52 protein-coding genes, 2 tRNA genes and 1 riboswitch are annotated in these 49,958 nt (G+C 66.7%); of the genes, 23 read left to right on the top strand and 31 right to left on the bottom strand.

Features of this window, described 5'->3' with window-relative positions:
- The 6 genes from pseG to V8324_RS13285 form a co-directional block, all read right to left on the bottom strand.
- Positions 1 to 841: UDP-2,4-diacetamido-2,4,6-trideoxy-beta-L-altropyranose hydrolase (pseG, locus tag V8324_RS13310; RefSeq protein ID WP_336420418.1), on the bottom strand; the 841-nt coding region annotated here is incomplete at its 3' end.
- Positions 838 to 1,530: a pseudaminic acid cytidylyltransferase gene (gene pseF, locus V8324_RS13305; protein ID WP_336420417.1), complete on the bottom strand. Its 693-nt coding sequence runs from the start codon at positions 1,528 to 1,530 to the stop codon at positions 838 to 840. The genes pseG and pseF, both read right to left, overlap by 4 nt.
- Positions 1,527 to 2,678, bottom strand: a complete 1,152-nt coding sequence (pseC, locus tag V8324_RS13300) for a UDP-4-amino-4,6-dideoxy-N-acetyl-beta-L-altrosamine transaminase (protein WP_336420416.1) — start codon at positions 2,676 to 2,678, stop codon at positions 1,527 to 1,529. Before pseC ends, pseF begins: the two co-directional genes overlap by 4 nt.
- Entirely contained in the window at positions 2,678 to 3,676 is a 999-nt protein-coding gene (gene pseB, locus V8324_RS13295) for a UDP-N-acetylglucosamine 4,6-dehydratase (inverting) (protein ID WP_336420415.1), read from the bottom strand. The genes pseC and pseB overlap by 1 nt, the downstream gene beginning before the upstream one ends.
- A 1-nt stretch (position 3,677) precedes the next feature.
- Positions 3,678 to 3,950, bottom strand: coding sequence for a polysaccharide biosynthesis protein (locus tag V8324_RS13290; RefSeq protein WP_442970535.1), 273 nt, complete (start codon positions 3,948 to 3,950; stop codon positions 3,678 to 3,680).
- A 196-nt stretch (positions 3,951 to 4,146) separates the two neighbouring features.
- Entirely contained in the window at positions 4,147 to 4,902 is a 756-nt protein-coding gene (locus V8324_RS13285; RefSeq protein ID WP_336420413.1) for a lysophospholipid acyltransferase family protein, read from the bottom strand.
- Positions 4,903 to 5,107: 205 nt separating this feature from the next.
- On the opposite strand from V8324_RS13285, the gene V8324_RS13280 reads away from it, so the two are divergent.
- Positions 5,108 to 5,743 carry a zinc-ribbon domain-containing protein gene (locus tag V8324_RS13280; RefSeq protein WP_336420412.1) on the top strand — a complete coding sequence of 212 codons (636 nt, stop codon included), beginning with the start codon at positions 5,108 to 5,110 and terminating at the stop codon, positions 5,741 to 5,743.
- A gap of 17 nt (positions 5,744 to 5,760) precedes the next feature.
- On the opposite strand, the gene V8324_RS13275 is transcribed toward V8324_RS13280, so the two are convergent.
- From V8324_RS13275 to V8324_RS13265, 3 genes are all read right to left on the bottom strand, one after another.
- Positions 5,761 to 6,678 carry an ornithine cyclodeaminase family protein gene (locus V8324_RS13275; RefSeq protein ID WP_336420411.1) on the bottom strand — a complete coding sequence of 306 codons (918 nt, stop codon included), beginning with the start codon at positions 6,676 to 6,678 and terminating at the stop codon, positions 5,761 to 5,763.
- 17 nt (positions 6,679 to 6,695) lie between these two features.
- Positions 6,696 to 7,664 carry a DMT family transporter gene (locus V8324_RS13270; RefSeq protein WP_336420410.1) on the bottom strand — a complete coding sequence of 323 codons (969 nt, stop codon included), beginning with the start codon at positions 7,662 to 7,664 and terminating at the stop codon, positions 6,696 to 6,698.
- A gap of 121 nt (positions 7,665 to 7,785) precedes the next feature.
- Positions 7,786 to 8,091, bottom strand: coding sequence for an H-NS histone family protein (locus V8324_RS13265; RefSeq protein WP_336420409.1), 306 nt, complete (start codon positions 8,089 to 8,091; stop codon positions 7,786 to 7,788).
- A 545-nt stretch (positions 8,092 to 8,636) separates the two neighbouring features.
- Here V8324_RS13265 and V8324_RS13260 point away from each other — a divergent pair.
- Positions 8,637 to 8,801 carry a hypothetical protein gene (locus V8324_RS13260; protein ID WP_336420408.1) on the top strand — a complete coding sequence of 55 codons (165 nt, stop codon included), beginning with the start codon at positions 8,637 to 8,639 and terminating at the stop codon, positions 8,799 to 8,801.
- 125 nt (positions 8,802 to 8,926) lie between these two features.
- Here V8324_RS13260 and V8324_RS13255 read toward each other — a convergent pair whose 3' ends face one another.
- From V8324_RS13255 to V8324_RS13240, 4 genes are all read right to left on the bottom strand, one after another.
- On the bottom strand, positions 8,927 to 9,382 hold the full coding sequence (locus V8324_RS13255) for a YaiI/YqxD family protein (protein WP_336420407.1): 456 nt from the start codon (positions 9,380 to 9,382) through the stop codon (positions 8,927 to 8,929).
- 4 nt (positions 9,383 to 9,386) lie between these two features.
- On the bottom strand, positions 9,387 to 10,220 hold the full coding sequence (gene fghA / locus V8324_RS13250) for an S-formylglutathione hydrolase (RefSeq protein WP_336420406.1): 834 nt from the start codon (positions 10,218 to 10,220) through the stop codon (positions 9,387 to 9,389).
- Positions 10,221 to 10,250: 30 nt separating this feature from the next.
- The gene (locus V8324_RS13245; RefSeq protein WP_336420405.1) at positions 10,251 to 11,183 is read right to left on the bottom strand and encodes an AEC family transporter; all 933 of its coding nucleotides are present in this window, start codon (positions 11,181 to 11,183) and stop codon (positions 10,251 to 10,253) included.
- A 286-nt stretch (positions 11,184 to 11,469) separates the two neighbouring features.
- Positions 11,470 to 11,553, bottom strand: a tRNA-Tyr gene (locus V8324_RS13240).
- Positions 11,554 to 11,688: 135 nt separating this feature from the next.
- Here V8324_RS13240 and rlmB point away from each other — a divergent pair.
- The 7 genes from rlmB to V8324_RS13205 all read left to right on the top strand — a co-directional run bounded on the left by rlmB (position 11,689) and on the right by V8324_RS13205 (position 17,147).
- On the top strand, positions 11,689 to 12,465 hold the full coding sequence (rlmB, locus tag V8324_RS13235) for a 23S rRNA (guanosine(2251)-2'-O)-methyltransferase RlmB (protein ID WP_336420404.1): 777 nt from the start codon (positions 11,689 to 11,691) through the stop codon (positions 12,463 to 12,465).
- 49 nt (positions 12,466 to 12,514) lie between these two features.
- Positions 12,515 to 12,853, top strand: coding sequence for a hypothetical protein (locus tag V8324_RS13230; protein WP_336420403.1), 339 nt, complete (start codon positions 12,515 to 12,517; stop codon positions 12,851 to 12,853).
- 190 nt (positions 12,854 to 13,043) lie between these two features.
- Entirely contained in the window at positions 13,044 to 13,517 is a 474-nt protein-coding gene (locus tag V8324_RS13225) for a CoA-binding protein (RefSeq protein WP_336420402.1), read from the top strand.
- Between the two features lie 86 nt (positions 13,518 to 13,603).
- Positions 13,604 to 15,016, top strand: coding sequence for an FAD-binding oxidoreductase (locus tag V8324_RS13220; RefSeq protein WP_336420401.1), 1,413 nt, complete (start codon positions 13,604 to 13,606; stop codon positions 15,014 to 15,016).
- 77 nt (positions 15,017 to 15,093) lie between these two features.
- Positions 15,094 to 15,879 carry an inositol monophosphatase family protein gene (locus V8324_RS13215; RefSeq protein ID WP_336420400.1) on the top strand — a complete coding sequence of 262 codons (786 nt, stop codon included), beginning with the start codon at positions 15,094 to 15,096 and terminating at the stop codon, positions 15,877 to 15,879.
- Positions 15,880 to 15,949: 70 nt separating this feature from the next.
- Entirely contained in the window at positions 15,950 to 16,558 is a 609-nt protein-coding gene (locus V8324_RS13210) for an ImuA family protein (protein WP_336420399.1), read from the top strand.
- 31 nt (positions 16,559 to 16,589) lie between these two features.
- Entirely contained in the window at positions 16,590 to 17,147 is a 558-nt protein-coding gene (locus V8324_RS13205) for a YceI family protein (protein ID WP_336420398.1), read from the top strand.
- 13 nt (positions 17,148 to 17,160) lie between these two features.
- Here V8324_RS13205 and murJ read toward each other — a convergent pair whose 3' ends face one another.
- From murJ to pdxH, 7 genes are all read right to left on the bottom strand, one after another.
- Complete coding sequence (murJ, locus tag V8324_RS13200; protein ID WP_336420397.1) at positions 17,161 to 18,702, bottom strand: murein biosynthesis integral membrane protein MurJ; 1,542 nt, start codon at positions 18,700 to 18,702, stop codon at positions 17,161 to 17,163.
- A gap of 70 nt (positions 18,703 to 18,772) precedes the next feature.
- Entirely contained in the window at positions 18,773 to 19,213 is a 441-nt protein-coding gene (locus tag V8324_RS13195) for a PaaI family thioesterase (RefSeq protein WP_336420396.1), read from the bottom strand.
- Between the two features lie 271 nt (positions 19,214 to 19,484).
- Complete coding sequence (locus V8324_RS13190) at positions 19,485 to 23,210, bottom strand: vitamin B12-dependent ribonucleotide reductase (RefSeq protein WP_336420395.1); 3,726 nt, start codon at positions 23,208 to 23,210, stop codon at positions 19,485 to 19,487.
- A gap of 362 nt (positions 23,211 to 23,572) precedes the next feature.
- A tRNA-Pro gene (locus V8324_RS13185) sits at positions 23,573 to 23,649 on the bottom strand.
- A 64-nt stretch (positions 23,650 to 23,713) separates the two neighbouring features.
- Entirely contained in the window at positions 23,714 to 24,208 is a 495-nt protein-coding gene (locus V8324_RS13180; RefSeq protein ID WP_336420394.1) for a DUF192 domain-containing protein, read from the bottom strand.
- Positions 24,178 to 24,711 (bottom strand): cold-shock protein, encoded by a 534-nt coding sequence (locus V8324_RS13175; RefSeq protein ID WP_336420393.1) that lies wholly within the window; start codon positions 24,709 to 24,711, stop codon positions 24,178 to 24,180. Before V8324_RS13175 ends, V8324_RS13180 begins: the two co-directional genes overlap by 31 nt.
- Before the next feature lie 114 nt (positions 24,712 to 24,825).
- Positions 24,826 to 25,428: a pyridoxamine 5'-phosphate oxidase gene (gene pdxH / locus V8324_RS13170; protein WP_442970534.1), complete on the bottom strand. Its 603-nt coding sequence runs from the start codon at positions 25,426 to 25,428 to the stop codon at positions 24,826 to 24,828.
- A gap of 155 nt (positions 25,429 to 25,583) precedes the next feature.
- Here pdxH and fabI point away from each other — a divergent pair, with 155 nt between their 5' ends.
- From fabI to V8324_RS13140, 6 genes are all read left to right on the top strand, one after another.
- Complete coding sequence (gene fabI, locus V8324_RS13165) at positions 25,584 to 26,390, top strand: enoyl-ACP reductase FabI (RefSeq protein ID WP_336420392.1); 807 nt, start codon at positions 25,584 to 25,586, stop codon at positions 26,388 to 26,390.
- A 10-nt stretch (positions 26,391 to 26,400) separates the two neighbouring features.
- Entirely contained in the window at positions 26,401 to 26,901 is a 501-nt protein-coding gene (gpt, locus tag V8324_RS13160) for a xanthine phosphoribosyltransferase (protein ID WP_336420391.1), read from the top strand.
- Between the two features lie 94 nt (positions 26,902 to 26,995).
- Positions 26,996 to 28,831, top strand: coding sequence for a peptidylprolyl isomerase (locus tag V8324_RS13155; RefSeq protein WP_336420390.1), 1,836 nt, complete (start codon positions 26,996 to 26,998; stop codon positions 28,829 to 28,831).
- Between the two features lie 13 nt (positions 28,832 to 28,844).
- On the top strand, positions 28,845 to 30,356 hold the full coding sequence (trpE, locus tag V8324_RS13150) for an anthranilate synthase component I (protein ID WP_336420389.1): 1,512 nt from the start codon (positions 28,845 to 28,847) through the stop codon (positions 30,354 to 30,356).
- A gap of 97 nt (positions 30,357 to 30,453) precedes the next feature.
- Positions 30,454 to 31,056: a rhodanese-like domain-containing protein gene (locus tag V8324_RS13145; RefSeq protein WP_336420388.1), complete on the top strand. Its 603-nt coding sequence runs from the start codon at positions 30,454 to 30,456 to the stop codon at positions 31,054 to 31,056.
- Positions 31,057 to 31,093: 37 nt separating this feature from the next.
- Positions 31,094 to 31,645: a pseudouridine synthase gene (locus V8324_RS13140; protein WP_336420387.1), complete on the top strand. Its 552-nt coding sequence runs from the start codon at positions 31,094 to 31,096 to the stop codon at positions 31,643 to 31,645.
- A 12-nt stretch (positions 31,646 to 31,657) separates the two neighbouring features.
- Here V8324_RS13140 and V8324_RS13135 read toward each other — a convergent pair whose 3' ends face one another.
- The 3 genes from V8324_RS13135 to V8324_RS13125 all read right to left on the bottom strand — a co-directional run bounded on the left by V8324_RS13135 (position 31,658) and on the right by V8324_RS13125 (position 34,032).
- A complete protein-coding gene (locus V8324_RS13135) occupies positions 31,658 to 32,338 on the bottom strand; it encodes a transglycosylase SLT domain-containing protein (protein ID WP_336420386.1) in 681 nt (226 codons plus the stop codon).
- Positions 32,339 to 32,413: 75 nt separating this feature from the next.
- Complete coding sequence (locus tag V8324_RS13130) at positions 32,414 to 33,433, bottom strand: diguanylate cyclase domain-containing protein (protein WP_336420385.1); 1,020 nt, start codon at positions 33,431 to 33,433, stop codon at positions 32,414 to 32,416.
- Positions 33,430 to 34,032, bottom strand: a complete 603-nt coding sequence (locus V8324_RS13125; protein WP_336420384.1) for a heme NO-binding domain-containing protein — start codon at positions 34,030 to 34,032, stop codon at positions 33,430 to 33,432. Before V8324_RS13125 ends, V8324_RS13130 begins: the two co-directional genes overlap by 4 nt.
- Before the next feature lie 112 nt (positions 34,033 to 34,144).
- Positions 34,145 to 34,248, top strand: a riboswitch (TPP riboswitch).
- Between the two features lie 51 nt (positions 34,249 to 34,299).
- Between V8324_RS13125 and V8324_RS13120 the strand changes: the two genes are divergently transcribed.
- The 4 genes from V8324_RS13120 (at position 34,300) to V8324_RS13105 (ending at position 37,296) form a co-directional block, all read left to right on the top strand.
- Complete coding sequence (locus V8324_RS13120) at positions 34,300 to 35,037, top strand: ABC transporter ATP-binding protein (RefSeq protein WP_336420383.1); 738 nt, start codon at positions 34,300 to 34,302, stop codon at positions 35,035 to 35,037.
- Positions 35,038 to 35,040: 3 nt separating this feature from the next.
- Positions 35,041 to 35,694, top strand: coding sequence for a TenA family protein (locus tag V8324_RS13115; protein WP_336420382.1), 654 nt, complete (start codon positions 35,041 to 35,043; stop codon positions 35,692 to 35,694).
- On the top strand, positions 35,694 to 36,461 hold the full coding sequence (locus V8324_RS13110; RefSeq protein ID WP_336420381.1) for an ABC transporter permease: 768 nt from the start codon (positions 35,694 to 35,696) through the stop codon (positions 36,459 to 36,461). Before V8324_RS13115 ends, V8324_RS13110 begins: the two co-directional genes overlap by 1 nt.
- 112 nt (positions 36,462 to 36,573) lie before the next feature.
- A complete protein-coding gene (locus tag V8324_RS13105; protein WP_336420380.1) occupies positions 36,574 to 37,296 on the top strand; it encodes an NYN domain-containing protein in 723 nt (240 codons plus the stop codon).
- A 104-nt stretch (positions 37,297 to 37,400) separates the two neighbouring features.
- On the opposite strand, the gene V8324_RS13100 is transcribed toward V8324_RS13105, so the two are convergent.
- From V8324_RS13100 to V8324_RS13075, 6 genes are all read right to left on the bottom strand, one after another.
- The gene (locus V8324_RS13100; RefSeq protein WP_336420379.1) at positions 37,401 to 37,823 is read right to left on the bottom strand and encodes a hypothetical protein; all 423 of its coding nucleotides are present in this window, start codon (positions 37,821 to 37,823) and stop codon (positions 37,401 to 37,403) included.
- 144 nt (positions 37,824 to 37,967) lie between these two features.
- Positions 37,968 to 39,542: a trimethylamine methyltransferase family protein gene (locus V8324_RS13095; RefSeq protein WP_336420378.1), complete on the bottom strand. Its 1,575-nt coding sequence runs from the start codon at positions 39,540 to 39,542 to the stop codon at positions 37,968 to 37,970.
- Positions 39,543 to 40,596: 1,054 nt separating this feature from the next.
- A complete protein-coding gene (locus tag V8324_RS13090; protein ID WP_336420377.1) occupies positions 40,597 to 40,986 on the bottom strand; it encodes an STAS/SEC14 domain-containing protein in 390 nt (129 codons plus the stop codon).
- Between the two features lie 174 nt (positions 40,987 to 41,160).
- Positions 41,161 to 42,045, bottom strand: a complete 885-nt coding sequence (locus tag V8324_RS13085; protein ID WP_336420376.1) for a DMT family transporter — start codon at positions 42,043 to 42,045, stop codon at positions 41,161 to 41,163.
- The gene (locus V8324_RS13080; RefSeq protein ID WP_336420375.1) at positions 42,042 to 42,734 is read right to left on the bottom strand and encodes an HAD family hydrolase; all 693 of its coding nucleotides are present in this window, start codon (positions 42,732 to 42,734) and stop codon (positions 42,042 to 42,044) included. The genes V8324_RS13085 and V8324_RS13080 overlap by 4 nt, the downstream gene beginning before the upstream one ends.
- Complete coding sequence (locus V8324_RS13075; protein WP_336420374.1) at positions 42,731 to 43,009, bottom strand: DUF3572 domain-containing protein; 279 nt, start codon at positions 43,007 to 43,009, stop codon at positions 42,731 to 42,733. Before V8324_RS13075 ends, V8324_RS13080 begins: the two co-directional genes overlap by 4 nt.
- A gap of 93 nt (positions 43,010 to 43,102) precedes the next feature.
- Here V8324_RS13075 and V8324_RS13070 point away from each other — a divergent pair, with 93 nt between their 5' ends.
- From V8324_RS13070 to V8324_RS13060, 3 genes are all read left to right on the top strand, one after another.
- Positions 43,103 to 44,488 (top strand): diguanylate cyclase, encoded by a 1,386-nt coding sequence (locus tag V8324_RS13070; protein WP_336420373.1) that lies wholly within the window; start codon positions 43,103 to 43,105, stop codon positions 44,486 to 44,488.
- 99 nt (positions 44,489 to 44,587) lie between these two features.
- Entirely contained in the window at positions 44,588 to 45,463 is an 876-nt protein-coding gene (locus V8324_RS13065; protein ID WP_336420372.1) for an S-methyl-5'-thioadenosine phosphorylase, read from the top strand.
- A 57-nt stretch (positions 45,464 to 45,520) separates the two neighbouring features.
- Positions 45,521 to 46,060: an adenine phosphoribosyltransferase gene (locus V8324_RS13060; RefSeq protein WP_336420371.1), complete on the top strand. Its 540-nt coding sequence runs from the start codon at positions 45,521 to 45,523 to the stop codon at positions 46,058 to 46,060.
- Between the two features lie 12 nt (positions 46,061 to 46,072).
- On the opposite strand, the gene V8324_RS13055 is transcribed toward V8324_RS13060, so the two are convergent.
- Positions 46,073 to 47,494 (bottom strand): metal-dependent hydrolase family protein, encoded by a 1,422-nt coding sequence (locus V8324_RS13055; RefSeq protein ID WP_336420370.1) that lies wholly within the window; start codon positions 47,492 to 47,494, stop codon positions 46,073 to 46,075.
- A gap of 131 nt (positions 47,495 to 47,625) precedes the next feature.
- Here V8324_RS13055 and V8324_RS13050 point away from each other — a divergent pair, with 131 nt between their 5' ends.
- A complete protein-coding gene (locus V8324_RS13050; RefSeq protein ID WP_336420369.1) occupies positions 47,626 to 48,393 on the top strand; it encodes a hypothetical protein in 768 nt (255 codons plus the stop codon).
- A gap of 257 nt (positions 48,394 to 48,650) precedes the next feature.
- Here V8324_RS13050 and V8324_RS13045 read toward each other — a convergent pair whose 3' ends face one another.
- Positions 48,651 to 49,820 carry a hypothetical protein gene (locus V8324_RS13045; RefSeq protein WP_336420368.1) on the bottom strand — a complete coding sequence of 390 codons (1,170 nt, stop codon included), beginning with the start codon at positions 49,818 to 49,820 and terminating at the stop codon, positions 48,651 to 48,653.
- Positions 49,821 to 49,958: the final 138 nt, after the last annotated feature.

The following is a 49,958-nucleotide window of genomic DNA, read 5'->3' as shown; positions in this document are numbered from 1 at the left end:
CCCACGTGGTGCCGCCGCCGGCGCCGATGGCGAAATCGGCCGCGGCCATGGCGGCGGCCATGTCCGAAACGTCCACCGCGACCTGCGTGGGCCACGGCATGTCCTCGGCCTGCGCGCGCACCCGGTCCAGCGCGGGCGCGCTGGAGCCCATGATCACGTTGATCCGCAGATCCTCGTGCAAGGGGGCCTCCCGCAACGCGCCCAGCACTGCAGAGGTGGCATCGGCCCGGTCCACCCCGCCCATCGTGACAAGCAGGTGGCGCAGGCCCCGCCCCGCGCGCGCGGACAGCGCGCCGGCGCGGGCCGCGGCGAATTCGGGCCGCAGCAGCGCGTATCGTGGCCCGATGAGGCGTTTGCAGCCCTCTGGTACCAGCCCGTCATGATCCGCAGCCGCATGTCCGAGGTTCTGGTCGAGCAGCAGGTCGCACACGTGCGACCGGTCGCCCAGATCGTCGATCACTATCAGCCGCGTGCCCGCGGGCCGCGCCGCCGCCTGCCAGCGCGCGTCGAACGCGTAATGATCCATCACCAGCCAGTCGGGCGGGTCCGTGTCGAGCGCCGCGCGCGTCTCGGCCGCGTCCTGCGTCCAGGCCACACCGGCCCAGTGTGCGTGCGCGGGCGGGCCGTCGGTGACGGTGGGCGCGGGGCCCGTGGGTGCGGGCAGCAGCGCCACGTCGAACCCCGCCGCCACGATCCGGTTCGCCATGTGTCCGGGCAGCGCACGGGTGACAAAGCGGCACGCAGCACCCGCCGCCCGCAGTGCGCGCGCCAGCGTCAGGCAGCGCATCACGTGCCCGGTGCCGATCTCGACTGAGGCGTCGGCGCGCAAGGCGATCCTCATGGCGGACCCTCCATCTGCATGGCGCGCATCGTCCATTCGGCCCGCTGCCAGTCTTCTTCGGTGTCGATGTCCTGCACCCGGTGTCGCGGCACGGCGAGGCCCTGCGCGCCCGCCTCGAAGACCCCGAGGCCACGTGTCCAGCTTTCCGCACGGCCCCAGTAGAACTGCCCGGCATCGTGCCACGCCTCTTCCAGGTCCTGCGAGCGGGTCTGCATCCTCGCGGGATCGAGCATCTCGATCCCGCCCGACGCGTCGCGGCGAAGCGCGCGCTGGATCGGAAAGGCGTAGGTGGTCACGCTCAGCACGAAGGGCGCGCCGGTGTCCTGAAGCCGGCGCAGGCCGGCCTGCAGATCGGCCGGTGCCACGAAGGGGGCCGTGGCGTAAAGGCAGCAGACCGGCGTCCTGGCCGCGATGTTCAGACGGGTGACGGCATCGGCGATCACCGGCACGGTCGGCGTGTGGTCATCGGCCAGCTCCGCGCCGCGTCGAAAGGGGGCTTCGGCACCGCTGCCCTCCGCCACCTCGGCGATCTCGTCATCATCGGTCGATACGACGATACGGTCGAAACACCCGGCCGCGATCGCGGCGCGGATCGGCCAGGCGATCATCGGGCTGCCGCAGAATTGCCGGATATTCTTGCGCGGGAGGCGCTTCGACCCGCCACGCGCCGGGATGACGCACAGGGTCATGCCGCCAGCGCTCCCGACAGGGCAGCGACGACGGTCGCCTGATCGTCATCGGTCAGCCCGGCATGCAGCGGGATCGAGATGGCGCGCGCGTAGTAATCTTCAGCGGCCGGGAAATCGCCAGGGCCGAAGCCCAAGCGGCGGTAATAGGGCTGCAGGTGCACGGGGATGTAATGCAGGTTCACGCCGATGCCGCCCGCGCGCAGCGCCTCGAAGGTCGCGCGGTGACGCGTCGGATCGTCCAGCCGGATCACATAGAGGTGCCAAGAGGACTGCGCCCCCGGCATCCGCCAGGGCACGCGCAGCGGCAAGTCGGCCAGCATCGCGTCATAGCGCCGCGCAAGGTCGCGGCGGCGGGCGATGAAGGCGTCCAGCCGCTCCATCTGGCTGAGGCCGAGGGCCGCCTGCATCTCGGTCATGCGGTAGTTCCAGCCCAGTTCCAGCTGCTGGTAGTACCAAGGGCCGTCGGGGGCATGGGTCATCAGGTCCTTATCGCGGGTGATGCCGTGACTGCGCAACCGCGCCATGCGCGCGCCCAGTTCCGCGTCGTTGGTCAGGGCCATGCCGCCTTCGGCGCTGGTGATGATCTTGACGGGGTGAAAGCTGAACACCGTGATGTCGGAATGGGCGCAATTGCCGACCGGCGCACCGCGGTAATCGGCCCCGATGGAATGGCTGGCATCCTCGATCAGCCGCACGCCATGCGTGCGGGCGAGCCTTGCGATGCGCGCCATGTCGGGCGATTGCCCACACATGTGCACGGCGACGATCACCTTGGGCAAACGACCCGCACGGGCCGCGGCCTCCAGCCTGGCCTGCAGCGCGTCGGGACAGATGTTGAAGGTCTGGGGGTCGATATCGACGAAATCCACGTCCGCGCCGCAATAGCGCCCGCAATTGGCCGAGGCCACGAAGGTGACGGGCGAGGTCCACAGAAGATCGCCCGGACCCAGATCAAGCGCGAGACACGCGACGTGCAGCGCCGAAGTCGCCGAATTGACCGCGACCGCCTGAGCCGCCCCGACCAGCGCCGCCACCGCCGCCTCGAAGCGCGGCACGACCGGACCTTGGGTCAGGTAATCCGACCGCAGAACGGCCTCGACCGCCTCGATGTCGTCATCGCTGATCAGCTGGCGGCCGTAAGGGATCATCAGATCTCCCCGATCTTTTCGCGATGCGCCGCGATCCAGTCGGCGAGCGCGGCTTCGCTCATCCAATCCGGGTTGAGGTCGCTGGTATAGCTGAAATCCTCGGCCACCTTGCGCCCGTCCTTGATGCGTGCGGGGTCGTCCGACCACTTGTTGATCGCCGGCAGGATCTTGAAATGCGCGTCGTATTCGTAGGTATAGGCCGCGTCCTCGAGGCCGATCATCTGCTCGTGCAGCTTCTCGCCGGGGCGGATGCCGACGATCTCGTGGCGCGCCTCGGGGGCGATCACGCGGGCGATGTCGGCCACCTTCATCGAGGGGATCTTCTTGACGTAGATCTCGCCGCCGATCATGTCCTCGAACGCGTGCCAGACCAGCTCGACCCCCTGCTCGAGGCTGATCATGAAGCGGGTCATGCGGCTGTCGGTGATCGGCAGCACGCCGCTCTCGGCGATCGACATGAAGAACGGGATGACCGAGCCGCGAGAGCCCATGACGTTGCCGTATCGCACCACCGAGAACCGCGTGCCGTGCTCGCCCGCATAGGCGTTGCCGGCGACGAACAGCTTGTCGGAGGCCAGTTTCGACGCCCCGTAGAGGTTGATCGGCGACGACGCCTTGTCGGTCGACAGCGCCACGACCCCCTTCACGCCCTTGTCGATGGACGCGTCGATGATGTTCATCGCGCCGTTGACGTTAGTTTTGATGCACTCGAACGGGTTGTACTCGGCCGTCGGCACGATCTTGGTGGCGGCGGCGTGCACGACGTAGTCGACACCGTCGAACGCCCGGTAAAGCCGGTCGCGATCGCGCACGTCGCCGATGAAGAACCGCACGCGGCTGTCGTCGCCGAAGATCTTGGCCATCTCCCATTGCTTCATCTCGTCGCGCGACAGGATGATCACCTTCTTCGGGGTGTAGGACCTGAGCAACATCGGCATGAAGGTGTGCCCGAACGAGCCCGTGCCGCCAGTGATCAGAACCGTGCAATTGTTGAACATCTCAAGGGGTATCCTGCGGTCGGTATAGGGTGTGCTTTAGGGCGGCGCTACCGGCTTGAGCGTCTTCCTCATCCTTTCNATCGCGCACGTCGCCGATGAAGAACCGCACGCGGCTGTCGTCGCCGAAGATCTTGGCCATCTCCCATTGCTTCATCTCGTCGCGCGACAGGATGATGACCTTCTTCGGGTCGTACCGCGTCAGCACCATGGGCACGAACGCATGCCCGAAAGAGCCCGTACCGCCGGTGATCAGGATCGTGGAATTGGAGAGCATCTGCTGTCTCTGGCCTCTGCCGGGGTCACCGTGGTCGCGGATCGGGCGCCGCATCTTCACCATGCCGCAATGCGGCAGCACCGACCAGATGCGCCGCCCGAGTTTCCGGGCCGTGTCTGCGCGCCTGTGACATCACCGCATCTGCACATGCTCTGGTTGCACTGCCACGCGGGCCACGGAAAATCAACGGCCACGATCAGACCTTGGACGGCGTCCCGGATGTTTGCGGCGAAAAACCCGCCTCTTGCATCAGCGCGTCGGACGCCGTCTCGACCTCGTGTTCGAGCCGGGCCATGAAGGTATCGCGGTCGAGCCCCGCCCTGATCCGCGGCAGGAATTCGACGACCGCCAACCCGGGCTTGCGCAAGATGCCCTTGCGCGGCCAGAACAGGCCGACATTGGTGGCCACGGGGACGCAATCCCGCGCCAGATCGCGGTAGAGCACCCCGCTGCCGACCTTGTAGGGCGCCTTCACGCCCGGCGAGATGCGGGTGCCCTGCGGGTAGATGATCAGCTGCCCCGGCGCCTGCCGCCCTTTCGCGACATCCGTGACCATCTGCCGGATCGCCTGGCTGCGCTTGCCCCGGTCGACCGGCACGCAGCCGATGCGCAGCGCGTATTGCCCGATCACCGGCGCGTACATCAATTCGCGCTTCATGATGAACTTGCCGGCCGGGACGCTGCCGAAGATCAGGATGATGTCGAGAAAGCTTTGATGCTTGGCGACCACGAGCACCTCGTCGGTGGGCGGCGTGCCGCGCACCTCGGTGCGCAGGCCGACCATCCAGCCCGCGGTCCAGCGCACCCACCGGCACCATGTGTGGCAGGCGGTCAGCGCGCCCTTGCGGCTGGCCAGTGCCCAGGGCAGGAAGGCCAGCCCAATGAGCACCATCATCGCATAGATATTGACCACGAAGATCAGCGACCGAAGCCATTGCAGCGCAGGCGTCATGATATGTCCCTTTTCGCGTTCGGCGCGGCGCCCCGGCTGGTGCCATCTGCCCCGATCCCCATACATGCAACAGGGGGGCCACGGGCGCAATCGCCCAAGCGGCGGCCGGCTTTGCTCTTTTCCATGCCCACAGAAGCGCTTATGCTGCGCGTGGCCCACGCAAGATGAGACGTGATCCCTCAGACCACAGACAACAGGGTGCACCATGCGGTTGACGTGTCCGAATTGCGGGGCGCAGTACGAGATCCCCGAAACGGCGATCCCGGATGACGGGCGCGAGGTGCAATGCTCGGCCTGCGGCGAGACATGGATGCAGCAGCACGCCGATGCGGCCATGCTCGCAGCACAGCCCCCCGCGGACAAGCCCGCGCCGCCCCACCCCGAGCCTGCACGGCGCCGACTCGATCCCGAGATCGCCGATATCTTGCGCAGCGAGGCGGCGCGCGAGCGTGCGAAGCGCGCCGCAGAGGCGACGGGCGACGTTCCACTCGAGCGCGAGCCATCGCAGATCGAAACGGCGGCGACACAAGGCCGGTTTCCCGATCCGGAACGGATCAACTCTTCGTTGACCCCGTCGCGGGGCCACACGGCAGGCGCTACGCCGCAAGATCCCGCGTCCACGCCGATCCCCGCCGCGCGCAGCGGCTTCGGCGTCGGGTTCTGGGTCGTGGTGATCGCCTTCGGGCTGGCTGCCGGTGTCTACCTGACGGCGCCCGAAGTGATCGCGCTGGTTCCCGAGGCAGAGCCTGCAATCGAGCGCTACGTGGCCTCTGTCGATGGTGCGCGCCTGCGGCTCGACACGTTCGTCGATCAGGTGATCGCGCAGATCAGCGGCGGCTGACACCCAGCGCCGCGCGGTCAGCCCGCGCCACGCCACGCATCGAGGATGTAGCGGCTGGTCATCAGGTCGAGATGCGCGCCGCCGCCGTTCTTGAACAACGTGATCTCGTCGTCACTTTGTCGGCGAAAGGCCTCGGGCGCGTAATAATCCGCGATCAGATCGTCCCGCGTGATGGCGCCGATCTCCAGCGGGATGCGCATCTCGCCGATATGGCCGATGGTCGTGTCGAAGCTGTCGACGAAGATCCGCGCGCGGCGCAAGCATTCGTCGTCGGCCTCGCGCATGTCGGGACGGTAGGCGCCGATCAAATCCACATGCTGGCCGGGCTGCAACCACCCCCCCTTGATCAGCGGATCCGTGGACATGGTGGCGCAGGTAACGATATCGGCGTCGCGTACGGCGCGTTCCAGATCGTCGGCGACGCGCAGGCCCGGGCAGTCGGCCGCCATTTCTTCGGCATTGGCGCGGGTACGGTTCCAGACCCTGAAGCGGGCAGCGGGAAAGGCCGAGCGATAGGCCTGCCACAGCGACCGACCGACGGTGCCGGCACCGACGATCAGGATGTTCTCGCTGTCGGGCCGCGCAAGGCGCGTGGCGGCGTAAAGGCTGTCGCCGGCGGTCTTCCACTTGGTTACGAGATGGAAATCCACCAGCGCGGCGAGCGTTCCATTGGCGTCGTCATAAAGGTTCACCGCCCCGTTGATGCGCGCCTCGCCCCGGTCGGGATTGCCGGGAAAGATGGTGGCGCATTTGACAGCGATCCCCATCCCGTCGATCCACGCCGACCGGTTGAGCAGCGTATCGGCCCCGCGGTAAAGGAAGGTATCGGCGATCTCGGCGCGGGGCAGGTCGTGACCGGCCTTGAAGGCCGCGCAAAGCCCGAGCCAGTCGAGATTGGCCTCGCCCGCCTCGAAAGGAATGATCGTCAGGCTCATGGGGCACCTCCTCTCCATCAGCGCCGGTAGCGCGCGGTCTTCGCGGTCATGGTCTCATCGTTCACCGACTCGCGCCAGAGCAGATAGAGGCCGGACCCCACGATCAGTGCGATGCCGATCCAGGCGGTGGCATCGGGGAAGGTGCCAAAGACCACCACCCCCCACATGATCGCCAGCGGCATGGCGACATATTCGAACGGGGCGGCGAAGGCGGCCTCGGACAGCCGGTAGGCCTGGCTGATGAAGAGCCCGCCAAGCATCCCCGAAACACCCAGCAGCAGCAGGATGGGGTAATCGACGAAGGCCGGCCATGTCCAGGCGCGAAACAGAAAGTCCATCGACGGGTGCGCGGAGCCCGAGAAGCGCCCGTCTCCGACGCCCAGCCCGATCACCGTGCTGGCGATGATGAAAGTCAGCTGGATGTAGAAGGCCATGGTCGGTGCGCTTTCGGTGCCACCGATCTTGCGCGTCAGCATGTGCAGCGTGGCGTAAAGGAACGCGGCGCCGATCGGCAGCAGCGAGGCGAGCTGGAACGCCGCCGTGCCTGGCTTGACGATCACCAGCACACCGGCAAAGCCCACGGCGATGGCCGACCACCGTCGGATGCCCACGGTCTCTTTCAAAAAGATCACCGAAAACATCGTGATGACCAGCGGCGAGACGAAGAAGATCGCCGTCGCGTCGGCGATCGGCAACGCCGCCAGCCCCAGGAAAAGGCACATGTTGGCGCTGACAACGCAGAGCCCGCGGATAAAATGCACCAGCGGACGCCGCGTGCGCAGGACGCCAAGGCCGCCAGCCAACGGGACGACGCAACAGAAGAACGCGGTCAGCGCCACACATGCGCGGATGAACACGATCTGGTGCAGCGCATAAGTGTCCGACAGGAACTTGATCCCGACATCGTTGATCGAGAAGCACAGCACCGCCGCCACCGCATACGCGGCGCCGATCAGGTTGGTGCGCTGAACGGTCGCGGTGGTCATGAGGGGTCCAAGGTTTGCCGTCTGTCACCGCCAGAAGATCGGAGGCCCTTGGTATTGTAAACCCCCCGGCGCGCCGCCGGGGGGCCTGCACGCGTGAATGGTCATGGAGATATCAGAGGGATCAGATCCTTAGATCTTCCTCGCTCATACCCGACTCGATAGCCTTGATGTACCAGTTCGGTTTACGCCCCATTCCGGTCCAGGTCAGGGTCGGGTTTTCCGGATGGCGATAGCGCGGCAGGCGCTTGGTGCTTCCGGTCTTGGACGCACCAACGATCGCCTCGAGGGAATAACCCATTTCCTTGGCCTGCGCCTCAAGCTTTTCCCGGGCTTCGGCCAATTGCCGCGCCTCGTAGGTTTCGATCGCCTTGTCCACGTCTTTCCTAAGCTTCTTCAACTCTTCGAGCGACATTTCTTCCAGTTGCATGTGATGTTTTCCAGTCCGTATGTTGGAACAATAGTTTATCAGCGAGTTCCATAAAAAGGAAAGGCTTTTGTTGCGCAAGGCCTTTGTCGTTAATAATGCTTTACAAGCTCAATGTACGCATCATCAGTCAAGGTTCGCTTTCATGCAAAGATGAACGATCGCGGCACCGTCATTTGGGTGCAAAGTCATGGGTACGTGATGTTGCACTACGACATAAGCAGGCGATGTAGATCGCGACGCACCTTTGGAAGGTAAAAGTTGTTTTGTCGAACACGAGCGAAAATCGGTTATCGAACCATCTGACGCTTGTCGCCTCGGTGAGCGTTCCTCTGCTGACAGTTTCATTAACAGGCTGGGTTTCTTACCTTACCACAAGGGCGAACGCCAAAGCCCAAGACCGACATCGTGATCTTGCCTACCAACTAAAGCTCGCGGAATTCCGTCACCCTTGGATTTTCGACATACGTGACGATTTTGCAATCTACACAGGGCGTACATGAGACAAAGACCTCAATGAGGGCAAGGAAGCCAGAAAAGAACAAGTCATGGCACAGGCCCGCATCCTGATGAGGATGAACCCGAGTGCTCCGGAATATGAGACGTTGCTGCATTCACTTCGCAATCCGGGTGCGAAACCGGAAGACGGCAGGAAAGCACTGTTCGAACTTGGGCAGCGCATCCTGAAACGAGAATGGGACCGCGTGAAGTGAGATCCCAAAAAAGTACATGGAAACCAAGCCAAGATGCCTGAGGCTGTCGAAAAATCTGCGTCCGTTGATTGAGCGAAGTCACGTGAGTCCCTCGCGATTACCGGCTGACAAAGTCCACTAAGACCTCACCCGCCCGCTTGCCTGGCCCGCCGCACAGCCCGCTCCAGCGCGTCCAGAAAGCGCGAGCGGTCGGCGCGTGAGAAGCCCTTGCCGCCGCCCTGCCGAAAGGGATCGGCGGCGCGCAGGTCGGTCATCAGGTCGCGGGTGGCCAGCAGGTTGCCGATATTGGCGGCGGTGAACGCCTCGCCGTCATGTTTGAGGACCTCGGCCCCCGCCTCGACGCATTTCGCGGCCAGCGGGATGTCGCCGGTGACGACCACGTCGCCCGGCCCCGCACGCTCGGCGATCCAGATGTCGGCCACATCCGGGCCGTCGGACACGATCACCGTCTCGACCAGCGGGTTCTGCGACGGGCGAAGGCCACCGTTCGAGACGACGCAGATCCGCAGCCCGTGCCGAGTGCCCACCCGCTCGGCCTCGGTCTTGACCGGGCAGGCATCGGCATCGACGAAAATGGTCATGCCATCATCCGGCGTGAAGCGCCTCGGCGTGGAAGGCCACGTGATCCTCCATGAAGGTGGACATGAAGAAATAGCTGTGATCGTAGCCTTTCTGCATCCGGAACATCCCCTCTTGTCGCCGCGCGGCCATCGCGCCCGCCAGCGTTTCGGGGCGCAGCAGCTCCATGAACTGATCGGAGGTGCCGGTATCGACCAGCACTGGCCCGTCAAAGCCGCGCTCGGCCATCAGCAGGCTGGAATCGTACGGCGCCCACGTGCTCTCGTCCTCGCCGAGATACGCTGCGAATTGCTTGCGGCCCCAGTCGCCCCCCGTCGGGTTGCAGATCGGCGCGAAGGCCGAGACCGAACGGAAGCGCCCGGGCAGCGACATCGCCAGCGTCAGCGCGCCATGCCCGCCCATGGAATGCCCGGTGATCGCCTGACGGTCCATGTCGAGCGGGAAGTTCTCGGCCAGCACGGCGGGCAGCTCGTCGGCGACGTAATCCCACATCCGGAAATGCGGCACCCACGGATTTTGCGTCGCGTTCACGTAGAACCCGGCCCCTTGCCCCAGATCGAAGGCGTCGTCATTGGCCACGTCGTCGCCGCGCGGCGAGGTGTCTGGAAAGACCAGCGCGATGCCCTGCTCGGCGGCCCAGCCCTGCGCGCCCGCCTTGACCATGGCGTTCTCATGCGTGCAGGTCAGCCCCGAGAGGTACCACAGCACCGGCACCGGGCCGTCCTGCGCCTCGGCGGGCAGGAAAAGCCCGAAGGTCATGTCGCAGTCGCAGGTTGTCGATGCATGGGTATGGACACCCTGGATGCCCCCAAAGCAGGTGTTCTGTGAAGCGGTTTCCATGTGATGGTCCTTTCCGGTCGAGTTGCGGGATCAGTAAAGCTGGTTCACCCAGCCGATGACAAGGGACACGGTGACGATCGCGGCGACCGTCGAGATCAGGATCGAGGACGAGACGCGCTTGGGCGCTACCTCGTAATGCTGGGCCAGCATGAAGACATTTCCGGCGACCGGCAAGCTTGCGGCGGCGATCATGACCGCAGCCGCATAGGGCGGCACATCAAACAGCATCAGCGCCGACACCGCGACCGCCGCCGGGTGGAGCACGAGCTTGCAGAATGACAGCCAGCCGGTGATCGACAGCCGCTCGGCCGATTTCGAGGCCAGCGACGCGCCGATGGCAAAGAGCGCGCCGGGCGTCGCGGCATCGCCGAGGATGCGCACGAAGGCGTTCATCGGGTCGGGAATCGGCAGGCGCAGCCCCGACCAAGCGAGCCCCAGAATGATCGACACGATCATCGGGTTCTTGATCAGGCCCAGCCCGACGCTGCGCAGGATCCGCAGGCTGATCCGCCCGTCGCGCGAGCCGGTGATCAGGATCACCACGAGCGAGCCGAAGACGATCAGGTCGACCGCCAGCACGACCATCACCCACGCGATCGCCGCCTCGCCCATCAGCATGGCCAGCATCGGCACGCCGAGAAAGCCGACATTGCCGATCACCGCGCATTGCGCCTCGATGGCCGTCTCCTGCAGGCTGACCCCGCGCAGGGCCGCAACAAGCGTCGCCACGAGATAGACCACCGAGGTCGCCGCGAGATAGGCCAGCACGAAATCCCAGTTCAGCACATCGGCCAGCGTCAGGTTGGCCGAGAACCGGAAAAGCATCGCCGACAGCGCGAAGTAGAAGACGAATTTCGTGAGCGAGGCGGTGGCTTCCTCGGAAAAGAACCCGCTGCGTCCGGCCCCGTATCCAAGGCCGATGATCAGGAAAAACGGCAGGGTCTGCAGGAAGATGCTCAGCATGCCGCGTCTCGTAGCAGGTTCACGCCCGGCGTCAATCTTGGGTCGTATACGTGGCAAGGCAGACCGCTTGCCTAGCTGCTTCTGTGGTTGCCGTCCGTTGTGCAAGACGTTTCCATCGAGCGAGACTGGGTCAGAACCTTTCGAGATTGAGGCATTGGGGGGCGTTTCCCCTGAAGCGACCAGCGCCTCATCCAGCGTCAGGCGGCGCGGGAACCGGGGTCATGTGGAGGCTCATCGAGCGCCAGTCAGCCGCCCAACCCTGCAAAACACTGAGAATTAAGTCAAATGGTGGGCGACCCAGGAATCGAACCTGGCGTGCGTCTCCGCGAGGGAGTTACAGTCCCCTGCCACACCTTGCGGCCTGTCGCCCACGTATCCGGCGTCAAGACGCCCGACAGCAGAGGCTGCGTACAAGCGGGCTGAAAAGGCGTCAACCGGAAAATGGCTTGCGCGCGAGAGCGTTGCGGTGCAGGGTCGCGCGCCGGAACGGGAGGGTGCGACTGGCATGAAAAAGCCCCGATGGGTCATCGAGAAGGAGCAGGGCCGCCGCGCCTCCGCGGCCGAGACGATGTGGCTCTTCGGGCTGCACGCGGTGCGCGACGCGCTGGAAAACCCGCGCCGTGACAAGCTGCGCCTGATCGTCACGCGCAACGCCGCCGACAAGCTGGCCCCGGCGATCGCGGCCGCCGGGATGACGCCGGAGATCGCCGATCCGCGCCGGTTCACCGCGCCGCTCGATCCCGGCTCTGTGCACCAAGGGGCGGCGCTCGAGGTCAGGCCGCTCGACTGGGGCGCGCTGGCGCAGGTCTGCCTGGGCGATGGCGTGCGGGCCCCGCGCGTGGTGCTGCTCGACCGGGTGAGCGATCCGCATAACGTCGGCGCGATCCTGCGCTCGGCCGAGGTGTTCGGCGCGCGCGCGGTGATCGCCCCGCGCCACCATTCCGCCCCCGAGACTGGCGCACTGGCGAAGACCGCCAGCGGCGCGCTCGAGCGTCAGCCCTACCTGCGGGTGCGCAACCTCGCCGACGCGATCACCGAGTTGCAGGGGATGGGCTACACCGTGCTGGGCCTCGCGGGCGAGGCCGAGACGGGCATCGAGGCGGCGCTCGAGGGGCGGCGCGACCGGCCCGTGGCACTGGTGCTGGGGGCCGAGGGGCCGGGACTGCGCCCGCGCACACGCGAGACCGTGGACCGGCTGGTGCGCATCGATCACGCCGGAGCGTTCGGCTCTCTGAACGTGTCGAACGCGGCCGCGATCGCGCTCTACGCCGCGCGCGTCTGACGGCCAATCGGGGGTTGGACATGACAAGATTCGGACCGATATACACGCCATGGCCCACAAGATCGCCACCTGCAATTACTGCGGCACGCGCGCGGCGCTGGTGCTGGATCGCGCGCGCCACGAGCTGACCTGCGCAACCTGCGGCGCACCGCTGCATGACATGAAGGCGCTGCCCAAGGCCAAACTCGCGCAGGGCCGCGCCTCGGCCTCGCCCGGGGCCGATGCGGGGCAGCCGCGCGGCAAGGCGCGCCCGATGACGCTGCCCCGGCAAAGCTACGAGGGCGAGCGCCACGCGCACGGGCCGGCCCGTCCGCGCGAACGGCGCAAGGGCTTCGGCCGGCGCGTGATGGAAGAGATCTGGGACGTGGTCGAGGATATTTTCGATTGACGCTGCGTCCTCACCAAGCGGTCACAGCTCTATTACAGGTCTTTTTATCCGGGAATCAGATACTATCTACGCGTTAGAGGCGGCGGTTCGGAACACCGCCGACTCCTATCACTGTCCCTCGTTCCGCAACTGGCGCCCAAGGTTCACTTGGGCGCTTTTTTCTTCGCGGTACACGTGCTTTACTGATGGAATGAGCGAAGATTACAGCGATTCCCACCTGCGCGACATCCTGACCCGCACCCGGCGCGTCGCCGTCGTGGGGGTGTCGATGAACCCGGTCCGCCCGAGCTATTACGTCGCACGCTATCTCGGCCTCAAGAAATTCGAGGTGGTGCCGGTCAATCCCGTCCACGCCGGCGAGACGCTGTTCGGGCAGACGGTGATCGGCACGCTGTCGCAGGTCGAGGGCGGCGTCGACATGGTCGATATTTTCCGCCGCCCCGAGCATGTCCCGGCAATCGTCGACGAGGCGCTGGAGGCATTTCCCGACCTGCAGACGATCTGGATGCAGATCGGCGTGGAACACGCGCAGGCCGCCGCCAAGGCCCGCGCGCGCGGCGTCGACGTGGTGATGAACCGCTGCCCCAAGATCGAGTACCAGCGGCTATTCGGCGAATTGCGGATGGGCGGGTTCAATACCGGCGTGATCTCGTCGAAACTCTGACCGGGGGATTCGAGTATTTTTGCAAAGATGAAGCGTGGGACGCGGAGCGGGCTGGCCTCGGGCGCCGGCCGTGATATCTGACAATTATGACGTCGCGTTCCGCCAGTTCAGACTTCATCGACACCCTGCGGGCGCATCTGCCTAAGGCCGCATTTCGCGAGACGGCGCCGCATTATGTCGAGGAACCGCGCGGGCGCTGGCAGGGGCACGGCGTGGTCGTCGCCCCCGACAACACCGAGGGCGTGGCCGCCGTGGTGCGCGCCTGTGCCGAGGCGCGGGTGCCGGTGCTGCCTTACGGAGGGGGCACGGGCCTTGTCGGCGGGCAGATCAGCCCCGACGGCCCGGTTCCGGTGATCCTCAGCCTCGAGCGGATTCGCGCGGTGCGCGGGATCTGGCCGGACGAGAACGTGATGGTCGTCGAGGCCGGCGCGATCCTGCAGGACATCCATGGCGCCGCCGAGGCAGAGGACCGGCTTTTTCCGCTGTCGATCGCCGCCAAGGGGTCGGCGCGGCTGGGGGGGCTGCTGGGCACCAATGCGGGCGGGATCAACGTGCTGCGCTACGGCAATGCACGCGATCTGTGCCTGGGCCTCGAGGCGGTGCTGCCCGACGGGCGGATCTGGCACGGGCTGAAGCGCCTGCGCAAGGACAATACCGGCTACGACCTGCGCAACCTGCTGATCGGGTCGGAAGGCACGCTGGGCGTGATCACCGCCGCGTCGCTGAAGCTGTTTCCGCGCCCCGCCTCAGAGGGAACGGCGCTGATGGTCGTCGATGGCCCGCGCGCCGCGCTCGACCTGCTGGCGATGGCGCGGCGTCACGTGGCCGAGGGCGTCAGCGCGTTCGAGATCATGCACCGCCAGGGGCTGGAATTCCTGGCCGAGACCCTGCCCGACATCCGCCAGCCCTTCGAGACGATCCCCAACTGGCTGGTGCTGATCGATGTCGGACTGGCGCGCGGCCTCGACCCCGCGCGGGCGCTGGAGGATCTGTTTGCCGAAGCCTTCGAGGCCGGGTTGGTGACTGACGGCGCCATAGCGCAATCCGAGGCGCAGCGCCGCGACTTCTGGGAGATCCGCGAGCAGATCCCCGAGGCCAACCGGCGCATCGGCGCGATTAGCTCGCACGACATCTCGGTGCCGATGTCGTGCATCCCAGAGTTCATCGAACGGGGCCGTGAGGTGATCGCCGATCTCGGGGAGTTTCGGATCAACTGTTTCGGGCATCTCGGCGACGGCAACCTGCATTACAACGTCTTTCCCGCGCCGGGCCGCAGCCGCGACGACCACGCCGGCGACCGCGAGCGGGTCCAGCGCGCGGTGCACGACCTCGTGCACAAGATGGACGGCTCTGTCAGCGCCGAGCACGGGATCGGGCGGCTGAAGGTCGGCGATCTCGAACGTTACGGCGATCCCGTCAAGCTGGATGCGATGCGCGCCATCAAGGCCGCGCTTGACCCCGCCGGCATCATGAATCCCGGCGCCGTCCTGCGCGGCTGATGCGCCGCCGGGTCGCCCCTTGTCTGGCGTGGGTGCCGGGCGTATAGGCCCGGTCTGACCCAGAAGGAGCGAGCGCCATGCAAGGCAGTGCCAATCTCAACGTCATGCTGAAGGCCGCGCGCAAGGCCGGGCGGACGCTTGTCAAGGATTTCAAGGAGGTCGAGAACCTCCAGGTCTCGACCAAGGGGGCGGGCGATTTCGTCAGCCGCGCCGATATCGCCGCCGAGAAGATCCTCAAGACCGAGTTGATGAACGCGCGCCCCAGCTATGGCTGGCTGGCCGAGGAGGGCGGCGAGGAACCGGGCAAGGATCCCACGCGCCGCTGGATCGTGGACCCGCTGGACGGCACCACGAATTTCCTGCACGGGCTGCCGCACTGGGCGGTGTCGATCGCGCTGGAACACAAGGGCGAGATCGTGGCGGGCGTCGTCTACGATCCCGCCAAGGACGAGGCGTTCGTCGCCGAGAAGGGCGCGGGCGCGTGGATGAATGACAGCCGATTGCGGGTGTCGGGCCGCCACAAGATGAGCGAGGCGATCTTCGCAACCGGCCTGCCCTACGGTGGCCGCGCCGATCTGCCCGAGACGTTGCAGGACCTCGCGCGCCTGTTGCCCGCCTGCGCGGGCGTGCGGCGGTGGGGGGCGGCGGCGCTCGACATGGCCTACGTGGCGGCGGGGCGCTATGACGGGTTCTGGGAACGCCGGCTCAGCCCGTGGGACCTGGCCGCGGGCGTCATCATCGTGCGCGAGGCGGGCGGCCTTGTGGACCCGTTGACCCGTGGCGAGAACATCGTGGAGTCGGGCGACGTGATCTGCGCCAACGAGCCGCTGTTCGACAAGTTCGTCGGGGTCATCCGCGGCTGATCGTCGGGTCGGGATGCCCCACGGCCGCGCCGAGTTGAGAACATTTCACGAACATGCTACATGGCATGGCATGAACGCGCCGATTCTGACATCCCGAGAGACCCGAGTGACCGCGCCGCTGCGCCTGCTGGGCGCGCTCGATCTGCCGCTTGCGCGCCTGCACGAGGCCTGCGGTCCCGCGCGGCACAGCTTTGCCACGCTGGTGGCAGGCGACACGTCGGGCCCGGTGTTGTGGATCGCGCCGGGATGGGCGACCGACCGACCCAACCCCGACGGCATGCGCGCCATCACCGGGCCCGGAACCGGCCCCGAACACTTCGTTTTCGTCACCCCGCAGCGGCGCGAGGACCTGCTGTGGTGCATGGAGGAATCGCTGCGCAGCGGGGCCGCCCCACTGGTGGTGGCCGATCTGCCGGGACCGCCCGGACTGACGCCTGTGCGCCGGCTGCATCTCGCCGCCGAAGAAGGGGCGGGGCGCGGGCATGGCAAGCCCCTGGGGCTGATCCTGACGCCCGGCGACGGCGGTGCGCCAGGAGTCGAGACCCGCTGGCACATGGCCCCCGCTCACGCGTTGCAGGTCGATCGCTGGCGGCTGGAACGCCGCCGCGCGCGCACCGGCCCGCCCGCCGCATGGGCGCTCTCGGGGCGGCCGGGCGCATGGCATCTCGCGCAGGCGTGACATCCGCCCCCACAAGCAGGTACAAGACGGCATGATCCGCGTGCTTGTCCTCGCCCTCTGCGTCGTCGCCGGCCCCGCCACCGCCGAGCCGCAGGCCTTCCGCCTCGACACGGAACGGTCCCGCGTCACCTTCACCTTTCAGTTCATGCAAGGACAGCGACGCGGCACCATGCCGGTGCGGTCCGCGGACATGGCGCTCGACCTGCGCGATATCGGCGCCAGCCGGGTGAATGTCACGCTCGACCCGACCCGCGCGCGGGCGGGGTTCATCTTCGCCACCCAGGCGATGAAGAGTGCGCGCGTCCTCGACACCGCGCGCCACCCCGCGATCACCTTTCGCTCCACCTCGGTCAACGGCACGCTGCAAGAGGCGCGGGTCACCGGAGATCTGACGGTGCGCGGGGTGACGCGGCCGGTGACATTGCAGGCCGGGCTCTACCGGCAACGCGGCAGCGATCCGTCGGATCTTGACACACTAACGGTGCTGCTTACCGGCGCGATCGACCGTCGCGCGTTCGGCGCCGACGGCTATCCCGGCTATGTCGGACCGAGGATCGGGTTGCGCATCGTCGCGCATATCGAACGCTAAGGCACAGGGCCCCTCACCCGCGCCGCAGACCCTGCCGGACCTCCTGCAGCCGGAACGCGCCAAGCGCCTGCCCGAACAGCCCGTAGGCCAGCGTGCCGAAGGCCACCAGCGCCAGCAGCGCCAGCCACCGCCAGCCGGCCATCGACAGCAGCGGCCCGAGCACGACGGCAGATCCCCAGATCACCGCCCCCATCAGCGCCGAGGCCAGCACGATGCGCCACAGGCGGCGGCGGAACTGCGCGTCGAACCGCGCCACCTCGCCGAAGGCCCGCGCGCCGCGCGCCAGTTGCCAGACCATCACCCAGGCCGCCACGGTGGTCGCCAGTGCCGCCGCGATCCAGCCCACGGCATAGGACAGCCCGACCGCCAGCACGGCGTTCACCACCATCGCCACGAGCGCGTAGCGGAACGGGCTACGCGTATCCTCGCGCGCGAAGAAGATCGGCTGCAGGATCTTCTGCAGCACGAAGGCCGGCAGGCCGAGGCCGTAGATCGCCACCGCACCCGCCGTCGCGGCGCTGTCATCTGCGCCGAACGCGCCCCGCTCGAACAGCACCGCGACCAGCGGTAGCGGGATCACCACCAGCGCCACGGCGCAGGGCACGGTCAGCGCCAGCGCCACCTCGCCGGCCCGCGACAGCGCGATCCGCGCCCCGGCATCGTCGCCCGCCTTCAACCGGCGCGACAGGTCCGGAAGCAGCACGATCCCCACCGCGATCCCGACCACGCCCAGCGGCAATTGGTAGAGCCGGTCCGCGGAATAAAGCCAGCTGACCGCCTTGTCGTAATGCGACGCCACCAACTGCCCGACCACTAGGTTGACCTGCACCACGCCCCCCGCAAGGGCGGCGGGCACCGCGATGCGCACCAGCTGCGCCATCTCGGGCGTCCAGCGCGGGCGCACGGGGCGGATGCGCAGCCCGGCGCGGTTGGCGGCATGCCAGACCAGCGCCAGCTGCGCGACACCCGCCACCGGGATCGTCCAGACCAGCGCCTGCGCCACGACCCCGCCCCAATACGCGGCAGCACCCATCGCCGCGATCAGCATCACGTTCAACAGCACGGGGGCGGCGGCGGCGGCGGCAAAGCGCCCGGCGGCGTTCAGCATCCCCGAAAACAGGGCGGCCAGCGAGATGAAGAATATATAGGGAAAGACGATGCGCCCGAACTCGACCGTGACGTCGAAGCGCGGATCGCCCACGAACCCCTCGGCGGTGGCCCAGACCAGCGCCGGCATGAACACCATCGCCAGCCCCGTCAGCGCCAGCAGCACCAGCCCCAGCCCCGACAGCGCGAGCCCCGCGAAGGCCATGGGGCTCTCGTCCGCCTCAAGCCGCTTGGAAAACATCGGCACGAAGGCGGCGTTGAACGCGCCCTCGGCAAAGAAGCGGCGGAACATGTTGGGCAGGCGAAAGGCGGCGACGAAGGCGTCCATCAGCACGCCGGGGCCGAGGAAACTGGCGATCATCACGTCGCGCGCGAAGCCCAGGATGCGGCTCATCATCGTCCAGCCGCCCACGGTGAGGATGCCGGAGAGAAGGCGAACGGGTCTCATGGGCGGGCTCCGGCAGGTGCGATCGGCGGCACGCTTAGCCGATCGCGGGCCGGGGGGAAAGGGGCGCAGGCTATGCCGGCAGCAGCGGGATCATGGTCCCGGTCAGCAGCGCAACATGCGTCTCGCGGCCGTTTTCCTCGGCATGGACATCGGCCTGCACGATCACCAGCCGGCGCCCGGGCTTGATGACCCGGCCCCGCGCGATCAGGCGGGCGCCCTTCGCCGGCGCCAGAAGGTGGATCTTCATCTCGGTGGTCAGCACCTCGGACCCTTCGGGCATGATCCCCAGCGCGGCGTAGCCCGCGGCGCTGTCGCCGATGGCGAAGGTCAGCGCGGCATGGGCATAGCCGTGCTGTTGCAGGCTGCCCGGCAGGATCGGCGCCTCGATCCGGGCGCGGCCAAGCGCGATCTCCGTTAGCGTCGCGCCCAGCGTGGCCATCATCGCCTGCGCGGCAAAGCTCTGGCGGATGCGGGCGGCAATGCCTGGCGACAGGTCTTCTGGCATGGGCATGGCGGGGCGTCCCTGCTGGGCGGTGGGTCGGCGTGCCCCCGTCTTACCGCGCAAGCAGGCCCCGCGCCAGAGCGGTCTGCGCGGGGCCGGCGCGCCGGTACGATCTTCATGCGATAGATCAGCATCGCCCTCAAACACACGACACTCAAACGAAAAAGAGGGGGCCGTGGCCCCCTCAGGTCTCGCGGATCGAGGTATTTATGAACCGCTCGATCAGGTCTTCGCCTGCCTTCGATCCGCGCAGGGGCGAGCGCACCCGCCCCGAAACGCCTTAGCTACACCCGCTCGTGGACCCACAAGTGTTGCACTTCATGCAGGTGCCGTTGCGCACCAGGGTGAAGTTGCCGCATTCGCCGCAGGCCTCGCCTTCGTAGCCCTGCATCCGGGCCTTGCTGCGTGCATCCATGCGGTTGGCTATGCCGCCAAAAGATTGCGATACAGATTCAAGTCTTTCAACGACGCCACTTTCTTGCATTCGTTTTCCCAGACCTTCTGTTACTGCCTTTGCGCTTTCAGCCGCTTGCGCCAGACTGCTACTCTCTAAGCTTCGGGCAATCCCTTGGCTCAGTTCGCCAATGCGATCCTCCATGCCGCCCTGCAGCACCACCAGTTCCTGCGGCAGCCGCTTGCGCAGATACCCCGTGGAGCTGATCTGCTTGAGCACCTCCAGCGAGCGCGAGGCGACCTCGCCCGACATCTCCTGGATATTGCTGCCTTCCTGCTCGCCCTGGCCGACATCGTCGAACGACGCGCCCTCGGGCTTCACATGCGCCAGATCCGTGCGGTCGAGATAGCTGACCGCCAGCTCGCGGAAGATGTAGTCGAGGATCGAGGTCGCGTTCTTGATGCTGTCATTGCCCTGCACCATGCCCGCGGGCTCGAACTTGGTGAAGGTGAAGGCATCCACGAACTCCTCCAGCGGCACACCGTATTGCAGCCCGACGCTGACAGCGATGGCGAAGTTGTTCATCATCGCCCGGAAACCCGCGCCTTCCTTGTGCATGTCGATGAAGATCTCGCCCAGCTGGCCGCCCTCGTATTCGCCGGTGCGCAGGTAGACCTTGTGCCCTCCGACCATCGCCTTCTGGGTATAGCCCTTGCGCCGCTGCGGCAGCTTTTCGCGCTGCGTCTTGCGGATCTCCTTGATGATCACCTTCTCGACGATCTTCTCGGCCAGCACCTTGGCCTTTTCCTGCTGGCTGCCGGATTCCAGCACGTCGGCCGCCTCGTCGTCATCCTCGACCAGCGCCGATGCCAGCGGCTGGCTCAACTTGGACCCGTCGCGATACAGCGCGTTGGCCTTCACCCCGAGGCTCCAAGAAAGCTCGTAGGCCTTCTGGCAATCCTCAATGCTGGCGTCGTTGGGCATGTTGATCGTCTTGGAGATCGCGCCCGAGATGAAGCTTTGCGCCGCCGCCATCATGGTGATGTGGCTTTGCACGCCTAGGTACCGCTTGCCGGTCTTTCCGCATGGATTGGCGCAATCGAAGATGTGGTAATGCACAGGATCGAGATGCGGCGCGCCTTCCAGCGTCATGGTGCCGCAGACATGGTTGTTGGCGGCCTCGATGTCGCGCTTGGAATAGCCCAGATGCGCCAGCAGATCGAAGGTCGGATCGTTCAGCTTGTCGCCCGGGATACCCAGCACCTGCGTACAGAATTCCGGCCCCAGCGTCCACTGGTTGAAGACGAAGCGGATGTCGAACGCGCTGCCAAGCGCCGCCTCGATCTTTGCCAGCTCGGTCTCACCGAACCCGTGACCGATCAGCGAGGTGGGGTTGATCGCCGGCGCGTTGCCGATCGTGCCGTGACCCACGGCATGGCCCACGATCTCTTCGATCTGGGCGGGGCCGTAGCCCAGCTTCTCCAGCGCCGCCGGCACCGACTGGTTGATGATCTTGAAGTAACCGCCGCCGGCGAGCTTCTTGAACTTCACCAGCGCAAAGTCGGGCTCGATCCCGGTGGTGTCGCAATCCATGACCAGACCGATCGTGCCGGTGGGCGCGATCACCGTGGCCTGCGCATTGCGGTAGCCATGCGTCTCGCCCAGCTTGAGCGCCTCGTCCCAGCACCCTTTCGCCAGATCGGTCAGCCGCGCATCGGGGCAGTTGGCGTGATCCAGCGGCACCGGGGGCACGGCCAGCCCCTCGTAGCCCCCGGTCGCGCCATGGGCGGCGCGGCGGTGGTTGCGCATCACCCGCAGCATGTGGTCGGCGTTTTTCTTGTAGCCCGCGAAGGCACCCAGCTCGCCCGCCATCTCGGCGCTGGTGGCATAGCTGACACCGGTCATGATCGCGGTCAGCGCACCGCACAGCGACCGGCCCTCGTCGCTGTCATAGCCCAGCCCCATGTTCATCAACAGGCCGCCGATATTGGCATAGCCGAGGCCCAGCGTGCGGAACTCGAAGCTGCGCTGCGCGATCTCGCGGCTGGGGAACTGCGCCATCATCACCGAGATTTCCAGCGTCACCGTCCAGAGCCGCGTGGCATGCATGTAGGCGTCGGCGTCGAACTCTTCGCCGTCATAGAACTTCAGCAGGTTCATCGAGGCGAGGTTGCAGGCGGTATCGTCGAGAAACATGTATTCTGAGCAGGGGTTCGATCCGCGGATCTCGCCATCCTCGGGGCAGGTGTGCCACGCGTTGACGGTGTCGTGATACTGGATGCCCGGATCGGCGCAGGCCCATGCGGCGTGGCCCACATCCTCCCACAGATCGCGCGCCTTGATGGTCTTGGCGACCGCACCGTCGGTGCGGTTGATCAGCGCCCAGTCGGCATCGTCCTTGACCGCCTGCAGGAAGGCGTCGGTGACGCGAATCGAGTTGTTGGAGTTCTGGCCCGACACGCTTGCATAGGCCTCGGAATCCCAGTCGGTGTCGTAGGTCGGAAACTCGATGCTCTCGTAGCCCTGCTTGGCATAATCCAGCACGCGCTTGACGTAGGTCTCGGGGATCTGCACGCGCTTGGCGCCGCGAATGGCGTCTTTCAGTTGCGGGTTGGTCTTGGGATCGACGGCATCCTCGGTGCTGCCGTCCCAGCCGCGGATCGCCGCGAAGATCTCGTTGAGCTTCTGCTCGTGCATCTTGGAGCCGGCGACGATGCTGGCAACCTTCTGTTCCTCGCGGACCTTCCAGTTGATGAATTCCTCGATGTCGGGGTGGTCGGCGTCGCAGATCACCATCTTTGCGGCGCGGCGCGTGGTACCGCCCGACTTGATCGCGCCCGCCGCGCGGTCTCCGATCTTCAGGAACCCCATGAGACCGCTGGACTTGCCACCGCCCGACAGCTTCTCGCCCTCGGCCCGCAGGCTGCTGAAATTGGTGCCGGTGCCCGAGCCGTACTTGAACAGCCGCGCCTCGCGCACCCACAGATCCATGATGCCGCCATCTCCGACGAGGTCATCCTTGACCGACTGGATGAAACAGGCATGCGGCTGTGGATGCTCGTAGGCCGAGGTCGATTGCGTCAACTCGTGGGTCTCGGGATCGACATAGAAATGTCCCTGGCTGGGCCCGTCGATGCCGTAGGCCCAGTGCAAACCGGTATTGAACCATTGCGGGCTGTTGGGCGCCGCCATCTGGCGCGCCAGCATGACGCGCATCTCGTCGTAATAGGCGCGCGCATCGGCCTCTGTCGAGAAATAGCCGCCCTTCCAGCCCCAATAGGCCCAAGCACCCGCCAGCCGGTCGAAGACCTGCCGCGCGCGCGTCTCACCGCCGAACCCGTCATTGTCGTCCGCCGGGCGCCCGCGCCACAGGAATTCCGGCACGCCGTCCTCGGGCCGCTTTTCCAACTTGTTGGGCACGCCCGCCTTGCGGAAATACTTCTGCGCGATCACGTCGCTGGCCACCTGGCTCCAGCCCGAGGGCACCTCGATCTCGTCGAGCCGGAACACCGTGGTGCCGTCGGGATTGCGGATCTCGGAAGCGGTGGTGACGAAATCCAGCGCGGCATACGCGTCCTGCCCGGCGGTGGTGAATTTGCGTTCGATCTTCATGTTCTGCGCCTCGTTACGGTCTGGTTTTCCTTGGCCCCTGCGGGCCTGCAATGAATGGCATGCATCCAGCGATGAGCCTCGGCAAGAACGCGGGCTGCGCGGATCATAGCCGTCGGCAATCGGGTGGTCTCTGAACCGGCTCGGCGGCATATCCAGTAATAATCACAATATCTGGTAGCCTTTTGAACCGCACCTACAACCTGACGTATTTTGGTCGGTCCGGTCAACGAAAAATTCACGAGTTTTGTGATAAAAAGAATTTGACTAACAAGATGTAGTGCGGCCGCCACGATAGAATCGCGCGACCCCGATGCGGGCCCACCGCGCCAGCGGTGCGCTGCCACTACATGCTGTATGTGGAATGGTCGGGGCGGCAGGATTCGAACCTACGACCCCCTGTACCCAAAACAGGTGCGCTACCAGACTGCGCCACGCCCCGGACCATGTCGCGGGAATACCCCTGATCGGGGGGCATGAAAAGCGAAAAACGTGCCCCGCGCGGCCTACTCGGCGGCGCTACAGGGCCACGCGGCGCGGTCCTGGTCGATCGCCGGATGTCGCAGTTCCCAGCCCGCCTCGATGCCGATGCGGCGCGCAAGACCGCCATTGATCTCGAGCACGCTCTGGATATTGTCGCCTCCGAAGATCGGCGTCTCGTCATGCGGGACGGCCTCATGATGCACCTTTTGCACCGTGCCGCCCGCATCGAGGAATATCATGTCGAGCGGGATGCGCGTGTTCTTCATCCAGAACGCCACGCGTTGCGGCTCGGGGTAGACGAACAGCATCCCCGCCCCGCTGGCCAGGCTGTCGCGGTTCATCAGGCCCTGTCGCTGCTCGGCCTCTTCATCGGCCAGTTCCACCCGGAACCGCGCCTGGTCGCCGTCGCCGCGCAGCTTGACCACGTCCTCGCGGCAGGGCCCCGCCGCGGCCATGCCGGCCAGCGCGACCATCCCCGCGGCCAGCGCTACTCGGACGATTTGACCGCCGCTTCCCATCCGCACACCTCTGTTGCCATGCGTCCCCGCTTGCCCTCGATCACCCGGATCGCCAGCGCCTCGCCCGGCTGCACATCAGCCAGCCCGGACCGGCGCAGCACGTCGACATGCACGAACACGTCCTCGTCGCTGCCGAAGGTGTTGGCAAAGCCGAACCCCTTGGCCTTGTCGAACCATTTCACGCGCGCCGGCTGAAGTTCGGCCCTGCGCATCACCTCGGGATCGATGTCCTTCAGATCGCTGAGCACGCCGATCTCGACGTCATCGGGCGGCTCGATCACGTGCACTGCCGTGGCCTGACGGCCGCGCTCGGTCTCCTGCACGTCGATCTCGACCGTTGCGCGGTCGGCGACGGAGCTTTGCCCGTAATTGCGAAGCACGTTGGCGTGAAGCAGAATATCCGCGCCGCCTTCATCAGGCACAACGAACCCGAACCCCTTGACCGGGTCGAACCACTTGACGAGACCTCTCAGCCTGCGCGGGGTGTCCTCACTTGCCGTCACACCATGTCACCCGTTACACCCGGTTAAAGGGCCGGATGTGCGGATACGGCACGTCTCAAAGCCCGTTCAAGTTTAACAAGATTGCAGATATTCGCGCAACGTACAACATGCATATCAAGGGTTTAGGCGAACCACTGTCCACGAATCGGCATCATTCCGCCTGCTCCATACAAATCGATCATGCAGTCGAAACGATCCATCGGCCCAGAACTCGATCTCGACCGGGTTGATGCGGAATCCGCCCCAGAACTCCGGGCGCGGCGGGTTGGGGCCCTTGCGCGCGGTAACCTTCGCCACCTCGGCCATCAGCGCGGCCCGCGACTCGAGCGGTTGCGACTGCTGCGACGCCCAGGCGCCCAGCCGGCTCTGCAGGTTGCGCGAGCGGTAGTATTCATCCGCCCGCTGCCCGTCCTCGCGCGTGACATGGCCGCGCACCCGGATCTGGCGGCGCAGGGATTTCCAGTGCATGACCAGCGCGGCCTTCGGCGTCGCGTCAAGCTCGCGCCCCTTGGCAGATCGGTAATTGGTGTAGAAGACGAACCCGTCCTCGGCGATCTCCTTGAGCAGCACCATGCGCACGTTGGGCATCCCCTCGGGATCGACCGTGGCCAGCGCGATCGCGTTGGGGTCGTTGACCTCGGCCTCCCCGGCCTCGGCCATCCATGCACGGGCGATCTCGAACGGGTCGTCGCCTGCGAATATTCCGTCGCGTTCCATCAGGGGCACCTCTCGCAAACCACGGCGTTTCGGGGATACCGGGATGATAGGGCCGGGGGCGGGCGTTGACAAACCGCTTCTCCGGCCGACCGGCCCTTGATGCACTTCGTGCAATCGCCTAAAGGTCGTTGAAATCGCTGTGGCGGGGGTCGGGAATGTCGAACAATCTGATGACGGGAAAGCGCGGGCTGATCATGGGCCTGGCCAATGACAAGTCGATCGCGTGGGGCATCGCGCGGGCTTGCGCCGAGGCCGGTGCCGAACTGGCCTTCAGCTACCAGGGCGATGCGCTGAAGAAACGCGTGGCCCCGCTCGCCGCCGAACTCGGATCGGGGATCGTGCTGCCCTGCGACGTGGCCGACATGGCCTCGATCGACCAGCTTTTCACCGATCTCGGCAGCCATTGGGACAACCTCGATTTCGTGGTCCACGCGATCGGATACTCGGACAAGAACGAGCTGCGCGGCCGCTACGTCGATACCAGCCGCGAGAATTTCCTGCGCACCATGGACATCTCGGTCTATTCCTTCACCGCCGTGATGCAGCGCGCCGAGAAGATGATGAACGCGGGCGGCTCGGCGCTGACGCTGACCTATTACGGGGCCGAGCAGGTGATGCCGCATTACAACGTCATGGGCATCGCCAAGGCCGCGCTCGAGGCGTCGGTGAAATACATGGCCGAGGATCTCGGGCGCGACAACATCCGCGTCAACGCGATCAGCGCCGGCCCGATCCGCACGCTGGCGGCCAGCGGCATCGGCGATTTCCGCTACATCCTGAAATGGAACGAGCTGAACTCGCCGCTGCGCCGCAACGTGACCATCGACGATGTCGGGCGCTCGGCGCTCTACCTGCTGTCGGATCTGGGCAGCGGCGTCACCGGCGAGAACCTGCATGTCGATGCGGGGTATCACATCGTCGGGATGAAGGCTGTCGATGCCCCCGATATCGACGCCACCTGAAGATACCGCGATGACCCCCGACCGCCTGCCGCACGAAAAGGGCTTTCACGTCAGCTGGGACCAGCTGCACCGCGACGCCCGCGCGCTGGCCTGGCGGCTTCAGGGCGAGGCGCCCGACACCGGTTGGCGGGCGCTGGTGGCAATCACCCGCGGCGGCATGGCCCCGGCGATGATTGTCGCGCGAGAGCTCGACATCCGCATGGTCGACACGATCAGCGTCAAGTCCTACGACCACCAGACCCAAGGGGTTGCCCGGATCATCAAGTCGCCCGATGCGGGCGTCGTTGGTGACGGCGCGGGCGTGCTGATCGTCGACGACCTCGTGGATACCGGGCGCACGCTCGACGTGGTGCGCGCGGCCCTGCCGCGCGCGCATATCGCCACCGTCTACGCCAAACCGTTGGGCCGCGACCGGGTCGACACCTTCGTCACGGAAGTCAGCCAGGACACGTGGATCTTCTTTCCATGGGACATGGCCCTGCAATATGTAGAACCCTATCGCGGCGCCTGATCCGCGCGCGCCGCGGCCCTATTGCCCCGCCCCGGGCAACCGCGTAGACCCGATCTGACGGACGTTCCCAACCGACGCACAGGAGGCTGCAACCGTGGGCACAGGCATATCGAAAGGCGCGATGTGGGTTCTGATGGTCCTGCTCATCATCGGTCTGGCCGGCTTCGGGGCGACCAATCTCGGCGGTCGGGTGACCAGCATCGGGTCGGTGGGCGACGCGCAGATCGAGGCCAACACCTATGCCCGCGCGCTGCGCAACGAGATCCAGGCGCTCGAGGCGCAACGCGGCGAAAGCGTGACCTTCTCCGAGGCTCGCGCCGAGGGCCTCGACCGGCAGGTGCTGTCGCGGCTGGTATCGCGCGCGGCGCTGGAGCACGAGACCGCCCGCCTGGGCATTTCCGTGGGCGACGAGACGCTGCGAGACGAGATCCTGTCGATGGACGCCTTCAGCGGCCTCGACGGCAGCTTCGACCGCGAGGCCTATGCCTTCGCGCTGGAACGCGCCGGGCTGAACGAGGCCGAGTTCGAGGCGGACATGCGCGCCGAGACCGCCTCGACGCTGCTGCAGGCGGCGACGTGGTCGGGCATCCGCGTGCCGCCGGTCTATGTCGACACGATCATGCGCTATCTCGGCGAACGCCGCGACGTCACCTACACCACGCTCGACCGCAGCGACCTTGAGACCGGGCTGCCGGTCCCGTCCGAGGGCGATCTGCGCGCCTTTCACGAAGAAAACAGCGCCCAGTTCACCACGCCCGAAACCAAGTCGATCACCTATGCCTGGGTCACGCCCGAAATGCTGCTCGACACCATCGAGGTGGACGAGGACATGCTGCGCCGCGCCTACGAGGAACGCACGCAGGAATTCAACCAGCCCGAACGCCGCCTCGTCGAACGCCTCGTCTTTTCCGACGAGGAGGCGGCAGAGGAGGCCAAGGCCCGCGTCGACGACGGCATCGCGTTCGAGACGCTGGTCGAGGATCGCGGGCTGGATCTCGCCGATGTCGATCTCGGCGATGTCTCGGCGCAGGATCTTGGCGCGGCCTCGGACGCGGTCTTTTCCGCCGAGCCGGGCAGCGTGGTCGGCCCCGTCGACACCGATCTCGGCCCGGCGCTCTTTCGCGTCAACGCGGTGCTCGACGCGCAGGTCACCCCGTTCGAGGATGCAAGGCCGCAACTGCGCGACACCCTCGCGCTCGACCGCGCGCGCCGCCGGATCGAGACCATGAGCGAAGAGGTCGACAACCTGCTCGCCGGTGGCGCCACGCTCGAGGACGTCGCGCGCGAGACCGATCTCGACCTCGGAGAGATCGACTGGCATCCCGGCATGACCGAGGGCATCGCCGGTTATACCGATTTCCGCGAGGCAGCACGGGCCGTCACCGCCGACGACTACCCCCAGGTCGAACGCATGCAGGAGGGCGGCATCTTCGCGCTGCGCCTCGACGGCACGCACGACCCGCGCCTGCAACCGCTTGACGCGGTCCGCGACGCGGTGATCGCGGGCTGGCGCGAAGAGGCCACCGTCGACGCCCTGCGCGACCAGCTCGCCCCGCAGCTCGACGATCTGCGCGGTGGCGACAGCTTCGCCGATCTCGGGCTCGAAGCCACCGAGGTGATCGACCTGACCCGCCGCGGTTACCGCGACGACGTGCCCGAGGGCTTCGTCGACACGGTCTTCGACATGGACGAGGGCGCGGTAGAGACGCTGACCGGCGCGGGCCGCGTCACCGTCATGCGCCTCGACGCGATCAAGCCGCCGGCCAGCGACAATCCCGACCTCGCCCGCCTGCGCAGCACCCTGCGCGATCAGGCCGCCAACAGCTTGGGTCAGGACATGTTCCAGATTCTTGCCAACGATATCCGCGACCGCGCCGGGGTCACCATCGATCAGGCCGCGATCAACGCCGTGCACGCCAATTTCAACTGAGGGACCGCCGCCCGTGGAACTGACCCCGTCCTATGACGCCTTCGCGCGGGCCTTTGACGCCGGCGAGAACCAGGTCGTGCATGCAAGGCTCGCCGCCGATCTCGACACGCCGGTCTCCTTGATGCTGAAACTGACAGGCGGCGCGCGCGACGGCTTCCTGCTGGAATCGGTCACGGGCGGCGAGGTGCGCGGGCGCTACTCGATCATCGGGCTGAAACCCGACCTGATCTGGCACTGCAATGGCACCACCAGCCGTCTCAACCGGCAGGCCCGGTTCGACACCGACGCCTTCGCGGACCAGCCCGGCGATCCGCTGACCAATCTGCGCAGCCTCATCGCCGAAAGCCGCATCGCCCTGCCCGAGGATCTGCCGGCGGCCAGCGCCGGGCTTTTCGGCTATCTCGGCTATGACATGATCCGGCTGGTGGAACACCTGCCCGACATGCCGCACGACACGCTCGGCCTGCCCGACGCGGTGCTTCTGCGGCCCTCGGTCGTCGCGGTGCTCGACGGGGTGAAGGGCGAGGTGACGGTGGTCGCGCCCGCCTGGGCCGGCAGCGGCCAGTCGGCCCGCGCCGCCTATGCGCAGGCCGCCGAGCGGGTGATGGACGCGGTCCGCGACCTCGACCGCGCGCTGCCGCAATCAAGCCGCTCCTTGGGCGAGGCGTCCGAGGACGCGGCCCCGGTGTCGAACTTTACCAAGGCCGGCTACATGACGGCGGTCGAGACCGCCAAGGACTACATCAACGCTGGCGACATCTTCCAGGTGGTCCCGTCGCAGCGCTGGAAACAGCCGTTCCGGCAGCCGGCTCTCGCGCTCTACCGATCCTTGCGGCGCACCAACCCGTCGCCCTTCATGTTCTACTTCAACTTCGGCGATTTTCAGGTCGTCGGCGCCTCGCCGGAGATCCTCGTGCGGGTCTTCGGGCGCGAGGTTACCGTGCGCCCGATCGCCGGCACCCGGCCGCGCGGCGCCACCCCCGAAGAGGACCGCGCGCTAGAGGCCGATCTGTTGGGCGACGCCAAGGAACGCGCCGAACACCTGATGCTGCTTGACCTCGGGCGCAACGATGCGGGGCGCGTATCCAAGATCGGCAGCGTGCACCCGACCGAGAAATTCGTGATCGAACGCTACAGCCACGTGATGCATATCGTCTCGAACGTGGTGGGCGAACTGGCCGAGGATCAGGACGCGCTCTCGGCGCTGCTGGCGGGCCTGCCCGCGGGCACCGTGTCTGGCGCGCCCAAGGTCCGCGCCATGCAGATCATCGACGAGCTGGAGCCCGAAAAGCGCGGCGTCTATGGCGGCGGCGTGGGCTATTTCAGCGCCGGCGGCGACATGGATGTCTGCATCGCGCTGCGCACCGCGGTGGTCAAGGACGACACCCTCTACATCCAGGCGGGCGGCGGCGTGGTCCATGACAGCGACCCCGAGGCCGAGTACATGGAAACCGTCCACAAATCCAACGCGATCCGCCGCGCGGCGGCGGACGCGGCCCGGTTCGGCGGCGACGGCAGCCTCTGAGGCCAGCTTGACGCAGATCAATGCGCGCAAGCGGGTTGCGATCTATCTCCCGATCATCATATTCCAATCGTGGAATATATAATGGAAGGGAGTTCCCATGACCCGTATCGCCCCGACGCTTCTAGCTTTTATGCTCGCACTCGCGCCGCTGGCCGGTCAGGCCGCGGCGCTTGATCTCGCACAGCCCGTGGCGGCCGACAGCCTGCCCGACAGCAAGCTGACGGATCCCGGTCTCTACATCACCGCCGCCGAATCGGGGCGTGTCCTGTCAGAAAACGACAATGTCGCCCTGCTCGATGTCCGTTCGCCCTCCGAGACGATGCTGATCGGCTACCCGACACCGACCGCGGCCAATATCCCGTTCAAGATCGTCGATCCCGATCTCGCCTTCAACGCGGAAGAGGGCGTCTACAAGATGCTGGAATACCCGGATTTTTCGGGCGAGGTGACCGCATGGCTGGCCAGTGACGCCGCAAAGGGCATAGATACGCTCGTGGTCATTTGCCGCTCGGGCTCGCGCAGTGCCTCGGCGGTCGACGCTCTGACCAAAGCCGGAGTCGACGCGACGCTCTACAGCATGGTCGACGGCTTCGAGGGCGACAAGAACGACGCGGGCACGCGCGACGTCAATGGCTGGCGCAATGCCGGTCTGCCCTGGACCTACAAGATCCGCGAAGGCCTCTGGCCCGGGCACCACTGAGACTTGCGGCGCGGCTGGGCCTGCGCCATCAAGGGGCATGGCCCGCCTCATCCTCTTCAACAAGCCCTTCGGCGTGCTGTCGCAATTCACCGATCCCGGCAATGCCGACAGCCCCCGCGCGACGCTCTCGGATTACATCGACATGCCCGGCGTCTACCCCGCCGGGCGGCTCGATCGCGACAGCGAGGGGCTGTTGCTGCTGACCGATGACGGGCGCCTGCAGGCGCAGCTGGCGCAGCCGCGCTTCAAGACCGAAAAGACCTATCTGGTGCAGGTCGAACGCGTGCCGGACGCCGCCGCGCTCGACGCGTTGCGCGCCGGCGTCCGGCTGAAGGACGGCCCGACCCGGCCCGCCCGCGTGCGGCGCATCGACGCGCCGGACCTCTGGCCGCGCGATCCGCCCGTGCGAGAGCGCAAATCGGTGGCCGATTGCTGGCTGGAAATCGTGATTTCCGAAGGGCGCAACCGGCAGGTGCGGCGGATGACCTCGCATGTCGGCCATCCCACGCTGCGGCTGGTGCGCTGGCGGGCGGGGGACTGGTCGCTCGACGGGCTGGCCCCCGGCACGTGGCGCGACGCCAAGCTTTAGCCGCCCTGTACTTTAGCCGCCCTGCACCTGCCGCTCGCCTGCGGGACGCGCGCGCGGGCGCGTCGCCGGCAATTGCCTGCAATATCTCTGCTCGCGCAGCCAGTCCTGCATGTCGCGCCGCTTCGATTTGCTGTGCAGCGGCCCCCAATCCGCGGCCACGCCGCGCATCCCCGCCGACACCACGCCGTCGCGCGTCACGGTATGCGCCATGATGCGGATCGCGCAGGACAGGTTGTCGGGCCCGTAGCGCAGCGCCTCGCCGCTCGTGGCGCGGCATTCATAGCCGCGCGCGGTGGCCGGCGCGATCTGCAAAAGGCCGAAATACCGCCCGCCGCCGCCAACGGCCTGCGCGCGGTACGTGCTTTCATGCTTGGCCAGCGCCGACAGGAACCCGACCCAGAAGGCGCGCCGGCCCCGCTGTCCCGCCTGCGTATAGCCCGGGCACCACGCCGCGATGTCGCGTGGCACATCCGTAACCAGCGCCGCACCATGCCCCCGCAGCGCGTCGAGCGCGCTGCGCGTCCAGAGCGCGGCGCGCTCGCGATGCGCCCAGCGCACCGGCGGCAGCCCACCGTCGCGCGGCACCGATTGCACCGGCTCGACACCGTTTCGCGCCGCTTGCGCTTGCCCGTCACGCGCGAGGCCGTGACCGGGCATGCACGCCAGCACGACAAGAACCACCATCCATTTCATCGGGTCAGCTTGCCCAAAGCCCGCGGCTTTGGCAATGCCGTTCGCGCCGGCACGTCCCGGCCCTCTCGGCACGGCTCATCCGGCGCCGCGCAGGACATGGCCGGCGCTGCGGTCGGGATCATGAAGGACGTGACACCCGCGCCCGGCGGCCTTGGCGGTGTAAAGCGCGCGGTCGGCATCCGCCATCATATGCGCGATATCGGGCACCTTGTAGTAACAACTCAGCGTCGCGCCGATACTGGCCGAGATATGGCAGACCTGCCCGTCGCAGGTTATCGGCGCCTCGAGACCCGCGATCAGCCGCGCGGCGGCATTGGCGACCCCAGGGGCCATTTCCGCGCCCGGCAGCACGAAAACGAACTCGTCCCCGCCGACCCGCGCGATCACGTCCCCGGCGCGCACCTGCGCCAGCATGCGCCGCGCCGCTTCCTGCAACACGTGATCGCCCATCGCGTGGCCATGCGCATCGTTGACCTCCTTGAAATGATCCAGATCGAGATGCAGCAGCGCGAATGGCTGTCCGGCCTGCTGCTGCCGTTCCAACAGGTGATCGAGCGCGCGGCGATTCTTCAGCCCCGTCAGCGTGTCGGTCAGGGCCTGCTCATGCGCCGCGATGCGCGCATCTTCCAGCCGCAGGTTCAATTGATGCGATTCGGCCATCGCCGCCGACTTCGCCTCGACGAGGTACAGCATCTCGGTGGTCAGGTCGGTCGGCGCGAAATCGAGTCCGGTCAGCCCGAAATCGCGCACCGCATCGACCACCGAGATCCCGAAGGACAGGTTGACCAGCGCCCCGGGCCCGCCCTGCACCGACAGGGGCACCAGCAAGCCCTTCAGCGCGTGGCGCGATCCGGCGCGCAGCCGCAGGCGCAACCGCCGGCCCGCGAGCGCGCGCAGATCGGCCATGCCGGCAACCATGTTCGGGCGCGCCATCTCGAAGATCTCGAGGAACCGCGCACCGACCGGATCGCGGTCCCGCATCACCTTGCGCAGCGTCGGACCGGCCTGCACGACATGCCCCGTGGGCCCGAGCACGGCGTGCATCGGGGCCAGCGTGTCCAGCACCTCGCGCATCCTGTCGGCGTCCTCCATCATCCCGCCGACCGCCCAGCGCCCAGATCGAACTCCCGCCCGCTGGCGAAACGCGCGTCCAGAAGCTGCACCTCGATCATCTCGTGCGTGGCGGTCGCGCCGCGATGGTCCAGCACCACCAGCGCACCGTAATCGTCCGCCATCGCCCGCAGGATCCCCATCATCACGTGGCCGAATCGCAGCTCGCCGGGCGCGCCTCGTCCCACCTCCAGCCGATAGAGGCCCGCACCATGGCCATGCAGGGTCAGCGACGGCAGGTCGAGTTCGTCCACCGCCAGCCGCGCCCGGTCCGGCAGATCCTCGAGCGCGTGCAGGAAATCGACGAAATCGACACCGCTGAACCGCAACAGGCGGCGGATCGGCTCGACCGCGCGATGCGACACGAGATAGGTCCCGATATCCTCCAGAAGATCATCGCGCGACCGGTCGAGCCGCGTACCCAGCGCCGCCAGCAGCTGTTGCGTGACCTCCGCATCGTAGCGCATCATCGGCTCGAACGTGTCATAGCCGAGACCGAGCCGCCCGATCACGTCCCGCCACAGCGCGTCGCCGTAGCTGTCGCGAGCGAATCGCTCGATCGCGCGGTTGATCAACCCGTGCATGCCCTTCTCTCCCGTTCGACTCGTCCGCAGCATCGCAGCCAAGCCTTAAGAATCGCTGAACCCGATCCCGCCCGGCGCCGCTTGCCTTCGATCCACGGCACCGCTACGATGATGGCATCCGTTGGGGTGCCCCGTGCCGGGGCTGAGAGGCGTTGACGCCAACCCACCGAACCTGATCCGGCTCGCACCGGCGTAGGGAACGGAGACCGCGCACCGCGCGCCTTTCCCCCTTTGCGCCGGCCGGGCCGCCCGATGAAAGGCCGCACCATGCGCCCAGATTCGCCCGCGCTGATGCTTGATGGCACTGCTCGGATCGGCGGGCTGCACATCTTCGGACCATTGCGCCTGACGGTGGCCGCCGGCCGCATAACCTGCCTTCTGGGGCCCTCGGGGGTGGGCAAGACCACCCTGCTCCGGCTTTTGGCCGGTGTCGACGACGTCACCGATTTCACCGGCACGATCTCGGCCTCGGACAGGCGGCCGCTGGCCGGGCGCATGGCGCTGATGGCGCAGGGCGATCTGCTGATGCCGTGGCTCGACGTGCTGGGCAATGTCACGCTGGGTGCACGGCTGCGCGGCGAGCGGCGCGACCGGAGGCGCGCGATGACCATGCTGGGCCGCGTCGGGCTGGACGATCACGCGCACAAGCGTCCGCATGCCCTGTCCGGCGGGCAGAAACAGCGCGTGGCACTTGCCCGCACGCTGATGGAGGACCGACCCGTGATCCTGCTCGACGAGCCGTTCTCGGCGCTCGACGCGCGCACGCGCACCCAGATGCAGGACCTCGCGGCCGAGCATCTGGCGGGGCGCACGGTGCTGATGGTCACGCATGACCCCGCAGAGGCGGCGCGCATGGGTCACGCCATCCAGATCCTGACCGAGGCGGGGCTGGAGGACGTCACCCCGCCCCCCGGCACCGTGCCGCGCCCCGTGGACGATCCCGACACGCTGACCGCGCAAGGCCGGCTGCTCTCGCGCCTGCGCGCCCCCGCATACGAGGAGTAGACGATGCGCCCCACCGATCACCTCAAATCGCTTTGCACAGAGGACTGGCAGGCGGCCACGCGCCACGCCTTCACCGATCAGTTGGCGGCGGGCACCCTGCCAGAGGATCGCATGCTGGCCTATCTCGAGCAGGATCACCTCTTTCTCGACGGCTTCGTGCGGCTTCTGGCCTCGGCCGTCGCGCGCGCGCCGTCGCTGCCCGAGGCGGTCCCCGGCGCGCAATTCCTCGGGCTGATCTGCGGGCCGGAAAACACCTATTTCCTGCGCGCCATCGCGGCGCTTGGCGGCGATCCCGCGCGGCCCGCGCCCGCGCATCCCGTGACGGCAGAGCTTCAGGACATCATGCACCGCGCGACGCGCTCGGACAGTTACGCCCAGATGCTGGCGGTGCTGGTGGTGGCCGAATGGTCCTATCTCGACTGGGCCACGCCGCATGCCGACAAGGCCGACGGCCTGCCCTTCTGGTTCGGGGAATGGATCAGCCTGCACAGCGGCGCGGGCTTCGAGGGTGTGGTGGCGCATCTGCGCGATCAGCTCGACCGCGCGTGGCCCGCGCTGTCGGAGCCCGAGAAGCGCGCCGTCGAGGCCACGTTCATCGAGACCACGCGGCTCGAACACGCGTTTTTCGATGCCGCGCTCGCGGGCTACCCGAATTGATGACGCGGTCCGTTGGCCCTCACCTGAACCGCGCGTTCACCATCCTCGGCTCAACCGCTTTGGCGCTGGCGCTCTGGCAGGCGCTGGTGACGCTGACGGCGCTGCCGCCCTTCATCCTGCCGGGGCCGGCGCGTGTCGCCGAAACCCTCTGGTCCAGCCGCGCGCTGATCCTCGAGCATGCGGGCATCACCATCGCCGAGGTGGTGATCGGACTGGCCCTCGGCGCGATCCTTGGGGGCGTGTCGGCGATCGGGCTGGCGGCCTCGCCAGTGGCGCGCCGGCTGCTGCGCCCGATGATGGTGTTTTCCCAGGCGATCCCGGTCTTCGCGCTGGCGCCATTGCTGACGCTGTGGCTTGGCTACGGCCTCTGGTCGAAGATCGCCATGGCGCTCTTGATCATCTATTTCCCGGTCACCTCGGCCTTCTTCGACGCGCTGATGCGCACGCCACAGCACTGGCTCGATCTGGGGCGGATCATGGGCGCCAACGCGGCGCGGCTGATGTGGCATATCCGCGTGCCCGCCGCACTTCCCGGTTTCGCCACCGGGCTGCGGCTGGCGGCGGTCTATGCCCCCATCGGGGCGATCATCGGCGAATGGGTGGGGGCCTCGAAAGGGCTGGGCTATCTCATGCTTCTGGCCAATGGGCGAGCAAAAATCGATTTGATGTTCGCGGCCCTCATCGTGCTGGCGATCTTCACGCTTTGCCTGCACATGGGCGTCGACCGCGCCTGCCGCCGCTGGCTGGACGGCAAGTCGGCCGGATGAGCGTCTTCCGGGTTGAAGGAACCGTGTCAGACCGTGCCGTTTCGCTCGAACGCCATGAAAAAGATCGCCTCTCGCCCGAAATCGATCCGAATTCGAGGCGTATCCTCTCAGGATGAGCACCCTGCCCCCAACCCGTTTCGCGACCCCTCTGCGCCTCTCGGTCTTTATCGACGCCGACAACATCCCCGCAAGGAAAGCCGGGATCATCCTCGCGCTTGCCAACCGGCACGGTTCGCCCGACCTCGTGCGCGCCTATGGAAATGCCTGCAACCTGCCCGGTTGGGACGACCTGCCGGGAGTCCACCTGATCCATTCCGGCAGCGGCAAGAATGCCGCCGACATGCTGATCTGCCTCGACGCGATGGAGCGGGCGCTGTCGGAACAATGCGAGGCGGTTCTGCTCATCAGTTCCGATCAGGATTTCACCCATCTCGCCACCCGCCTGCGCGGTTACGGCCTCACGGTGATCGGCGCGGGAGAGGCGAAAACGACCGAGCGCTTTCGCGCGGCCTGTTCGACGTTTCACGTGATCGATACGGACGCGCCGCCCGCCGATCCGGCGCATGCGCCGACGCCGCCTGCCCCGCCGATCTCGGACCTCGATCAGACGATCCGCAACGTGATCCGGTCGAACTGCAAGGATTCGACCGGGCTGGAAATCACGGTGCTCTCCAGCCGCATGTTTAAGCTTCACGGGGTCAAGATCAGCGACATGCCGGACAAGACCTGGCGCAAGTATCTCGCCAACCGTCCCGATTTCTTCGCGCTCGACCCCAAGGGTCCGAACGCCAAGGTGCGCTACAGGCCGGCAGCATTCTCCACCACCGCGACATAATGCGCGGATCATCCGAGCTGTCTCGCGTACAAGCCTGACCTTCGATGACAGGCAGGGCGCAATGCACTCACAGAGAGCTGCCGCGACGCAAGACACAGCCCCTCTCAACAGGGATCGAGTTCTCCGAGATCGCGCGCGAACAGCGCAGGGTCGGCACGGGCGGTTATCCGGCTGGACTGCGGAAAGCTCAGCCCGTTCAACCGTGCACGCGCCCCACAGAACTGCGCGCAGGCCTCGTGGGGCGATGCTTCCAGCATGATCGCGCCGCTCTCCTCGCGCAATCGAAGCATGCAGCCCCGGGCCTCCAGCAGCGAGCCGTCCGGCGCGGCCGTCGCCGTGCCTTGCACGCCGCAATGGTGCATCCCTTGCCAGCTCGATATCCGCAGATCTACGGCATTAGTGCCCGCTTGCCGTGCGATCAGGAAGCTGTTCCCGCCATAGGCACAATAAAGCCCCGCCGAATCGGCGAGCGCGGGGGCGGCGGAGATCAGGAAACCGGCCAGAACCGGCAGGACACGTGACTTCATCGAGATTGCCTCCTCAGCAATGGGGCCAACATCGTCCCGACGCCAATCATGGCATGCCTTGGGCGTGTCCTGAATGTCGGGATCGCGTGTCCTGACATAAGCCTGCGCCTGACGCGCACATGCCAGCCGAGCGCCCACCGGGTTCTAGAAATCCGTGGCCGCGCCTCCTTCGGCCTTGCGGCGGGCAACGAAATCGGCCAGTTCGTCGCGGATACTCTCCTCCATCGGCGGCGCCTCGAAATCTGCGAGGATATCCTGGAAGACCTGATGCGCGCGCGCCGGGGTCCAGACTCCGCCGGCGGCCTCCCACGCCTCGTGATTGCGCCAGTCGCTCAGGAACGGCGCATAGAACGCGGTGCTGTAGCGGTCCTGGGTGTGCTGGATGCCGAAGAAATGGCCCTGCCCGTCGCCCTGATCCATCACCGCGCGCACCGCGTCGACGGCGATCTCGTCGGGGCCGGTGGCGGTCAACATGGGGTCCATGTAGCGCTGGATATGCTGCAATATCTCGCAATCCATGACGAATTTCTCAGGGGAGGCGATCAGCCCGCCCTCGAGCCAGCCGGCGGCGTGATAGATCATGCTGGCGCCCGATTGCACCGCCGACCACAGGCTGTTGGAGGTCTCCCACACCGCCTGCCCGTCGGGCACGTTGGCCGCGCACACGCCGCTTGCCCTCAGCGGCAGCCCGTAGAAGCGCGCCATCTGTCCGGTCATCTGCGTGGCGCGCATGTATTCCGGCGTCCCGAAGGCCGGCGCGCCAGAGCGCATGTCGACATTCGAGGTGAACGTCCCGATCGCCACCGGCGCACCGGGCCGGATCACCTGCGCCAGCACCACGGCGCACAGCGCCTCGGCCACGCTTTGCGCCACCGCGCCGGCCATCGTCACCGGCGCCATCGCGCCCGCAAGGGTGAAGGGCGTCACCACCAGACCCTGCCCCCGCCGCGCCATGCGCATCCAGCCATCGAGCATGGGAAAATCATGCTTGAGCGGCGAGGTCGAGTTGATGTTGGTGTACATCCGCGGCGTCGCCTCGAACTCCGCATGGCTCAGGCCCGCAGCGATGCGCACCATCTCCATCACGTCCTCGACGCGGTCGGGCCCAAGGCAATAGGCATGCGCCACCTTGTCGGTCAGCGTCAGCTTGTCGTGCAGCACGTCGAGATGGCGGATGCTCGCATGCACGTCCTGCGGCTCGACCGGATAACCGCCGACGAAATGGATGCAGTTGAAATACTGGCTCAGCTTGAGCAGATCGCGGCACATCGCGCGGGTGCCGGTGACCTTGCGCCCGATCTTCATGTCCCAGTAGCTCGGCGGCGAAGAGACATTTCCGAAATTCAGATGACCGGCACCGATGGTGATCCGATGCGCGGGGTTGCGCGGGGTGATGGTCCAGCTTGCGGGGGCCTTTGCCACCATCTCGAGCACGAAATCACGCCCCATGCGGACCATCGCGCCGTCGATCTCGCAACCGCCGCTGTCGCGCAGGATCGCGACCGCCGCTGGGTTCAGGAACGCCACGCCGATCTCCTCGAGGATGCGCATCGCGCCGTCATGGATTGCGGCGACGCCGTCGGGTCCCAAGGGCTCGGTCGGGCGGTCGGTGTTGACGGGCGGGTTCCACGGCATCTGCGCGATCGCCGCATGGCCGCGCCGCGCGGCCCCCCCGGCGCGCCCGCCGATGCGTTTCCTGCGCTTGAGATCCTCGGCCATGGCGTGCCCTCTCGGTCTGCTACGTCCAGAGAACACCGGGGCCGAGCGTCCAAAATGCCAGTTTGCGACGAAACGCGTCGTTTTTGTCGGCTTCAGAAACGTATGGTTCTTGCCGGAGAGGTACACGACGCGGTTTGACTCACGCGTTTTGGGAGGGGGTATCGGCGGTATTTTTGCGAGTGTCTGCGCCGTGCATCAAGAGGGATTTGCGGCGCCTGCAGGATACGTTCGCGACCAGTTTACCTGACCACGTGGATCAAAACTCATGAGTTTGCCCTCAAAAGTATCCAGTGAGTTCCGCGGAAGCCCGCGCATTTCGGCCGCACTTTCCCACTGGACCGCTGAAGATGCGAGCACGTAACATTGAGCGGCTGTTGCAATAGAGGCGCAGAAATCCATTCCGTCCCGCCCATGAGCGGGAGAGCAAGCATACAGCCAAATCTTTCTTACCCCGCCTCGAAGCCGACTGAACAACGCGGTTTGGTGAGACCGCAGCCCCACCCCAACCTGAAGTGAAGCAGGACTGGCGTGGCAATTGATGACAAGGTTATACATGGGGATGTGTGTTGCCACCCGATTGATGATATAACCGATGGAGTCCGTCGGGTAGACATCTACATTCGCGTCCATATTCAGATACATATTCGATCTGCTATCATTGACGACGACCGCTTTGGATTCTAGGGTAATCATTTGAAAAAACTCCAATTTCTGGATTTCTCAAAGTCACCGAATCAATGGTTAACGCGTACATGATCTCAAATCATAGCACGCGCTCGGAATCACAGGCCAGAAATATCGGTTGTTATCGGCCTTACGGATCAAACTGTTTCAAGTTTGGTCGAAACGCATGCGTCGCGACTCTGTCGCGCCCGCTTATGCCCCTGCGTCGTCCTCGGCGTCGAGCCTTTCTGCTCCAAGGACCAAGGGAACACCGCGCCCGGGACAGGCAAATGCCGGTTTGCGACGCATGTCGTCTTTTTCGTTGGCTCAGAGGCGGGTAAACCGTCGCGGCGCATCGACCTTGCTCACCGCGCGGCGTTTTTCCGCTTCATCATGTCTCCACCGCGCCCGTCGCGCCCTCTGCAAGCCAAGCCTCGGCTGCGGCGGTCTCGGCAAGCTCGAAACTCTTTATCTCTATGCCCGGGAAGAGGGCCCCTTCGACTTCCGCGGCATTTCGGATCCAACTCGCGTCGCTCAGAACCGCGCATCGATCGAACTTCCCCAGCAGTCCGAAAAGCTTTGGCATCCTGGCCAGCTCGACACCGATCGCCCCGAGTGTCGGCATCGCGAACTCGGGTATCTTGTAAAGCATCCGGCCCTTCGTCACGTCGTCCGATTTGGCGATGAGGTCGTCCAGCGCTGTAGACATGGCCTCCGCGTCGACGCGGCCGCTCAACTCTATATCGACACGGTTCTCCGCAGGTTTGGTGATTGTCAGCATGAGCAGATCCTCCTTTCGATACTGACGCAGTGTCGCAGGTGCTGCCCGCTCGGGCATTGATCCGGATCAGTTTGCACCCTTGTGTTCGGCCAAAACGATCAGCGCCGGCACGGGCAACCGTGCCGAAACGTCCCGATCCCTGCCCGCGCGTCTTCGTGATGGGCGCACCCGCGCTCAGACCGCGCGCACCATGCGGCGCCGCCCGGTATGCCACAGGTACAAGGCCAGGCTGCCCACCACGATCACCCCGCCGGCCAGCATCATCGGGGTCGGTCGCTCGCCCACGCCGAGCCAGACCCAGAGCGGGCCGAGGACCGTCTCCAGCAGCAGCAGCAGGCTGACATTCGACGCATGCGTGTAGCGCGAGGCGAGCGACAGCGAGAAGAACGAGACCGGCAGGATCACCAGCCCGGTGATGGCGATCGCCCAGACAGCACCCTGGGCCATCTGCCCGGGCCCGGTGATCGCCACGCCGGTCACCCCAGCCAGCGCCGCGCCCACCCCGATCAGCAGCGCAATGGGCAGGTCCGGCCGCGCCCGCAGGATGACGAAGTTGAGCGCCAGAACCATCGCCACGCCCAGCCCCGCGAGCGCCCCCCACAGCGCGTCAGAACTGAGCGCGAGGTCGCCGCGCCCGCCCAGCACCGCCAGCGCGATGCCGCACAGCACCGCGAGGATGGTGATCCACGTGGATCGCCGCGTCGGCTCGCCGATGATGACCCGCGCGAAAAGCGCGGCGAAGACCGGCACCGTGGCCACCGCAAGCAGCATCACCGTCACCGGCGCATGCGCGATCCCAAGGCTGAACAGCGTCGCGTTGACATATTGGCAGGCGACGATGGTCAGCCCGAACCCGGTGCCGAGGAACGCCAGATCGCGCCCGCGGTTCCTTGCCAGCACCGCCCAGAGCGTGACCAGAACCGCCCCCATCATCAGGCCGCGCCAGCCGACCATCTGGTAGCCGCCCATGCCCGACAGCCGCATGAACAGCGCATCCGGCGTCAGCACCAGCGCGGCAAATGTCGCCAGCCCCAGGCCGAACAGCGGATGCCGCGTCATGCGTCCAGCCAGTCGGGCAGATGCCCGATATCGGGCAGGACGATATCGGCCAGCGGCGCCAGGTCGCCGCGCAAGGCGGTGCCGGTAAGCACGCCAACGCAGCGCATCCCCGCGGCGCGCCCGGCGATCAGGTCATGTGCGCTGTCGCCCACCATGACAACGCGCGCAGGATCCACCGCCACGGCCCGCGCGAAGGCCAGAAGGGGGCCCGGCGCGGGCTTGGCCCCGTGGCCGGAATTGAAGCCTGCGACGAAATCGAAATGCGCCAGAATCCCGGTGCTGTCCAAATGTGCGCGCGCCCCGGATTCCGTGTCGTTGGTCACCACGCCGAGGCGCAGCCCGCGTACCGACAGCCCGTCGAGATAGGGGACCAGCGGCACGGCGGGGGTCAGCGGGGCCTGTGCTGCGCGGTGCATAAGTTGGATCTCGATCTCCTCGACGGCAACCCCCGGCAGGGCGCTGGCGAAACATTCGGCGGCCTCGCGGTTGGTGCCCGCCACGATCGGACTCGACGGCAGGAAGCGCCGCGCGTAGAGATCGTAATGCGCTGCATCGGCCAGCCGCGCCATCAGGCCCGCGTCGCCACCGGCCAGATCGAGGATCACCTCATGCGCCCAGACGCTCCATGTGGCGTGAAAGTCGAACAGTGTGCCGTCCTTGTCGAACAGGACCGCGCCCGTGCGCCTCATGTCCAGTTCACCTGCGCCCCGCCGGGCAGCGCCGCGCGCGCCATCATAGGGATGTCGAAGGCCAGGCCCTGTCCCTCGCAGAACGCCACCACCCACGCGTCGTCCATCATCAGGAAATCCAGCACCGAGCCGAGGAATTCCGGCTCGGCGGCCCGCGCGCGCAGATCGGCCTCGGAAGCCCCTGTCGCGCCAAGGAAAACCGGCAACAGATCGTCATTCGCGGCCAGCCAGCCCAGCGCCTGCAAGGCGATCGTTTCGGCGGAATCTTGCTGCATCTTGACCCTGATCAATTTCGCGAAAGACTTTCTTAACCACTCCCATGGATAGTTAATCAAATGCAAAGGGCAAGTCGGAAAGGCGTCAAGCCCATGTCCGGGAAAATTCTGATCGTAGACGAGCTGGCAACCAACAGGATCGTCCTGAAGGTGAAGCTGTCGGCAACCCCTTACGAGGTGGTACAGGCCGCAAGCGCGGACGACGCGCTGCGCCTTGCCGCCAGCGAGCGGCCCGACCTGATCCTGTCGAGCACCCGCCTGTCGGGCCAGGACGTGGGCAGCTTCATCTCCGCCTTGCGCCGCATCGACGGTGCCGCGGCGACCCCGATCCTGATGCTCCAGACCGGCACCTCGGCCGAGGACCGCGCCGACGCCTTGCGCGCCGGGGTCGACGATATCCTTAGCAGGCCGGTCTCGGAATCCCTGCTGCTGGCGCGGCTACGCAACCTGTTACGACAGCGCCACACCGACCCGGAACTGGCCATCCACCACGCCCCCATCGACAGCCACGGCCCCGGTTTCGCCGATGCGCAGGCCGGCTTCGCACCGCCCGGCCGGATCGCCATCATCGCGGCCAGCCGCGCCGACGCGATCAACATGCGAGGCACACTCGCGGCGCACGGGCCCCACGCCTTCGAGGCGCTGACGATAGAGGACCGCACGCCGCGCCGGCCCGCCGACATCTACATGCTGCGCATCAACCTCAGCCAGGCCGAGGACGGGCTGCGCCTGCTCGCAGATCTCAAGGCGGCGCGCCCGACCCGCGACAGCCCGGTGATCGCGCTGCTCGACGCCGAGGCCAGTCCGCTCGCCGTCACGCTTCTTGACATGGGCGCCGACGACGTCATCACCGGCCCGCCCGACCCGCGCGAGGTCCTGCTGCGCATCGACAACCATCTCGGGCGCAAACGCCGCAACGAAGGTCTGCGCGCGCATCTTCTGTCGGGGCTGCAGGCAGCCTGCCTCGACCCGCTGACCGGGGTCTACAACCGCCGGCACGCGCTGCCCTTCCTGCAGAACCAGCTTGCGCTGGCGCAGGGCACCGGCGGCGATGTCGCGGTGATGCTGGTGGATTTCGATTTCTTCAAACGGATCAATGACACTCACGGCCACGCGGCGGGCGACGCGGTCCTGCGGAGCATCAGCACTTGCCTGCGCAGAAACCTGCGCGAGACCGACATGCTCGCCCGGATCGGCGGCGAGGAATTCCTGGTCGTGCTGCCCGACACGCCGCGCGAGCGCGCGCAGGACGTGGCCCAGCGGCTGTGCGACATGGTCCGCGAGACCGGCGTCACGGTGCCGGGCATCGCCGCGCCGCTGCGCATCACCATCTCGATCGGCGTGACCATCGCCGGGCCCACGCCCGGCACGCCCGCCCCCACCGTCGAAGATCTGCTCGACGAGGCGGACCGCGCGCTTTACCTCGCCAAGGCGCAGGGCCGCAACCAGGCCAGCTTCTGCGCCCGCTCGGCCGCCTGACGCCGCCCCGCCCCCGCCCGCCATCCGGCATTTCCTTTTTCCCCGATCCGACGTATCTCTTGGGCCGGCGCACAGGCAACCGCGAGGGGCAGGCAAGCGATGACAAGGACCATGATCGGGGTGATCGGCGGTTCGGGGCTTTACGAGATAGACGGGCTGGAGGGCGCCGCGTGGGGCGCGGTCGAGACCCCGTGGGGCCCGCCCTCGGACGAGATCCTGACCGGCACCCTCGACAGGGTGCCGATGGCCTTCCTGCCGCGGCACGGGCGCGGCCATGTCCATGCCCCCGCGACGGTGCCCTACCGCGCCAATATCGACGCGCTGAAACGCCTTGGCGTGACCGACGTGATCTCTGTCTCGGCGTGCGGGTCGTTCCGCGAGGATCGCGCGCCGGGCGATTTCGTGCTGGTCGACCAGTTCATCGACCGCACCATCGCGCGCGACAAATCCTTCTTCGGCACCGGCTGCGTCGGCCATGTCAGCGTCGCGCATCCCACCTGCCCGCGCCTCTCGGACGCCTGCGCCACCGCCGCGCGCGCCGCCGGCATCACCGTGCACGAGGGCGGCACGTACCTTGCCATGGAAGGCCCGCAATTCTCGACCCTGGCAGAATCGTTGCTCTACCGCGAGGTCTGGGGCTGCGACGTGATCGGCATGACCGGAATGCCCGAGGCCAAGCTCGCCCGCGAGGCGGAGCTGTGCTATGCCTGCGTCGCGATGATCACCGATTTCGACAGCTGGCACCCGCAGCATGGCGAGGTCGATATCAGCGACATCATCGCCACCCTGACCGCCAATGCCGACAAGGGCCGCGCGCTGGTCCGCGGCCTGCCCGCGCTTCTTGGTCCCGACCGCGAGTCCTGCCCGCATGGCTGCGACCGCGCGCTCGACTTCGCGCTGCTGACCGCACCCGAGAAACGCGATCCCTCCCTCGTGGCAAAGCTCGACGCGGTGGCGGGGCGCGTGCTCGGATAAGCTTGCACCCGCGCACGCCGTGGGCCACACAGTGTCCGTAACCGCCGGAGCCGCGCCATGCCAGACACCAGATCCGTCAAGGATTACATCCGAACCATCGTCGATTTCCCGCGCGAGGGGATCCTCTTTCGCGACGTCACCACGCTTTTCGCCGATCCGCGCGGCTTTCGCATCGCCATCGACCAGATGCTGCACCCCTATGCCGGCCGGCCCATCGACAAGGTCGCAGGGCTAGAGGCGCGGGGATTCATCCTCGGCGGGGCGATCGCGCATCAGCTTTCGGTGGGCTTCGTGCCGATCCGCAAGAAGGGCAAGCTGCCCGGCGCGGTGATCTCCGAGGCGTATCAACTCGAATACGGCGACGCGGTCGTAGAGATCCACCACGACGCCATCGAGGCAGGCGAGCGCGTGCTGCTGGTCGATGACCTTCTGGCAACCGGCGGCACGGCGGCGGCGGGCATCCGGCTGCTCGACCGTCTGGGCGCGCAGACCGTCGGCTGCGCCTTCATCGTCGACCTGCCCGACCTCGGCGGCAATGCAAGGCTGACGGATCTCGGCATGGACGTGCACACCCTCTGCGCCTACGAGGGCGACTGAACGGGGCCGCGGCTAGAGCGTGTTGCGCGCGAAGGCCCCGCCCTTCATGATCGCCCGCAGGCTGGTCTCGGGCTCGATCAGGAAATCGAGGCTGGCCTCGGGATCGCCGTCGATCACCAGCAGATCGGCCATCGCCCCCTCCTCGATCACGCCGACCGCACCGGCATAGGGCGCGCGCTCGCCCGACATCGCCAGGATTTCCGACGCCGCGCCGGTCGCCTGCCGCAGCGCGTCCAGCGGCGCGTGAAACTGCGTCAGCTTGGCCAGTTGCGCGCCGTGACGCGGCAGCCCGGCAGGGTTGAACAGGATGTCGGTGCCGAACCCCGTCAGCACGCCGTGCTTGTCGGCCCATTCATAGGCTCGGCGCGACCCTTCGGCGATCATCTGCTGCTGCAGGCGCTGCGATTCCAGCGGCTTTGGATTGGCGTCCTGGTCGTAAAGGAAGGGTTGCAGGCTCCACGCCACACCCTCGTCGGCCATCATCTGCACCGTGTCCTCATCCACAAGCTGCCCGTGCTCGATGCATTTCACCCCGGCACGGATCGCCCGGCGCACGCCTTCGGTGGAATAGACATGCACGCAGACATAGGTGCCCCAATCGGCGGCCGCCTCCACCGCCACGCGCAGCTCGCGCTCGAAATATTGCGGCGCCTCCAGCGGGTCGTAAAGCGACGACACCCCACCACCCGCCATGAGCTTGAGCTGGCTCGCCCCCTTCATCAACTGCTCGCGGGCACGCGTCAGCACCGCGTCCTCGCCATCGGCGATAGCCGATGCGCCCATCGCCTCGGCATGGCTCAACGGGTTCTGCGAGGTGCGCGGCAATTCGTGGATCATCCGGAAATCGCCATGCCCCGAGGTCTGCGAGATCATCGCGCCGGAGGGAAACACGCGCGGCCCAGCGACCCGGCCCTCGTCGATCGCGCGCTTCAGGGCAAAGGCCGGCCCACCCACGTCGCGCACGGTGGTGAAGCCGCGCTGCAGCGTATCGCCGGCGGCCTGCGCGGCCACGAGGTGCACATAGGCTGGGTCGGCGGTCATCGCCGCCATCTCGCCGATACCGCACAGGGTGGAATGCCAATGCGCGTCGATCAGCCCGGGGGTGACCGCGCGCCCGCCGCAATCGACGCGTTGCGACTCCTCGGGGCCCGTGCCGCGCGCCGGCAGGGCGGTGATGCGATCACCCGTAACCAGGATATCGACATCCTCGCGCAGCACCGACGCGCGTCCGTCGAAGAGCCGCAGGTTGGTCAGCAGGACCGGTTTTGCACCACTGCCGCCTTGCGCGCGGGCGCTGTCGGGGGCCATGTTGAATCCGGCGAACATCGCGGTGACGGCGGCGGCCCCGCCCAGCATCTCGCGCCGGCTCAGATCGGCCTCGATCCGCGCATAGGCGCGCAGCGTCTCCGGCGCGCCGCATTTGCAAGCATCCATAGCGTGTGAATGTTCCGCGCCCGAAACCCCTGATTCATTTTCGCAAATAATGCACATATTGTTTCCTCGAATCAGCAAAACTTTTTAAAGATTAGCAACAGTTCACGCGGGAATATACACAGGACCCGATCATGAAAGTTTCGGTCTCGGCCATTCTGGCTATCTCGGTGGTGGGCGCCGCAGCGCTCGGGCCCAGCCAGCCCCGCGCGCAAGGATTGCAGGGCTGGCAGTTCGAGGTCAGCCCTTATGTCTGGGCGGCCGGCGTCGACGGCACGATCAGGCCGTTGCGCCGCGGTCCCAGCTTCGAAAGCTCGCTGTCCTTCGGCGACATACTCGACAATCTTGATGCAGGCCTCTTCGTCACCGGCTCGGCCCGGCGCGACCGGTTCATCCTGATGGGTGATCTCTACTACATCTCGCTGTCGGACACGGTGCGCCGCACAGTGCTGGGGCAACGCGCCAGCCTCCGGGGCGAGGCCGAGATCCTGCAGGGCACCCTCGCCGCCGGCTGGCGTGCGGTGGATCGCCCCACGGCCTCGCTCGATCTTCTGGCGGGCATCCGCGCCGGGGAGAACGACATCGGTATCCGGGCGAAGGTCAACGACACCACCATCCTGCGCGGCGATGACGACATTACCTATTCCGCGCCGATCCTCGCGCTGCGCGGCCGCGTTGCGCTCAGCGACCGTGTCTCGTTGACCGGCTACGGCGATCTCGGCGGTGGGACGTCAAGCGTCGACAGCACCTGGCAGCTCTCGGCAACGCTCGATTACCACATCTCCGATAGCGTGGCGATCTCGGCCGGCTACCGCCACGAGAAGCTCGACATCACCAATGGCAGCGCCCGCTCGAACACCGACACCAGCGGCTTTCTCCTCGGCACCCGCCTGAGCTTCTGACGCGCGCAGGCGGCGGGCAGCGATGCGGCGATCCGACGCTCGCGCTAGGCGCATCATGTCCGCCAAACCCGCAAAAACCCCGAGGCTTTGCGCAGGCGAAAGCTAAATCGCCGCACCGGGGAAAGGGGGGCGGCCCGGCGATCGCGCCGCGCCTTCGGTGCGTTTCGCGCGGTCCAGATAGGTTTTTGGGTCACCCGTCCGACTTCCTTGAACTAATTCATCCTGAACAACGATCTCTGGTGGCGATTTTTAGTTTCTTATGGGGCCCGACACTCAGCGTAATCAGCCAGATGAACTGGCACTAAGAAACCCTCAGGTGGACGCGGCAGGTCCAGGACCCAGGTCAAGGGCGGCGCCCCGTTGGGGCCGGCGAGCGTGAGGGGCAAGCGCGCTCGTTCCTCCGCGGATGCCGCGAGCTGCGCCTCCACGACGCCGTCGGTGTCAGGCCACTGCGGCTTGTCCGATGCAACACGAAAGACCCATCCCTGCGGCACGCCATCGAAGCGGATCCGCCTGTGCGGATCGTCCCCGCGTGTCACCTCCCGCACCGAGAACAGGGCGGGCACCATGTTCACAGTGACGCGTGCTCCGACCCCGGCGCCCTCGCGGACAGCAAAGATGACGCGGCCCATCGTCGTCTCCGAGGGTGATCCGGCATGCCATACGTGGCTGCCCGGAACCTGGTGACGTAATCCCTCTCCGGCCAGTTGCCGGAAGCCGCGTCCGGGATGCCGGTGCAGGATCGCCGGCACGCCGCGACGCACTTGCGTGCCACGCTTGTCGAGAACGCGATACTCTAGGGACCCGCTTGCGTGGATCTCCTCGCGGGCATCTTCCTCAGCCCCGGTCTCGATCCGCGCATTGCCGCCCGCGACCAGAACGCGTCCCCGGCCCGACAGCCGCCAGATCGCCCCGCCCGGGACCGAACCATCAGGTTCAGCAACAAGAGTTTCAGTGCAGGTGGGCGTCTTGCCCTCTTCGACCAAGACCCAGATATGCGGGTCGCGCGTCCGCAAGGCGGCGTTTCCCGCATAGGCCAGCGCCTCGACCGTGGCCTCCCCCGTGTCCGCCAGCCGCCAGAAGGTCGGCTCGGCACCGATCTCGACCGCCTCGCCGCCGGCGAGCCGCACCCGGCCGAGGAACGCGCCATCGGCCATGGCCATCAGGTCCGCCCCGGTATCCAGCGGAAAGCGGAAGCGCGCCGTGCGGCGCCCGCTGATCCGGCGGCTCTCCCACGGTCGATCAGGCTCTTGGCGGTCGAGCGCGAAGAGCAGGTCCGGCACCGCTGATGCCAGCAGGCCGACCGGCGACAGCCGCAGCCGGCGGCGCTCCGGCTCCACGTCCCGGACCAGTTGCGGCGCGATTTCCGCGGTCTCCTCGACTTCGATCCAAGGCGTCCAGACGTCGCCATCGCCGCGACGCAGCACGCGCGTCAGCGGATCCGTGACCAACCCGTGCCGGGCAGAGACAAGTATCCGTCATGCGCAAGGGGTTTTATCGACCCCGATGCGGTCAGCTTTGACCAGCGCGTTGGCGGTCTCCAAGAGCTTGCGCATTATGGCGAC

The organism is Roseovarius sp. D22-M7, assembly GCF_037083785.1.
Lineage (GTDB): Bacteria > Pseudomonadota > Alphaproteobacteria > Rhodobacterales > Rhodobacteraceae > Roseovarius.
This window is presented reverse-complemented; position numbering and strand designations above follow the sequence as displayed.

Bases quoted from the DNA above. Each gene is read 5' to 3' on its own strand.
- pseF (WP_336420417.1), bottom strand. From the start codon at position 1,530: ATGACCCTGTGCGTCATCCCGGCGCGTGGCGGGTCGAAGCGCCTCCCG.
- pseC (WP_336420416.1), bottom strand. From the start codon at position 2,678: ATGATCCCTTACGGCCGCCAGCTGATCAGCGATGACGACATCGAGGCG.
- pseB (WP_336420415.1), bottom strand. From the start codon at position 3,676: ATGTTCAACAATTGCACGGTTCTGATCACTGGCGGCACGGGCTCGTTC.
- V8324_RS13285 (WP_336420413.1), bottom strand. From the start codon at position 4,902: ATGACGCCTGCGCTGCAATGGCTTCGGTCGCTGATCTTCGTGGTCAAT.
- V8324_RS13280 (WP_336420412.1), top strand. From the start codon at position 5,108: ATGCGGTTGACGTGTCCGAATTGCGGGGCGCAGTACGAGATCCCCGAA.
- V8324_RS13275 (WP_336420411.1), bottom strand. From the start codon at position 6,678: ATGAGCCTGACGATCATTCCTTTCGAGGCGGGCGAGGCCAATCTCGAC.
- V8324_RS13270 (WP_336420410.1), bottom strand. From the start codon at position 7,664: ATGACCACCGCGACCGTTCAGCGCACCAACCTGATCGGCGCCGCGTAT.
- V8324_RS13265 (WP_336420409.1), bottom strand. From the start codon at position 8,091: ATGCAACTGGAAGAAATGTCGCTCGAAGAGTTGAAGAAGCTTAGGAAA.
- V8324_RS13260 (WP_336420408.1), top strand. From the start codon at position 8,637: ATGGCACAGGCCCGCATCCTGATGAGGATGAACCCGAGTGCTCCGGAA.
- V8324_RS13255 (WP_336420407.1), bottom strand. From the start codon at position 9,382: ATGACCATTTTCGTCGATGCCGATGCCTGCCCGGTCAAGACCGAGGCC.
- fghA (WP_336420406.1), bottom strand. From the start codon at position 10,220: ATGGAAACCGCTTCACAGAACACCTGCTTTGGGGGCATCCAGGGTGTC.
- V8324_RS13245 (WP_336420405.1), bottom strand. From the start codon at position 11,183: ATGCTGAGCATCTTCCTGCAGACCCTGCCGTTTTTCCTGATCATCGGC.
- rlmB (WP_336420404.1), top strand. From the start codon at position 11,689: ATGAAAAAGCCCCGATGGGTCATCGAGAAGGAGCAGGGCCGCCGCGCC.
- V8324_RS13230 (WP_336420403.1), top strand. From the start codon at position 12,515: ATGGCCCACAAGATCGCCACCTGCAATTACTGCGGCACGCGCGCGGCG.
- V8324_RS13225 (WP_336420402.1), top strand. From the start codon at position 13,044: ATGAGCGAAGATTACAGCGATTCCCACCTGCGCGACATCCTGACCCGC.
- V8324_RS13220 (WP_336420401.1), top strand. From the start codon at position 13,604: ATGACGTCGCGTTCCGCCAGTTCAGACTTCATCGACACCCTGCGGGCG.
- V8324_RS13215 (WP_336420400.1), top strand. From the start codon at position 15,094: ATGCAAGGCAGTGCCAATCTCAACGTCATGCTGAAGGCCGCGCGCAAG.
- V8324_RS13210 (WP_336420399.1), top strand. From the start codon at position 15,950: ATGAACGCGCCGATTCTGACATCCCGAGAGACCCGAGTGACCGCGCCG.
- V8324_RS13205 (WP_336420398.1), top strand. From the start codon at position 16,590: ATGATCCGCGTGCTTGTCCTCGCCCTCTGCGTCGTCGCCGGCCCCGCC.
- murJ (WP_336420397.1), bottom strand. From the start codon at position 18,702: ATGAGACCCGTTCGCCTTCTCTCCGGCATCCTCACCGTGGGCGGCTGG.
- V8324_RS13195 (WP_336420396.1), bottom strand. From the start codon at position 19,213: ATGCCCATGCCAGAAGACCTGTCGCCAGGCATTGCCGCCCGCATCCGC.
- V8324_RS13190 (WP_336420395.1), bottom strand. From the start codon at position 23,210: ATGAAGATCGAACGCAAATTCACCACCGCCGGGCAGGACGCGTATGCC.
- V8324_RS13180 (WP_336420394.1), bottom strand. From the start codon at position 24,208: ATGGGAAGCGGCGGTCAAATCGTCCGAGTAGCGCTGGCCGCGGGGATG.
- pdxH (WP_442970534.1), bottom strand. From the start codon at position 25,428: ATGGAACGCGACGGAATATTCGCAGGCGACGACCCGTTCGAGATCGCC.
- fabI (WP_336420392.1), top strand. From the start codon at position 25,584: ATGTCGAACAATCTGATGACGGGAAAGCGCGGGCTGATCATGGGCCTG.
- gpt (WP_336420391.1), top strand. From the start codon at position 26,401: ATGACCCCCGACCGCCTGCCGCACGAAAAGGGCTTTCACGTCAGCTGG.
- V8324_RS13145 (WP_336420388.1), top strand. From the start codon at position 30,454: ATGACCCGTATCGCCCCGACGCTTCTAGCTTTTATGCTCGCACTCGCG.
- V8324_RS13140 (WP_336420387.1), top strand. From the start codon at position 31,094: ATGGCCCGCCTCATCCTCTTCAACAAGCCCTTCGGCGTGCTGTCGCAA.
- V8324_RS13135 (WP_336420386.1), bottom strand. From the start codon at position 32,338: ATGAAATGGATGGTGGTTCTTGTCGTGCTGGCGTGCATGCCCGGTCAC.
- V8324_RS13130 (WP_336420385.1), bottom strand. From the start codon at position 33,433: ATGATGGAGGACGCCGACAGGATGCGCGAGGTGCTGGACACGCTGGCC.
- V8324_RS13125 (WP_336420384.1), bottom strand. From the start codon at position 34,032: ATGCACGGGTTGATCAACCGCGCGATCGAGCGATTCGCTCGCGACAGC.
- V8324_RS13120 (WP_336420383.1), top strand. From the start codon at position 34,300: ATGCGCCCAGATTCGCCCGCGCTGATGCTTGATGGCACTGCTCGGATC.
- V8324_RS13115 (WP_336420382.1), top strand. From the start codon at position 35,041: ATGCGCCCCACCGATCACCTCAAATCGCTTTGCACAGAGGACTGGCAG.
- V8324_RS13110 (WP_336420381.1), top strand. From the start codon at position 35,694: ATGACGCGGTCCGTTGGCCCTCACCTGAACCGCGCGTTCACCATCCTC.
- V8324_RS13105 (WP_336420380.1), top strand. From the start codon at position 36,574: ATGAGCACCCTGCCCCCAACCCGTTTCGCGACCCCTCTGCGCCTCTCG.
- V8324_RS13100 (WP_336420379.1), bottom strand. From the start codon at position 37,823: ATGAAGTCACGTGTCCTGCCGGTTCTGGCCGGTTTCCTGATCTCCGCC.
- V8324_RS13095 (WP_336420378.1), bottom strand. From the start codon at position 39,542: ATGGCCGAGGATCTCAAGCGCAGGAAACGCATCGGCGGGCGCGCCGGG.
- V8324_RS13090 (WP_336420377.1), bottom strand. From the start codon at position 40,986: ATGCTGACAATCACCAAACCTGCGGAGAACCGTGTCGATATAGAGTTG.
- V8324_RS13085 (WP_336420376.1), bottom strand. From the start codon at position 42,045: ATGACGCGGCATCCGCTGTTCGGCCTGGGGCTGGCGACATTTGCCGCG.
- V8324_RS13080 (WP_336420375.1), bottom strand. From the start codon at position 42,734: ATGAGGCGCACGGGCGCGGTCCTGTTCGACAAGGACGGCACACTGTTC.
- V8324_RS13075 (WP_336420374.1), bottom strand. From the start codon at position 43,009: ATGCAGCAAGATTCCGCCGAAACGATCGCCTTGCAGGCGCTGGGCTGG.
- V8324_RS13070 (WP_336420373.1), top strand. From the start codon at position 43,103: ATGTCCGGGAAAATTCTGATCGTAGACGAGCTGGCAACCAACAGGATC.
- V8324_RS13065 (WP_336420372.1), top strand. From the start codon at position 44,588: ATGACAAGGACCATGATCGGGGTGATCGGCGGTTCGGGGCTTTACGAG.
- V8324_RS13060 (WP_336420371.1), top strand. From the start codon at position 45,521: ATGCCAGACACCAGATCCGTCAAGGATTACATCCGAACCATCGTCGAT.
- V8324_RS13055 (WP_336420370.1), bottom strand. From the start codon at position 47,494: ATGGATGCTTGCAAATGCGGCGCGCCGGAGACGCTGCGCGCCTATGCG.
- V8324_RS13050 (WP_336420369.1), top strand. From the start codon at position 47,626: ATGAAAGTTTCGGTCTCGGCCATTCTGGCTATCTCGGTGGTGGGCGCC.